52 protein-coding genes and 10 tRNA genes (2 of these 62 only partly in view) are annotated in these 57,671 nt (G+C 45.7%); 52 read left to right on the plus strand and 10 right to left on the minus strand.

All coding sequences use genetic code 11. The annotated features are described in order from the left end of the window. The 7 genes from lepA to acpS form a co-directional block, all read left to right on the plus strand. Positions 1-1,602, plus strand: the 3' portion of a protein-coding gene (gene lepA / locus ITG12_RS13750; RefSeq protein ID WP_038870300.1) for a translation elongation factor 4. Its footprint begins 192 nt before the window's first position; 1,602 of the gene's 1,794 nt are visible here — the last part of the coding sequence; its start codon lies beyond the left edge, outside the window; its stop codon occupies positions 1,600-1,602. 104 nt (positions 1,603-1,706) lie between these two features. Then, the gene (gene lepB, locus ITG12_RS13755) at positions 1,707-2,606 is read left to right on the plus strand and encodes a signal peptidase I (protein ID WP_038881188.1); all 900 of its coding nucleotides are present in this window, start codon (positions 1,707-1,709) and stop codon (positions 2,604-2,606) included. 20 nt (positions 2,607-2,626) lie between these two features. After that, positions 2,627-3,304, plus strand: coding sequence for a ribonuclease III (gene rnc, locus ITG12_RS13760; protein WP_005436448.1), 678 nt, complete (start codon positions 2,627-2,629; stop codon positions 3,302-3,304). Further along, the gene (gene era / locus ITG12_RS13765) at positions 3,297-4,259 is read left to right on the plus strand and encodes a GTPase Era (protein ID WP_038881191.1); all 963 of its coding nucleotides are present in this window, start codon (positions 3,297-3,299) and stop codon (positions 4,257-4,259) included. The genes rnc and era overlap by 8 nt, the downstream gene beginning before the upstream one ends. Before the next feature lie 129 nt (positions 4,260-4,388). Continuing rightward, positions 4,389-5,120, plus strand: coding sequence for a DNA repair protein RecO (recO, locus tag ITG12_RS13770; protein WP_039976437.1), 732 nt, complete (start codon positions 4,389-4,391; stop codon positions 5,118-5,120). After that, positions 5,117-5,848, plus strand: coding sequence for a pyridoxine 5'-phosphate synthase (pdxJ, locus tag ITG12_RS13775; protein ID WP_038881194.1), 732 nt, complete (start codon positions 5,117-5,119; stop codon positions 5,846-5,848). Before recO ends, pdxJ begins: the two co-directional genes overlap by 4 nt. A 12-nt stretch (positions 5,849-5,860) precedes the next feature. Further along, on the plus strand, positions 5,861-6,241 hold the full coding sequence (gene acpS, locus ITG12_RS13780; protein WP_248873148.1) for a holo-ACP synthase: 381 nt from the start codon (positions 5,861-5,863) through the stop codon (positions 6,239-6,241). 89 nt (positions 6,242-6,330) lie between these two features. Here the strand turns inward: acpS and barA are convergent, their stop codons facing one another. Then, the gene (gene barA / locus ITG12_RS13785) at positions 6,331-9,129 is read right to left on the minus strand and encodes a two-component sensor histidine kinase BarA (protein ID WP_061036126.1); all 2,799 of its coding nucleotides are present in this window, start codon (positions 9,127-9,129) and stop codon (positions 6,331-6,333) included. A 192-nt stretch (positions 9,130-9,321) separates the two neighbouring features. On the opposite strand from barA, the gene rlmD reads away from it, so the two are divergent. The 13 genes from rlmD to rpoS all read left to right on the plus strand — a co-directional run bounded on the left by rlmD (position 9,322) and on the right by rpoS (position 23,464). After that, complete coding sequence (gene rlmD, locus ITG12_RS13790; protein WP_045405493.1) at positions 9,322-10,641, plus strand: 23S rRNA (uracil(1939)-C(5))-methyltransferase RlmD; 1,320 nt, start codon at positions 9,322-9,324, stop codon at positions 10,639-10,641. Between the two features lie 127 nt (positions 10,642-10,768). Beyond that, positions 10,769-12,988: a GTP diphosphokinase gene (gene relA, locus ITG12_RS13795; protein WP_038870285.1), complete on the plus strand. Its 2,220-nt coding sequence runs from the start codon at positions 10,769-10,771 to the stop codon at positions 12,986-12,988. Positions 12,989-13,203: 215 nt separating this feature from the next. Next, positions 13,204-14,001, plus strand: coding sequence for a nucleoside triphosphate pyrophosphohydrolase (gene mazG / locus ITG12_RS13800; protein WP_248873149.1), 798 nt, complete (start codon positions 13,204-13,206; stop codon positions 13,999-14,001). A 151-nt stretch (positions 14,002-14,152) separates the two neighbouring features. After that, positions 14,153-15,793, plus strand: coding sequence for a CTP synthase (locus ITG12_RS13805; protein WP_038870283.1), 1,641 nt, complete (start codon positions 14,153-14,155; stop codon positions 15,791-15,793). Positions 15,794-15,874: 81 nt separating this feature from the next. Then, positions 15,875-17,173: a phosphopyruvate hydratase gene (gene eno / locus ITG12_RS13810; RefSeq protein ID WP_038870282.1), complete on the plus strand. Its 1,299-nt coding sequence runs from the start codon at positions 15,875-15,877 to the stop codon at positions 17,171-17,173. Between the two features lie 316 nt (positions 17,174-17,489). Continuing rightward, entirely contained in the window at positions 17,490-17,771 is a 282-nt protein-coding gene (gene ftsB / locus ITG12_RS13815) for a cell division protein FtsB (RefSeq protein ID WP_038870281.1), read from the plus strand. A gap of 1 nt (position 17,772) precedes the next feature. Further along, complete coding sequence (gene ispD / locus ITG12_RS13820; protein WP_038881208.1) at positions 17,773-18,480, plus strand: 2-C-methyl-D-erythritol 4-phosphate cytidylyltransferase; 708 nt, start codon at positions 17,773-17,775, stop codon at positions 18,478-18,480. A gap of 14 nt (positions 18,481-18,494) precedes the next feature. Further along, complete coding sequence (gene ispF / locus ITG12_RS13825) at positions 18,495-18,971, plus strand: 2-C-methyl-D-erythritol 2,4-cyclodiphosphate synthase (RefSeq protein ID WP_038870279.1); 477 nt, start codon at positions 18,495-18,497, stop codon at positions 18,969-18,971. Between the two features lie 46 nt (positions 18,972-19,017). Beyond that, entirely contained in the window at positions 19,018-20,061 is a 1,044-nt protein-coding gene (gene truD, locus ITG12_RS13830; RefSeq protein ID WP_039976444.1) for a tRNA pseudouridine(13) synthase TruD, read from the plus strand. Continuing rightward, complete coding sequence (surE, locus tag ITG12_RS13835; protein WP_248873150.1) at positions 20,061-20,837, plus strand: 5'/3'-nucleotidase SurE; 777 nt, start codon at positions 20,061-20,063, stop codon at positions 20,835-20,837. The genes truD and surE overlap by 1 nt, the downstream gene beginning before the upstream one ends. Then, positions 20,837-21,463: a protein-L-isoaspartate(D-aspartate) O-methyltransferase gene (locus tag ITG12_RS13840; RefSeq protein WP_038870274.1), complete on the plus strand. Its 627-nt coding sequence runs from the start codon at positions 20,837-20,839 to the stop codon at positions 21,461-21,463. Before surE ends, ITG12_RS13840 begins: the two co-directional genes overlap by 1 nt. A gap of 14 nt (positions 21,464-21,477) precedes the next feature. Beyond that, on the plus strand, positions 21,478-22,401 hold the full coding sequence (locus tag ITG12_RS13845; RefSeq protein WP_038870272.1) for a peptidoglycan DD-metalloendopeptidase family protein: 924 nt from the start codon (positions 21,478-21,480) through the stop codon (positions 22,399-22,401). 79 nt (positions 22,402-22,480) lie between these two features. Next, positions 22,481-23,464 (plus strand): RNA polymerase sigma factor RpoS, encoded by a 984-nt coding sequence (gene rpoS / locus ITG12_RS13850; RefSeq protein WP_038870341.1) that lies wholly within the window; start codon positions 22,481-22,483, stop codon positions 23,462-23,464. A 76-nt stretch (positions 23,465-23,540) separates the two neighbouring features. On the opposite strand, the gene mutS is transcribed toward rpoS, so the two are convergent. Next, complete coding sequence (gene mutS, locus ITG12_RS13855; protein WP_248873151.1) at positions 23,541-26,102, minus strand: DNA mismatch repair protein MutS; 2,562 nt, start codon at positions 26,100-26,102, stop codon at positions 23,541-23,543. An 85-nt stretch (positions 26,103-26,187) separates the two neighbouring features. Between mutS and pncC the strand changes: the two genes are divergently transcribed. From pncC to ITG12_RS13940, 17 genes are all read left to right on the plus strand, one after another. Further along, the gene (gene pncC, locus ITG12_RS13860; RefSeq protein WP_038870269.1) at positions 26,188-26,670 is read left to right on the plus strand and encodes a nicotinamide-nucleotide amidase; all 483 of its coding nucleotides are present in this window, start codon (positions 26,188-26,190) and stop codon (positions 26,668-26,670) included. Between the two features lie 200 nt (positions 26,671-26,870). Beyond that, the gene (gene recA / locus ITG12_RS13865) at positions 26,871-27,914 is read left to right on the plus strand and encodes a recombinase RecA (protein ID WP_038870267.1); all 1,044 of its coding nucleotides are present in this window, start codon (positions 26,871-26,873) and stop codon (positions 27,912-27,914) included. A gap of 180 nt (positions 27,915-28,094) precedes the next feature. Further along, positions 28,095-28,562 carry a recombination regulator RecX gene (gene recX / locus ITG12_RS13870; protein ID WP_248873152.1) on the plus strand — a complete coding sequence of 156 codons (468 nt, stop codon included), beginning with the start codon at positions 28,095-28,097 and terminating at the stop codon, positions 28,560-28,562. A gap of 142 nt (positions 28,563-28,704) precedes the next feature. Next, positions 28,705-31,302, plus strand: coding sequence for an alanine--tRNA ligase (alaS, locus tag ITG12_RS13875; protein WP_038881218.1), 2,598 nt, complete (start codon positions 28,705-28,707; stop codon positions 31,300-31,302). A gap of 203 nt (positions 31,303-31,505) precedes the next feature. Further along, the gene (locus ITG12_RS13880; protein WP_038870262.1) at positions 31,506-32,693 is read left to right on the plus strand and encodes an aspartate kinase; all 1,188 of its coding nucleotides are present in this window, start codon (positions 31,506-31,508) and stop codon (positions 32,691-32,693) included. Positions 32,694-32,785: 92 nt separating this feature from the next. Continuing rightward, the gene (csrA, locus tag ITG12_RS13885) at positions 32,786-32,983 is read left to right on the plus strand and encodes a carbon storage regulator CsrA (protein WP_004415691.1); all 198 of its coding nucleotides are present in this window, start codon (positions 32,786-32,788) and stop codon (positions 32,981-32,983) included. A 243-nt stretch (positions 32,984-33,226) separates the two neighbouring features. Further along, a tRNA-Ser gene (locus tag ITG12_RS13890) sits at positions 33,227-33,318 on the plus strand. Between the two features lie 30 nt (positions 33,319-33,348). Next, positions 33,349-33,425, plus strand: a tRNA-Arg gene (locus tag ITG12_RS13895). A 29-nt stretch (positions 33,426-33,454) separates the two neighbouring features. After that, positions 33,455-33,546 (plus strand) — tRNA-Ser (locus tag ITG12_RS13900). Positions 33,547-33,632: 86 nt separating this feature from the next. After that, positions 33,633-33,709 (plus strand) — tRNA-Arg (locus ITG12_RS13905). A 56-nt stretch (positions 33,710-33,765) separates the two neighbouring features. Further along, positions 33,766-33,842, plus strand: a tRNA-Arg gene (locus ITG12_RS13910). Positions 33,843-33,899: 57 nt separating this feature from the next. After that, positions 33,900-33,976, plus strand: a tRNA-Arg gene (locus ITG12_RS13915). 57 nt (positions 33,977-34,033) lie between these two features. After that, positions 34,034-34,110, plus strand: a tRNA-Arg gene (locus ITG12_RS13920). 57 nt (positions 34,111-34,167) lie between these two features. Beyond that, positions 34,168-34,244 (plus strand) — tRNA-Arg (locus ITG12_RS13925). 58 nt (positions 34,245-34,302) lie between these two features. Next, positions 34,303-34,379, plus strand: a tRNA-Arg gene (locus ITG12_RS13930). A 57-nt stretch (positions 34,380-34,436) separates the two neighbouring features. Further along, positions 34,437-34,513: transfer RNA gene (locus tag ITG12_RS13935), tRNA-Arg, on the plus strand. Between the two features lie 189 nt (positions 34,514-34,702). Next, positions 34,703-35,698 (plus strand): transporter, encoded by a 996-nt coding sequence (locus ITG12_RS13940; RefSeq protein WP_038882253.1) that lies wholly within the window; start codon positions 34,703-34,705, stop codon positions 35,696-35,698. 73 nt (positions 35,699-35,771) lie between these two features. Here the strand turns inward: ITG12_RS13940 and ITG12_RS13945 are convergent, their stop codons facing one another. The 4 genes from ITG12_RS13945 to ITG12_RS13960 are packed head-to-tail and all read right to left on the minus strand — an operon-like array spanning position 35,772 to position 38,508. Continuing rightward, the gene (locus ITG12_RS13945; RefSeq protein WP_042603124.1) at positions 35,772-36,338 is read right to left on the minus strand and encodes a hypothetical protein; all 567 of its coding nucleotides are present in this window, start codon (positions 36,336-36,338) and stop codon (positions 35,772-35,774) included. Positions 36,339-36,351: 13 nt separating this feature from the next. Next, the gene (locus ITG12_RS13950; protein ID WP_005534088.1) at positions 36,352-37,029 is read right to left on the minus strand and encodes a C39 family peptidase; all 678 of its coding nucleotides are present in this window, start codon (positions 37,027-37,029) and stop codon (positions 36,352-36,354) included. Between the two features lie 8 nt (positions 37,030-37,037). Next, complete coding sequence (locus tag ITG12_RS13955) at positions 37,038-37,361, minus strand: hypothetical protein (protein WP_042603125.1); 324 nt, start codon at positions 37,359-37,361, stop codon at positions 37,038-37,040. Positions 37,362-37,380: 19 nt separating this feature from the next. After that, positions 37,381-38,508, minus strand: coding sequence for a hypothetical protein (locus tag ITG12_RS13960; protein ID WP_038870445.1), 1,128 nt, complete (start codon positions 38,506-38,508; stop codon positions 37,381-37,383). Between the two features lie 574 nt (positions 38,509-39,082). On the opposite strand from ITG12_RS13960, the gene ITG12_RS13965 reads away from it, so the two are divergent. From ITG12_RS13965 to luxS, 10 genes are all read left to right on the plus strand, one after another. Beyond that, the gene (locus ITG12_RS13965; protein WP_038870444.1) at positions 39,083-39,724 is read left to right on the plus strand and encodes a response regulator transcription factor; all 642 of its coding nucleotides are present in this window, start codon (positions 39,083-39,085) and stop codon (positions 39,722-39,724) included. A 467-nt stretch (positions 39,725-40,191) separates the two neighbouring features. Next, complete coding sequence (locus tag ITG12_RS13970; RefSeq protein WP_038870443.1) at positions 40,192-40,449, plus strand: oxaloacetate decarboxylase subunit gamma; 258 nt, start codon at positions 40,192-40,194, stop codon at positions 40,447-40,449. Between the two features lie 33 nt (positions 40,450-40,482). Beyond that, positions 40,483-42,273 (plus strand): sodium-extruding oxaloacetate decarboxylase subunit alpha, encoded by a 1,791-nt coding sequence (gene oadA / locus ITG12_RS13975; protein ID WP_248873153.1) that lies wholly within the window; start codon positions 40,483-40,485, stop codon positions 42,271-42,273. A gap of 9 nt (positions 42,274-42,282) precedes the next feature. Then, positions 42,283-43,413 carry a sodium ion-translocating decarboxylase subunit beta gene (locus ITG12_RS13980; RefSeq protein WP_038870452.1) on the plus strand — a complete coding sequence of 377 codons (1,131 nt, stop codon included), beginning with the start codon at positions 42,283-42,285 and terminating at the stop codon, positions 43,411-43,413. Between the two features lie 146 nt (positions 43,414-43,559). Then, entirely contained in the window at positions 43,560-44,510 is a 951-nt protein-coding gene (locus tag ITG12_RS13985) for an NADP-dependent oxidoreductase (protein WP_038878895.1), read from the plus strand. After that, a complete protein-coding gene (locus tag ITG12_RS13990) occupies positions 44,504-44,965 on the plus strand; it encodes a YqaA family protein (RefSeq protein WP_038870456.1) in 462 nt (153 codons plus the stop codon). Before ITG12_RS13985 ends, ITG12_RS13990 begins: the two co-directional genes overlap by 7 nt. 9 nt (positions 44,966-44,974) lie before the next feature. Next, complete coding sequence (locus tag ITG12_RS13995) at positions 44,975-47,818, plus strand: pitrilysin family protein (protein WP_038870458.1); 2,844 nt, start codon at positions 44,975-44,977, stop codon at positions 47,816-47,818. A 163-nt stretch (positions 47,819-47,981) separates the two neighbouring features. Further along, positions 47,982-49,550, plus strand: coding sequence for a glutamate--cysteine ligase (gene gshA, locus ITG12_RS14000; protein ID WP_038878898.1), 1,569 nt, complete (start codon positions 47,982-47,984; stop codon positions 49,548-49,550). Between the two features lie 19 nt (positions 49,551-49,569). Then, entirely contained in the window at positions 49,570-50,175 is a 606-nt protein-coding gene (locus ITG12_RS14005; RefSeq protein WP_164492027.1) for a hypothetical protein, read from the plus strand. A 90-nt stretch (positions 50,176-50,265) separates the two neighbouring features. Further along, positions 50,266-50,784: an S-ribosylhomocysteine lyase gene (luxS, locus tag ITG12_RS14010; protein WP_038870464.1), complete on the plus strand. Its 519-nt coding sequence runs from the start codon at positions 50,266-50,268 to the stop codon at positions 50,782-50,784. A 93-nt stretch (positions 50,785-50,877) separates the two neighbouring features. Here the strand turns inward: luxS and ITG12_RS14015 are convergent, their stop codons facing one another. Both ITG12_RS14015 and ITG12_RS14020 read right to left on the minus strand, forming a co-directional pair. Beyond that, the gene (locus ITG12_RS14015; RefSeq protein WP_038870466.1) at positions 50,878-52,152 is read right to left on the minus strand and encodes a CNNM domain-containing protein; all 1,275 of its coding nucleotides are present in this window, start codon (positions 52,150-52,152) and stop codon (positions 50,878-50,880) included. 154 nt (positions 52,153-52,306) lie between these two features. Continuing rightward, complete coding sequence (locus ITG12_RS14020; RefSeq protein ID WP_248873154.1) at positions 52,307-53,101, minus strand: inner membrane protein YpjD; 795 nt, start codon at positions 53,099-53,101, stop codon at positions 52,307-52,309. A gap of 213 nt (positions 53,102-53,314) precedes the next feature. On the opposite strand from ITG12_RS14020, the gene ffh reads away from it, so the two are divergent. From ffh to rplS, 5 genes are all read left to right on the plus strand, one after another. Next, a complete protein-coding gene (gene ffh / locus ITG12_RS14025; protein WP_038870469.1) occupies positions 53,315-54,700 on the plus strand; it encodes a signal recognition particle protein in 1,386 nt (461 codons plus the stop codon). Positions 54,701-54,910: 210 nt separating this feature from the next. Beyond that, positions 54,911-55,159, plus strand: a complete 249-nt coding sequence (gene rpsP, locus ITG12_RS14030; protein WP_005438039.1) for a 30S ribosomal protein S16 — start codon at positions 54,911-54,913, stop codon at positions 55,157-55,159. A gap of 26 nt (positions 55,160-55,185) precedes the next feature. After that, a complete protein-coding gene (gene rimM / locus ITG12_RS14035) occupies positions 55,186-55,734 on the plus strand; it encodes a ribosome maturation factor RimM (RefSeq protein WP_038870471.1) in 549 nt (182 codons plus the stop codon). A 27-nt stretch (positions 55,735-55,761) separates the two neighbouring features. Then, on the plus strand, positions 55,762-56,505 hold the full coding sequence (trmD, locus tag ITG12_RS14040; protein WP_038870473.1) for a tRNA (guanosine(37)-N1)-methyltransferase TrmD: 744 nt from the start codon (positions 55,762-55,764) through the stop codon (positions 56,503-56,505). Positions 56,506-56,546: 41 nt separating this feature from the next. Next, complete coding sequence (gene rplS, locus ITG12_RS14045) at positions 56,547-56,900, plus strand: 50S ribosomal protein L19 (protein WP_038870475.1); 354 nt, start codon at positions 56,547-56,549, stop codon at positions 56,898-56,900. A 325-nt stretch (positions 56,901-57,225) separates the two neighbouring features. Here the strand turns inward: rplS and yacG are convergent, their stop codons facing one another. Together yacG and zapD are read right to left on the minus strand one after the other, a co-directional pair. Continuing rightward, positions 57,226-57,420, minus strand: a complete 195-nt coding sequence (gene yacG / locus ITG12_RS14050; protein ID WP_038870477.1) for a DNA gyrase inhibitor YacG — start codon at positions 57,418-57,420, stop codon at positions 57,226-57,228. A 64-nt stretch (positions 57,421-57,484) separates the two neighbouring features. Further along, positions 57,485-57,671: the end of a cell division protein ZapD gene (gene zapD / locus ITG12_RS14055; protein ID WP_038870479.1), read on the minus strand. The gene runs 554 nt beyond the window's last position; 187 of the gene's 741 nt are visible here — the last part of the coding sequence; the start codon falls outside the window, past its right edge; its stop codon occupies positions 57,485-57,487.

Genomic DNA, 57,671 nt, shown 5'->3' on the forward strand with positions numbered 1-57,671 from the left:
GCAAAAGATGGCGAGACATACCAACTTAACTTTATCGACACTCCTGGACACGTAGACTTTTCGTACGAAGTTTCACGTTCTCTGGCCGCTTGTGAAGGGGCGTTGTTGGTGGTTGACGCAGGTCAAGGTGTAGAGGCTCAAACGCTTGCCAACTGTTACACCGCGATCGAAATGGATTTGGAAGTTGTGCCAATCCTAAACAAAATCGACCTCCCAGCGGCAGAACCAGAGCGTGTAGCTGAAGAGATTGAGGAGATTGTTGGTATCGACGCGATGGAAGCGACGCGTTGTAGTGCAAAGACAGGTCTAGGCGTGGATGACGTTCTAGAAAATATTGTCTCTGCGATACCTTCTCCAGAAGGTGATCCTGAAGCGCCACTTCAAGCATTGATCATCGATTCATGGTTCGATAATTATCTTGGCGTTGTTTCTCTGGTTCGTATTAAAAACGGCTCGCTGAAGAAAAACGACAAAATCAAAGTAATGAGCACAGGCCAAGTTTGGGGTGTTGACCGTCTAGGTATCTTCACACCAAAACAAGTTGATACGACAGAGTTAAATACTGGCGAAGTAGGCTGGGTTGTTTGTGGTATCAAAGACATCCTTGGTGCTCCAGTGGGTGATACACTGACAACCGCAAAAAATGGTTGTGAGAAAGCACTTCCTGGCTTCAAAAAAGTGAAGCCTCAGGTATACGCGGGTCTATTCCCAGTATCATCTGATGACTACGAAAACTTCCGTGACGCACTTGGTAAACTGAGTCTGAATGATGCGTCGTTGTTCTACGAGCCAGAAAGCTCGGCAGCACTTGGTTTTGGTTTCCGTTGTGGCTTCCTTGGTATGCTGCACATGGAAATTATCCAAGAACGTCTTGAGCGTGAATACGACCTTGACCTTATTACAACCGCACCAACGGTAGTTTATGAAGTTGAGCAAACAAGTGGCGAAATCCTGTATGTGGATAGCCCTGCAAAGCTACCAGCTGTAAACGACATCGAATTTATCCGTGAGCCTATTGCGCGTTGTAATATTCTTGTGCCATCGGATTACCTAGGTAACGTAATCACACTTTGTGTTGAGAAGCGTGGTATGCAGGTTGATATGGTTTACCACGGTAACCAAGTTGCTGTGACGTACGATATCCCTATGGCAGAAGTTGTACTCGATTTCTTTGACCGCTTGAAGTCAACATCTCGTGGTTATGCATCATTGGATTACAACTTCCAGCGTTTTGAAGAATCAAACATGGTTCGTGTAGACGTTCTGTTGAACGGCGATAAAGTGGATGCTTTAGCTATCATCACGCACAAAGATCAAGCGCAAAGCCGCGGTCGTTTGTTAGTTGAGAAGATGAAAGAATTCATTCCTCGTCAGATGTTTGATATCGCGATCCAAGCGGCAATCGGTAACCACATCATTGCTCGTTCTACTGTGAAACAGCTACGTAAGAACGTAATCGCGAAATGTTACGGTGGTGACGTGAGCCGTAAGAAGAAACTTCTGAAGAAACAGAAAGAAGGTAAGAAACGTATGAAGCAGATCGGTAACGTAGAGCTACCTCAAGAAGCGTTCCTAGCGATTCTTCACGTTGGTAAAGACTAGAGTTGAACTATCTCTTACTCTTGTCTGTCATAAGACGTTAGATAGTAAAATAAGTGAAAGGGTTTCGGCTCTTTCACTTTCGTATTTTTAGATAAGGGAATTTAATGGCGAATACATTCTCACTGATTCTAGTTATCGTGACTTTGGTAACTGGCGTAGTTTGGCTACTGGAAAAGCTGGTGTTTGCGAAAAAACGTCAAGCGAAAGTAGAAGAGATTCAAGCACAGACAGCTAATGGCCTAGACGCGGTAACACTACAGAAAGTAGAACGTCAGCCATGGTGGATTGAGAATAGCGTGTCTATTTTCCCTGTAATTGCATTCGTTCTTGTATTGCGTTCTTTTATCTATGAACCGTTCCAAATTCCTTCAGGCTCAATGATGCCCACCCTACTAGTGGGCGACTTTATTCTGGTGGAGAAATACGCTTACGGATTGAAAGATCCTGTTTGGCGTCATCAACTAGTGGAAACTGGCAAACCAGAGCGTGGTGATATTGTGGTATTCAAATACCCACCTCAACCAAATATTGACTACATTAAACGTGTTGTTGGCTTACCTGGCGATACGGTTCGTTACTCAAGTGACAAGCAAGTGTGTATTCAATCGCAAGGTGATTCGGTTTGTAAGCCAGTTAAATTGAGCAATGTTGAAGAAAGTCCGTTCATCCAAAACGGTATTCCTCTGATTCAGATGAATGAAAAACTGGGTGAAGTGGAACACCAAATCTTGGTTAACCCATTAGCTCGTGACCGTGTGCAGAACTACCAGCCACGTCCAGGAGTTAACGAATGGGTTGTACCACAAGGTCAGTACTTTGTTATGGGTGATAACCGTGATAACAGTGCTGATAGCCGTTACTGGGGCTTTGTTCCAGAAGCAAACTTAGTGGGTAAAGCTGTCGCGATTTGGATTAGCTTCGAGTTTGATCGTGGCGCAGACAGCGTTCTACCTTCATGGATTCCAACTGGTGTGCGTTTTAACCGCGTCGGTGGTATTCACTAACCATTACATATCGAGAGAGTATGAATTCTCCAATTGATAAACTAGAGAGAAAGCTCGGCTACCAATTTAAGGATGCTGGGCTTATCAACTTGGCGCTGACTCACCGCAGCGCCAACAGTAAGCATAATGAACGTCTTGAGTTTCTGGGCGATTCAATTTTAAGTTTTGTCATCGCTGATGATCTGTACCATCGTTTCCCGAAAGTGAACGAAGGTGACATGAGCCGTATGCGCGCTACTTTGGTACGTGGGCACACATTGGCGGAACTGGGTCGTGAATTCGATCTAGGAGATTATTTAAAATTAGGTCCAGGTGAATTGAAGAGTGGCGGATTCCGCCGAGACTCTATTCTAGCCGATGCGGTAGAAGCCATTATTGGTGCGATTTACCTTGATAGTGATATTGAAGCCGTGCGCGGTATTGTACTGAGCTGGTACAACTCGCGTCTTGAAGCCATCAAGCCTGGCGTATCACAAAAAGATCCAAAAACTCGCCTACAAGAGTTCCTGCAAGGCAGAAGAAAACCACTGCCTGTCTACACAGTGACTAATATTAAAGGTGAAGCGCACAACCAAGAGTTCACGGTTGAGTGTGACGTAGCAGGTGTGGATAAGCCTGTCATTGGTAAAGGCACCAGCCGCCGCAAGGCAGAACAAGCGGCTGCTGAAACAGCACTTGAGCAATTAACAAATGGCTGATAACGAATTCGATATCGATGCATTTTTTGCATCAAACGGTGAAGTAAGTTCACCAGAAAACCAGCACTGTGGCTTTATTGCGATTGTTGGTCGCCCAAACGTTGGTAAATCGACGCTTCTAAACAAAATTCTTGGTCAGAAGATTTCGATTACATCTCGTAAACCGCAAACGACTCGTCACCGCATCATGGGTGTGGACACTGACGGCGATTACCAAGCGATCTACGTAGATACACCAGGACTTCACATTGAAGAGAAGCGTGCGATCAACCGTTTGATGAACCGTGCGGCGAACTCATCGCTCAGTGATGTAAACCTAGTATTCTTCTTGGTTGATGGTACGCACTGGACCAAAGACGACGAGATGGTGCTGACTAAGCTTCAAAAGTCGAACTTCCCTGTAGTACTTTGTGTGAACAAGGTAGACAATGTCCAAGATCGTAACGAAGTGATGATGCACATGGCCGACATGTCTAAGAAAATGGACTTTGTTGACGTTGTGCCAATCTCTGCGAAACAAGGCAAGAACATCGACGTACTACGTAAGCACGTTCGCGATCACTTGCCAGAAGCAACGCATCACTTCCCTGAAGAATACGTAACAGACCGTTCTCAGCGTTTCATGGCGTCTGAAATCGTGCGTGAAAAGCTGATGCGTTTTACTGGTGAAGAATTGCCTTACTCGGTAACGGTTGAAATTGAACGTTTTGACTACAACCCAGAAAATGATGGCTTCCACATCAATGCCTTAATTCTTGTTGAACGTAACGGTCAAAAGAAAATGGTCATTGGTAAAGGCGGTGAGAAGATCAAGACCATTGGTCGTGAAGCGCGCTTAGATATGGAAGAGTTGTTCGGCCGTAAGGTTTACCTAGAGACTTGGGTAAAAGTGAAATCTGGTTGGGCAGACGACGAACGTGCATTGCGTTCACTTGGTTACATCGACGACCTATAAGTTTGGTTGCTTGTAAGTTTGGTAACGAAGACACTTCGTTCCAACATCGATAAAAACTAAATATCGATTAGAATAAGGAGCCAATTGGCTCCTTATTTTTTATTCACACTTCTTAGGCACACTGACGAGATGAGCAACCAGTCTTCAGAAGGCTTTCAACGCTGCTTTGTATTGCATCGACGCCCTTACAGTGAATCGAGCTTAATCCTTGATGTATTCAGCGAGGAGTATGGTCGAATTACATTGATGGCAAAAGGTGCCCGCGGTAAACGCTCCAATCTTAAAGGCGCATTGCAGCCCTTTACCCCTTTATTGCTGAAATGGTCAGGGAAAGGCTCGATGAAGACGTTACGTCAAGCAGAGCCCATCAGTTTAGGTTTGCCTTTGACAGGAATAAACCTTTACTCCGCCATGTACGTAAATGAATTGATTGGAAGGGTGTTGATGGCAGAAGTGCCAATGCCTGCGCTGTTTCATGATTATCTGCATGCACTAACGGAACTAGCTCAGAGTGATAACCCTGAACCGGGCTTGCGTCGTTTTGAATTGGCCCTGCTGTCTTCTATGGGGTATGGCGTCGATTTTTTGCATTGTGCTGGTACTGGTGAACCCGTTGATCCTGAGATGACTTACCGCTATCGCGAACAAAAAGGATTCATTGCGTCAGTAAGGCGAGATAACCTCACTTTTTTGGGGAATGAATTGATTGCGATTAGTGAACGGCGATTCATCACTAAAGAGCAATTAAAAGCGGCGAAACGCTTTACACGTATGGCCTTAAAGCCGTATCTTGGCGGCAAACCTTTAAAAAGTCGTGAATTATTCATTCAGACATACAGAGCACGGAGTAATGGAAAATGAGCTCAATCTATTTAGGCGTTAATATCGACCATATTGCCACTCTACGTAATGCGCGTGGTACTAAATACCCAGATCCTGTTCATGCTGCTGAGATTGCAGAGCGTGCTGGCGCAGACGGTATTACTATTCACCTGCGTGAAGACCGTCGCCACATTCTAGATCGTGACGTGCGCATCCTACGTGAAACCATTCAAACTCGTATGAACCTTGAAATGGCAGTAACAGACGAGATGGTTGAGATTGCACTACAGACTAAGCCTGAATTCGTGTGTCTGGTTCCTGAAAAACGTGAAGAGTTGACAACAGAAGGTGGTCTTGACGTTGTAGGTCAGCTTGAGAAAGTGAAAGCTGCAACGCAAAAACTGACGGAAGCGGGCATCAAAGTCTCTCTATTTATTGATGCTGACCGTCAACAGATCGATGCGGCAAAAGCATGTGGTGCACCGTATATCGAACTTCACACAGGTCACTATGCGGATGCGGAGACTGAGGAAGACCAACAAGACGAGCTTAAGAAGATTGCTGCAGGTGCAAGCTACGCTGATGACCTAGGTATCATCGTTAATGCTGGTCACGGTCTGACTTACCACAACGTTGCGCCAATCGCTGCATTGCCTGAAATTTACGAACTGAATATTGGTCACTCGATCATCGGTCGTGCGGTATTTGATGGCCTAGAAAAATCAGTGGCAGAAATGAAAGCCCTGATGGTCGCTGCACGTAAGTAATCCGTTTCAATCATGGCAATTTTAGGATTAGGAACCGATATCGCCGAGATTGGGCGAATAGAGAAAGCACTAGAACGCAGTGGTGAGCCATTTGCAAAGCGCATTCTCTCGCTTCAAGAAATGGCAAAATTTGACGAACTGAAACAAAAAGGTCGCTATCTAGCAAAGCGCTTCGCGGTAAAAGAAGCAGCGTCAAAAGCGTTAGGCACGGGCATTGCGAAAGGCGTGACCTTCCATGACTTTACCGTTTCGAATGATGAGTTCGGTAAACCGATGTTGACGCTTTCTGGCGTGGCAAAGCAAATCGCCGAGTCGATGGGTGTGAATCATGTTCATTTATCGATTTCTGACGAGCGTCATTACGCGGTCGCGACGGTGATTTTTGAATCCTAATTTGTCTGATTACGGATTAATAACCGAATACGAAAAAGCCAGAGTCGATGCTCTGGCTTTTTTATTGTGTTGATTTTCCGAACTATTCTCTACTGTTCAAGATAAAACTTCGCCGTCGTGGTGACTTTAATCATCTCATCTTGCAGTTCGAACATTTCCGGTTCGATGTCTTCAATACTCGCACCTGAACGCAGCGCCTGTTCCAAGGTTGCACACAGTGACTTCAACCTCGGTACGCCACAGTAAGAGCTACTGCCGTGAAGTTTATGCACCACATGGATAAGGTCATCACGCGAAAAGTCTTCTTGCTCTATGGCTTGATCGACCACTTCTTCCACTTCTGGAATAAAGTCGATCAACATGCGCAGCATGTCCTTAGCTAGGTCTTCTTTGTTTGCACTTTGTTTTAAGGCCGCTTGCCAGTCGATGATCATATCTTGCTGCGGTTTTTCCGGCGCTGGTGGTGCAGCTTCCACTGCAGGCTCCACGTAAGATGGTGCGATCTTATCGACACTGTCAGTACAGGTATTTGGATTCCAATGAACCAAAACCTGTTGCAACACATGTTCCTCAATTGGCTTGGTTAGGTAATCATCCATACCCGCTGCCAGCAGCCGGTCACGCTCACCAGCCATTGCGTGTGCGGTCACCGCAATTACAGGAGTGTCTTTGTTCAGCTCTAGCTCTTTAATGTACTGACAAGCGGTTACGCCGTCCATCAATGGCATTTGAATGTCCATGAAGATCAGATCGTATTTCTTCTCTGTTGCGAGGTTCACTGCTTGTTGACCGTTGCTGCATGCCGTTACTGTTTCGACACGCTCTCTCAATAGCGCGGAGATCAGCTTCAAGTTGGCAGGGTTATCATCAACCGCAAGCACAGTTAATGGCAGTCTTTCGCTCTCTACAGGTTCAACCGGAGGCAGGGCAACCTGAGGCATTTCGATATGGTCAGTGATCAGGCTCTGTAGCAGTTTACGACGCGATAATGGCTTGGTCAGACATTGGATCTGATGATCGTTCATCACTTGGTCTGCTAATGCTAGCTCCGTGCTTGGCGTACCCATGATGACACTTGGAGCCATACGCTTCGCCTGTTCAATCCACGCTGAGACGGATTGGTCGTCGTAAGTTTGGTTTGCGCCCAAGTTCAACAATACGTAGTCGTAGTGTTCATCGTTCTCTGGTAGCGATGAACGGTAGGTCACTAGAATGCCTTCTTGACTCAAGACTTGTTGAGTCACTGATGCTGCTTGCATGTTTGGTTCAACCAGCAGCAGCTGCTTACCAGATAGCAGTTCTACTTCAATTAGATCGCTCATTGGCATTTCTGTTGAATGTAGGCGCAGCGTAAACCAGAAGGTAGAACCTTGGTGGAGACGGCTGGTTAAGCTGATTTCGCCGCCCATTTGGCTAACCAGTTTTTGGGTGATAACCAGACCTAAACCAGTACCGCCGTATCGGCGTGAAATACTTGCATCTGCTTGGCTAAAGGCTTGGAACAATTGTGCTTGTTGGCGCTCCGAAATACCAATGCCCGTATCGCGAACCATAAATTGCAGTTCAATGGAATCACTGGATTGGGACCGCATTTCAACACTGATGTCGATGTTGCCGCGCTCGGTAAATTTGATCGAGTTACCGACCAAGTTAGTAAGGATTTGCTGGATACGCAGTGGGTCACCGACCAAGCCTGGCGGAATCTTCGGATCCACTTTTAGGGTGATCTCCAATCCTTTCTCATGTGCGCTGGTCGCTTGTAAGTTAATAACTTCTTCCAAGCTTTCTCTGAATTCAAATGGAATGTTTTCTAGGGCTAGCTTACCCGCTTCCAGTTTCGAGAAGTCGAGGATGTCGTTGATGATGTTGAGTAGGTTGTTTGCCGACTTCTCAATGGTTTGCAAGTAATCCGTTTGGCTGTTCGACAACTGAGTTTTAAGCATCTGACGCGTAAAGCCAATCACACCGTTCAGTGGCGTACGAAGCTCGTGTGACATATTGGCTAAGAATTCAGATTTCACTCGCGCCGCTTCTTGCGCACGTTTCTTCGCGATGTCTAACTCTACGTTCTGAATTTCTAGCTGTTCGAGGGTTTCACGCAAGTCCGATGTCGCTTGGTCTATACTGTGCTGCATCTCAACGTGGTATTCCGACAACGAGACCGCCATGGCGTTGATGCCGTTTTTCAGTTGGTCCAACTCACCGTGCATTTTGCCTTCGATACGCACGTCAAGGTGGCCACGACGAATTCGGTCCACAACGTTCTTCATGTGGGTGATCGGCTGGGTAACGTCATGCATGAGGCGAGAGGCGAACACGCTCGCGAGACCAAGGCCGAGAATCAACACCAAGAATGCTGAGAAGACCTCTTGGTACTGCTGCAAACGAAGTGACGAAAGATCCATTTCCACCGCAATGTAGCCAATGGCTTTTGTTCCCTGATTCTCATTTGAAAGCTCAGAAAGATAATGGCCTTCTGATAGAATCGGCACACGCAGAATAAGCGAGTTATCGAAGATTTCTGAGTTCCCTAATTGAGGAATCGGTTTGTCCTTCGGGAACATCAGCGCTTCAAAATTTGGGTGGAAGTTAGAGGTGACAAAAAGCTCATGGTTTTCATCAAACACCGCGATACTACGAACCAATTTCGAGTTTTTACGGTGGGCGTAGCTGATCAGGCGACGGACGGCTTCACGACTTTCAGAAAGAAGGTGCGTTTCGCTGGCAATAGCAAGTGGTTCGATAATGCTATTACCTGTCGTGATGACTTGTTTTTCGAGGTCTTGGTAGCGGTTAAATGAGAAAAAGCCGCTCAGTAATAAACCAATAATGAGTGTGGGAGCGAGAGTTAGTGTAATTACACGTGCTCGTAAGCCATATCTGGTCATGTTATCTAATTACATCGGAGTCTGGATATGGGAAAATAACGCATTATTTCTCAAGCGCGCGATAAAGCCTTGAGTAAAGAAGTGACGTCACCGGATAAACGGTAAGCATAATCAAGTCACTCGAATCACACAACGGCTGCAATCAAGAATAGTGAAGCCGTAGAGCAATTAGACACAAATCAGGCACAGAGCATGGCACGTATCTTTCAACCTAAAAAGAAAACGCAATTAAATACTCGTCACCAAGCGGTACAAGTGGAGCGTTTGGATCACCACGGCGCAGGCATTGCTTACCTCAAGAAGAAACCATTGTTTATTGATGGTGCGCTACCGGGTGAGGAAGTGGTAACCCAATTGGTGGAAGAAAAGAGCAAATTCGCTCGTGGTAAGTTGATTAAAATCCTTAAACCGAGTGAAACACGCGTTGACGCCTTTTGTCCGCATTACCATGAATGTGGAGGCTGCGACCTGCAACATTTGAACTATGACCAACAATTGACGCATAAGCAGCACACGCTTCGTCAGTTGATGAGAAAATTTGCCGGCAGTGATATCGAGTTGGATGCACCTGTGTTGGGTGACTCTCATGGCTACCGTCGCCGTGCTCGCGTGAGCTTATTTGTGGATAAAAAGACCCGTCAGCTGCACTTTGGTTTCCGTAAGAAACAAAGTAAGCAAATCGCACAAGTGACGGACTGTCCCGTGCTTGCGCCTGAGTTGAATGTGTTACTGCCAGAAATCTACTCGACGCTAAAAGCGTTTAAGAAGCCAGAGCAATTGGGTCACGTAGAGTTGGTCTTAGGCGACAATGGTCCTTGTATTACATTGCGCCACCTAAGCAAACTGACTGAAAAAGAAACTAACACTTTGGTGGAATTGGCGAAGCGTCATCATGCATCGCTCTACCTGATGCCAGAAACGGATCAACTTGATTTGATTGAAGGTGAAGTGCCTTTCTATCAAGAAGCCGGTGTCACCGTACCATTCACGCCAAACAACTTTATTCAAGTGAACCAAGCGGTGAACCAGAAAATGGTCGCTCAGGCAGTGGCGTGGTTAGACCCACAAAGTGACGAGCGAGTGTTAGATTTGTTCTGTGGTCTAGGTAACTTCAGTTTGCCAATTGCAAAACGTGCAAAACATGTGGTTGGCGTAGAAGGTGTGGCAGAAATGGTAGAAAAGGCAGCAAATAATGCATCCTTGAACCAAATCAATAACGCACAATTTTATCACGCTAACCTTGAGCAGGATTTTGAAGGGCAAGTTTGGGCGGCTGAACAATTCGACAAAGTGCTGCTTGATCCGGCACGTGCAGGCGCGAGTGGGATCATCGATCAAGTTTCTGCGCTTGGCGCACAGCGTGTAGTTTATGTTTCGTGTAATCCTGCTACCCTTGCAAGGGATAGTCAGAGCTTGCTGGAGCAAGGCTACCAATTGACCAAATTAGGTATGCTGGACATGTTCCCTCATACCAGCCATCTAGAATCGATGGCGCTGTTTGAAAAGTCCTGATAATTGGGACTTTGTTGATCACTTACACGTGGTGGGTGGTCAATAAGCCAACGTTTAAGGCTTGGCATAAGAACTAACCTGGATGGTGTTAGTCAAACCACACAAATATAATAATTAGGATGATGAGATGGTTGCGGTAAGAAGCGCGCATTTAAACCAAGATGAACAGTTTGAACTCGAAACCTGGGTGGCTAGCCTAGGGCAAGAGAAGAACACAGCGAAACGCTTAATTGAAGTGTATCGTGATTGCCAGTCGATTTTGGCGAACCACGAGCAGGCGGAGCTTTTGTTGTGGCGTGGACGAGAGATGATTGAAATTTTGATCACCTTGTCGATGGACAAAGCGACACTTGTCGCGGCGCAACTGTTTCCTTTGGTCTCAAGCGGTGCTTTTGATAGAGAACTCCTTGAGGAAAAATACAGCAAAGAAATCATTAAGCTGATCGATGGCGTCGACGAAATGGCGGCAATTGGTCAACTGAATGTAACAATGGATGGTGGTGCTGCCTCGTCTCAAGTTGATAACGTTCGTCGTATGTTGTTGGCCATGGTGGATGATTTCCGCTGCGTCGTCATTAAGCTGGCGGAACGTATCTGCAACCTGATTGAAGTAAAAAAAGCGCCGGACGAAGTTCGTCGCGCTGCGGCAAAAGAGTGTGCAAACATTTATGCGCCTCTGGCAAACCGCCTTGGTATTGGTCAGCTGAAATGGGAAATCGAAGATTACGCTTTCCGCTACCAACAACCAGAAACCTACAAGCAAATCGCGAAGCAATTGGCTGAGCGTCGTATTGTCCGTGAACAATACATCAAAGACTTTGTCGACGACCTTACCCAAGAAATGACCGTATGCGGCATCAACGCAGAAGTCAGTGGTCGTCCAAAGCACATCTACAGCATTTGGCGTAAAATGCAGAAGAAGAGTCTGGCGTTTGATGAATTGTTTGACGTACGAGCAGTACGTATCATCGCCGACAAACTGCAAGATTGTTATGCCGCTCTGGGTGTGGTCCACACCAAATACAAACACCTGCCAAGCGAGTTCGACGACTATGTAGCGAACCCGAAACCAAACGGTTACCAGTCTATCCATACCGTGATTCTTGGCCCTGAAGGCAAGACCATCGAGATCCAGATTCGTACTAAAGAGATGCACGAAGACTCGGAACTAGGTGTTGCAGCGCACTGGAAATACAAAGAAGGCGCAAGCAGCCGCAGCGGTTACGATGAGAAGATCACGTGGCTACGTAAGCTACTCGACTGGCAAGAAGAAATGTCCGACTCTGGCGAGATGTTGGACGAGCTGCGTAGTCAGGTATTTGACGACCGCGTGTATGCCTTTACCCCACGTGGTGATGTCGTCGACCTACCGATGGGCGCAACCCCATTAGACTTCGCTTACCACATTCACTCAGAAGTAGGGCATCGTTGTATCGGTGCTAAAGTGGCAGGTCGTATCGTACCGTTCACCCATAAACTGCAAATGGGCGATCAGGTGGAAATCATCACCCAGAAAGAACCAAACCCTTCACGAGACTGGTTAAACCCATCGCTTGGCTTTGTGACGTCAAGCCGAGCGCGTGCGAAGATCAACGCATGGTTCCGCAAGCAAAGTCGTGAGAAGAACCTAGAAGCGGGTCGTGAAATTCTAGAGCACGAACTGGCGAAAATCGGCGCGACACTGAAAGATGCTGATAACTACGCGCTGAAACGCTTTAACGTTAATAGTGCCGATGAATTGTATGTTGGTATTGGTAGTGGTGACTTGCGTATCAACCAAATCATCAACCACATCAACGCCTTGGTAAACAAACCAACCGCCGAAGAGGAAGACCAACAAGCGCTAGAAAAACTGCAAGAAGCAGAAAATCGCGCGCCAGCGCAAAGTCGTCCGAAGAAAGATGCAGTCGTAGTTGAAGGTGTCGATAACCTAATGACACACCTAGCGCGTTGTTGTCAGCCGATCCCAGGTGATGAGATTGCCGGTTACATCACCCAAGGTCGCGGTATTTCGGTCCACCGCAGTGACTGTGAGCAACTAGAGGAGCTTCGCCATCACGCACCAGAACGTATCATCGATACCGTCTGGGGCAGCGGCTTTGTCGGTTCTTACATCTTGACGGTTCGTGTTGAAGCAATGGAGCGTGGCGGTCTACTTAAAGACATCACAACTCTGTTTGCGAACGAGAAAATCAAAGTCACCAGTATGAAGAGCCGCGTCGATTACCGCACGCAAATGTCGATAATGGACTTTGACCTTGAAGTGACAAACTTGGAAGTGTTCTCGCGAGTGTCAAAACGAGTCGAGCAGATTAAGGATGTTATGTCGGTGAAACGCTTAGGCTAACTTTCACGTCGTACTTGTCACTTTTACTGCGTTAACTGCGTTTTCTTGCTCCATCACATAGGCGAGCTATGCTCAGGAGTCGCGAAAACTTGTTGCCTTGTCAAAGTAACAATTACTTAGTGAAAGCCGCTGAGAAAATAAAATAATCTAGAAGGTGAGTGGTTTTGGCTGCTCACCTTTTTCTTTAGATAGAAAGGTTTAAAGGAACAGAGAAAATGAGTCATCCAATTGAACAGTTAGAACAAATCATGGCGAAGTTACGTGACCCAGAAAGCGGTTGCCCTTGGGACTTAAAGCAAACTTTCGACACCATTGTTCCGCACACCATTGAAGAAACCTATGAAGTGGTGGATGCGATTCAAAACCGTGATTGGCCGAACTTACAAGAAGAGTTGGGTGACTTATTGTTCCAAGTGATTTTCTACAGCCAAATGGCGAAAGAACAGGGGCTGTTTGATTTTTCTGACGTCGTCGAAACTGTGAATGAAAAACTGACTCGTCGTCATCCTCATGTTTTTTCTGATGTTGAGTTTGAATCTGATGAAGAAATTAACGCTAATTGGGAAGCAGAAAAAGCCAAAGAAAAAGCACAAGTAGGCAAAGCTGAGGAAAGTATTCTAGACTCAATACCGAACTCTCTACCTGCGCTTTCTCGTGCTACAAAAATTCAAAAGAAATGCGCTAAATATGGTTTTGATTGGGACTCTCTGGGTCCTGTAGTCGGGAAGGTACAAGAGGAAATTGAAGAAGTGATGGAAGAGGCGCTTCAAGTCAACCCCGATGAAACCAAGGTAGAGCTTGAGTTGGGGGACTTATTATTAGCGACCGTCAACCTATCTCGTCACTTAGGCAAAGACCCTGAAGTCGCTTTGGCCAAAGCAAATCTAAAGTTCTCAAGACGCTTTAAAGGCGTGGAAACTAAAGTTGCAGCGCACGGTAAGCAACTCACAGACTTTACTCTAGATGAACTCGATTCGATGTGGGATGAAGTGAAACGAGAAGAGCAAAGCTGAAATTGCATGAATACTCGACTTTGATTTGAAGCAAAAAATAAAAAATTCCGGTGTGATAGATTTCACGTTGTGGCGTTAAGGAGCTTCTGGTATATTTACGTCCCGTCCAGAAGCACTCCATTTCCCTCATTCAACCAATTTCAGGTTAAACATGACGACAAATTACATTTTTGTTACTGGCGGGGTTGTATCCTCTCTAGGTAAAGGTATTGCAGCAGCATCTCTTGCCGCTATTCTAGAAGCTCGTGGTCTTAAAGTGACTATGATGAAGCTTGACCCTTACATCAACGTTGATCCAGGCACAATGAGCCCAACTCAACACGGTGAAGTGTTCGTTACGGAAGATGGCGCAGAGACTGACCTTGACCTTGGTCACTACGAGCGTTTCATCCGCACCAAGATGACTAAGCGTAACAACTTCACTGCAGGTCGTGTTTATGCAGACGTACTACGTAAAGAACGTCGCGGCGATTACCTAGGTGCAACCATTCAGGTTATCCCTCACATCACTAACGCTATCAAAGACCGCGTAATCGCAGGTTCTGAAGGCCATGATGTTGCTATCGTTGAAGTCGGTGGTACGGTAGGTGATATCGAATCACTACCATTTATGGAAGCTATTCGTCAGCTTGCTGTAGAACTAGGCCGTGAACGCGCAATGTTCATGCACCTAACTCTAGTTCCTTACCTAGCAGCTGCGGGCGAAGTGAAAACTAAGCCAACTCAGCACTCTGTTAAAGAGCTGCTATCTATCGGCATCCAACCAGATATTCTAGTTTGTCGTAGCGATCGTATGATCCCTGCTAACGAACGTAAGAAAATTGCTCTTTTCTGTAACGTACAAGAAAAAGCAGTTATCTCAATGAAAGATGTAGATTCTATCTACAAGATCCCTCAGCTAATCAAAGCTCAAGGTCTAGACGATCTTGTTTGTGCTCGCTTTGGCATCAATGCGCCAGAAGCTAACCTGTCTGAGTGGGAACAAGTAATTTACGAAGAAGCTAACCCAACGGCAGAAGTGACGATTGGTATGGTTGGTAAGTACATTGAACTACCAGATGCATACAAATCAGTAAACGAAGCGTTGAAACATGCTGGTCTTAAGAACCGTCTGAGCGTTAAGATTCAGTACGTTGATTCTCAAGATGTAGAGAACAAAGGTGTTGAGATCCTAGAAGGTCTAGACGCAATCCTTGTTCCTGGCGGTTTCGGTGACCGTGGTATCGAAGGTAAGATTCGCGCAGCTCAATACGCTCGTGAAAACAACGTTCCTTACCTAGGTATCTGTCTAGGCATGCAAGTGGCACTGATCGAATACGCGCGTAACGTAGCGGGTATGGAAGGTGCACATTCAACAGAATTTAACAAAGAGACGAAGTACCCTGTGGTAGGTTTAATCACAGAGTGGGTTGATGGCGAAGGTAAAGTTGAAGAACGTACCGAGAAGTCTGATCTTGGTGGTACTATGCGTCTTGGTTCACAGCTATGTCACCTAGAAAAAGGTACGAAAGCTCGTGAACTATACGGCAACGCGACAATTCATGAGCGTCACCGTCACCGTTATGAAGTGAACAACAATCTTCGTCCGCAAATCGAAAAAGCAGGCCTTAAAGTATCTGGCTTGTCAGCTGACAAGAAACTGGTAGAAGTAATTGAGAACCCAGCTCACCCATGGTTCGTAGCGGCTCAATTCCACCCAGAGTTCACATCAACACCGCGTGATGGTCACCCATTGTTCGCAGGTTTCGTGAAAGCAGCTGGCGAATACCAGCGTGGCGATTTCGAGAAGTAAGTAAGGAATACAGGCAGTAACGTAAGCTGTGTTGCTGCCTTTAATTTTGACATTATATATTCAACGAGAAGGAAACATTCAATGTCTAAGATCGTTAAAGTTCTAGGTCGTGAAATCATCGATTCACGTGGTAACCCAACTGTAGAAGCTGAAGTACACCTAGAAGGCGGTTTCGTAGGTATGGCTGCTGCTCCATCTGGCGCATCTACTGGTTCTCGCGAAGCTCTTGAGCTACGTGACGGCGACAAAGCACGTTTCCTAGGTAAAGGTGTTCTTAAAGCTATCGAAGCTGTAAACGGCCCAATCGCTGAAGCTCTAGTTGGTAAAGACGCGAAAGATCAAGCTGCAATCGACGCAGTAATGATCGACCTAGACGGTACTGAAAACAAATCTAAATTCGGTGCGAACGCTATCCTAGCTGTTTCTCTAGCAAACGCTAAAGCAGCAGCTGCTGCTAAAGGCATGCCTCTATACGAGCACATCGCTGAGCTAAACGGTACCGCTGGTCAGTTCTCTATGCCTCTACCAATGATGAACATCATCAACGGTGGTGAGCACGCAGATAACAACGTTGACATCCAAGAGTTCATGATCCAACCAGTTGGTGCTAAGACTCTTAAAGAAGGTCTACGTATCGGTGCTGAAGTATTCCACAACCTAGCTAAAGTTCTTAAGTCTAAAGGCTACAGCACTGCAGTTGGTGACGAAGGTGGTTTCGCTCCTAACCTTAAGTCTAACGCTGAAGCTCTAGAAGTTATCGCAGAAGCTGTTGCAGCTGCTGGTTACGAACTAGGTAAAGACGTTACTCTAGCTATGGACTGTGCTGCATCTGAGTTCTTCGACAAAGAAGCTGGCATCTACAACATGAAAGGCGAAGGTAAAACTTTCACTTCTGAAGAGTTCAACCACTACCTAGCTGAGCTAGCTAACCAATTCCCAATCGTTTCTATCGAAGACGGTCTAGACGAGTCTGATTGGGCTGGCTTCAAGCACCAAACTGAACTACTAGGTGACAAGCTTCAACTAGTAGGTGACGATCTATTCGTTACTAACACTAAGATCCTTGCTGAAGGTATCGAGAAAGGCGTAGCTAACTCTATCCTTATCAAGTTCAACCAAATCGGTTCTCTAACTGAGACTCTAGCTGCAATCAAGATGGCTAAAGACGCAGGTTACACAGCAGTAATCTCTCACCGTTCTGGCGAAACTGAAGATGCAACTATCGCTGATCTAGCGGTAGGTACAGCTGCAGGTCAAATCAAAACTGGTTCTATGAGCCGTTCTGACCGTGTTGCTAAGTACAACCAACTTATCCGTATCGAGGAAGCTCTAGGTGAGCGCGCTCCTTTCAACGGTCTTAAAGAAGTTAAAGGTCAATAATTTAGGTTTCTAAATTATTAGCTTAACGCTTTAAAAATACGCCTCGCATTTGCGGGGCGTTTTTGTATCTGAGATACGTAAACGCATCGCTTAGATAGGCGGGAGCTAACTTTGCTTTTTGATGTCTGTCGTTCACGTTCATTTGTCATTCCCTAGAACGACGAAGGAGGGAGTCGGAAATCTCTTTGTTTCATTTTGCTGCTTTTTTCCTGTAAGGAGCGTGTGAGTCTCTTTTTCTGCCCTAGAGCCAACCACGCATTTATGCTATATATGTCACCTTATCTAATCCCTTCCGGTACAGAATGTTAGCAGCGATATGCGAATCTTTGTTTTAGCCCTTACGTTACTGTTTGGCTGGCTCCAATATACCCTATGGTTTGGCAAAAACGGGGTGACTGACTACTACACAGTAGAAGATGAAATTGAAGTGCAGCAACAAGTGAACAGCAAGCTGCAAGCTCGTAATAATGAGATGTTCGCAGAAATTGATGACCTGAGACAAGGTCTTGATGCGATTGAAGAACGTGCGCGTCATGAGTTAGGTTTGGTCAAAGATGGCGAGACTTTCTATCGTATTATTGACGAGGACGAGCAATAACATGCCAAAGTTGTTTTCATCTCATGTTGCGATTGTACCTGCGGCCGGTGTTGGTAGCCGTATGAAGGCTGATCGCCCTAAGCAATATCTCTTAATTGACGGAAAAGCGGTATTAGAGCACACAGTAGAGAAGCTGCTTTCTCATCCGAGGATCTCTAAAGTCGTGATCGCAATTACCGATGGCGACCCTTATTACCCTGAATTGAACATTGCTCAGCACCCAGACGTGATTTGCGTGTCTGGTGGCAAAGAAAGGGCGGATTCTGTGCTTTCAGGGCTAAACTATGTAAGAACACATCTTGAGAGCGAGTGGGTTTTAGTTCACGACGCAGCAAGACCATGTGTTCTCATATCCGATATTGACCATTTGATCGACGTTTGTAGCGCACACCCAACAGGTGGCATCCTTGCCTCTCCAGTGAGAGACACAATGAAGCGAGCAAACGTGGCACAAGATATCGATCATACGGTAGATAGAGAAGCATTGTGGCATGCACTTACCCCACAAATGTTTAAAACTCAACAATTAACACGAGCACTGACTGACGCATTAGAACAAGGTGCAACCATTACTGATGAAGCTTCGGCTTTGGAATGGTTAGGTGAAACGCCGGCTTTGGTTCAAGGTAATGCGAATAACATAAAAATTACTCAGCCAGAAGACCTCGCGTTAGCCGAGTTTTACCTAAGCCGTGAGCACGGCGAGTAAACAAAGGATAGAAAATGATTCGAATTGGTCATGGTTTCGATGTACACAAATTTGGTGGTGAAGGCCCTGTGATTATCGGTGGTGTCGCTGTTCCTTACGAACAAGGGTTGATTGCCCACTCAGATGGTGATGTGGCACTTCATGCGTTGAGCGATGCACTGCTTGGTGCTATTGCTGCCGGAGATATTGGCCGTCACTTCCCAGATACCGATGATAAGTGGAAAGGGGCTGATAGCCGCGAACTGCTTAAAGATGTTTACCGCAGGGTGAAAGAACAAGGCTATCGATTAGGAAACGCTGACATCACCATCATGGCACAAGCGCCTAAAATGGCGCCACATATCGACGCAATGTGTGCCACGATTGCTGAAGACTTGGAAACCGATATCAGTAATATAAACGTAAAGGCGACGACGACAGAGCGTCTCGGTTTTACTGGACGCAAAGAAGGCATTGCAACGGAAGCAGTTGTACTTCTCTTTAAGCAATAACCTAGCAATTTGCTCCTCAATGCTGCGTTAGCAGTGGAAAAACATCATGTCAGACATTTTATCTTCATTGGCTTACCTTACGGGTAAGCCTGTAGCATCAGCAAAAATCAAAGCGCAACCAGAACACTTTCAGGTTCGCGAAGACTTAGGTTTTGCCTTTACGGGTGAAGGCGAGCATTTAATGGTTCGTATCCGTAAAACGGGCGAGAACACCAGCTTTGTTGCTAATGAGCTAGCAAAAGCCTGTGGCGTTAAGTCGAAAGACGTTAGCTGGGCGGGTCTTAAAGACCGTCACGCAGTGACTGAACAATGGCTAAGTGTTCATTTACCGAAAGGTGAAACACCAGATTTTTCAGCATTTTTGGCGCAATACCCAAGTATCGAAATTCTGGCAACAGATCGTCACAATAAAAAACTACGTCCTGGTGACCTAGTAGGGAACGAGTTCGTGGTTACTTTGTCTGAAGTGACAGATGTAGCGGATGTTGAGCAACGCCTTGAAAAAGTGAAACAAGTTGGCGTGCCGAACTACTTTGGTAGTCAGCGTTTTGGTAACGATGGCAACAACCTTGAAGAAGCACGTCGATGGGGGCGCGAGAACGTACGTACTCGTAACCAAAACAAGCGCAGCATGTATTTGTCGGCGGCTCGTTCGTGGATCTTCAACCGTATCGTTTCAGCTCGATTAGAGCAAGGCGTGTTTGACAAGTTCATCGACGGTGATGTGGCGAAGACAACTTCTGGTACTCAGTTGATTGATGCAAGCAACATTGCTGATCTACAGGCACAATTTGCTCAGGGCGAAGTGGTTATTACTGCAGCGCTAGCTGGAGACAATGCACTTCCAACTCAAACAGATGCATTAGCCTTGGAGCAGCCTTTCTTGGATGAAGAACCCGATTTAATGGCATTAATTCGTGGGAATCGTATGCGTCACGACCGTCGTGATATTGCACTTAAACCTCAAGACTTAGCTTGGACGGTGGATGGCAACAATATTACGTTGACCTTCTCGTTAGATGCCGGTTCGTTTGCGACCTCTATCGTACGCGAGTTGATTATCGAGGAAAAAGTAGAAAGAGAATATTAATGGAAATGGATTCACCAAACGCGAAGCCATTAAGAGTACTGCTCAGTAATGACGACGGCGTTCATGCTCAAGGAATTCATGCGCTTGCTGATGAGCTAAAAAGTATTGCTGAGGTGACGATTGTGGCACCAGATCGAAACCGGTCTGGTGCTTCGAACTCACTGACGTTAGAGCAGCCTCTGAGAGTAAATGAAATCGCACCCAACACCTTCTCTGTGCAAGGCACCCCGACAGATTGTGTTCACTTTGCATTGAATGAATTGATGCAAGGCGATTTACCAGACTTAGTTCTCTCTGGGATCAATCATGGCGCGAACCTTGGCGATGATGTCTTATATTCAGGTACGGTTGCCGCTGCGATGGAAGGACACTTTCTTGGCGTTCAATCTGTTGCTTTTTCGTTGGTGGGTAAACAGAACTTTGCAGCTGCGGCAAAAATTGCCCGTCAGCTAGTTGAGCACCATTTGGTTAGGCCGATCCCGACTAACCGCTTACTGAACGTCAATGTTCCTGATTTACCACTAGAACAATTAGGTGGGATTGAAGTGACACGTTTAGGCGCCCGTCATCATGCCGAGAATATGATCAAGCAACAGGACCCACGTGGGCATGATATATATTGGTTAGGTCCTCCGGGTAAAGAGCAAGATGCTGGAGAGGGCACCGATTTTTATGCGATTGAGCATGGTCGAGTTTCAATCACCCCACTGCAAGTTGACCTCACTGCTCATGAGTCTTTGCGTGCGATGGACAGTTGGTTAAAGGAAGAGAAGTAATGAGTAACCCACATGCTGACAGGTTGATAGCGTTTCTTATCTCCAGTGGCATCAGTGATCAACGCGTATTGGATGCCGTGTACTGTTTGCCGCGTGAGAGTTTTGTCTCACAGGCAATGATGCACCAAGCGTACGATAACAATGCGTTACCGATTGGTCAGGGGCAAACTATTTCTCAGCCTTACATTGTTGCGAAAATGACAGAATTGCTCGATCTCAAACAAAGCAGCAATGTGCTTGAGATAGGAACAGGATCAGGTTATCAAACGGCTGTACTTGCTCAAATCGTTGATCATGTTTATTCCGTTGAACGCATCAAATCTTTGCAATGGGACGCTAAGCGTCGCTTGAAACAACTGGATATTTATAATGTCTCTACCAAACATGGTGACGGCTGGCTCGGATGGGAAGCGAAAGGTCCGTTCGATGCGATTATTGTCACTGCGGCTGCGGAAAGTGTTCCCCAAGCACTTTTATCTCAGCTGAAAGAGGGCGGTAAGATGATCATACCTGTTGGTGAGGATGAGCAACAATTGTTGAAAATTGAACGCAAGGGTGAACAATTCCTTTCTACCGTGGTAGAAATGGTAAGATTTGTGCCATTAGTTGCAGGCGATTTAGCTTAAGGGTTAAAGATCAGGTGAATAGGTTCTTACGTCGTTTTGGTATTAGCTGCTTGATAGCTGCGGGACTTGTCGGTTGCGCGGCTCATTCGCCTGCGCCTGTTTCTAGCTTAAATAAAGACTATTCTAGTGTTGAACGAGGCAGTTATAGAGGCAGTTATTATGAAGTAAAGAAAGGAGATACACTTTATTTCATAGCTTATGTCACAGATAAGAATGTAAATGACCTTGTTCGTTACAATGAACTTAACGCACCCTATACGATTTTCCCTGGTCAACGATTAAAACTTTGGGCACCGAAATATGTTGCTCCAAAATATGGTCATAAAGTGGAACCCGTTGTTCCTCCAGTGGTTGCGACAAAACCAGCGCCAGTGACTAAAACATCAACAGCGTCAAAGCCGTCAAATTCAAGTAAAAGCTCTACTCAAAAGCCTGCGACCACTACGCCTAAAGTTGCACAAAAACAGCCGCCAAAGAAGGTTGAACAATCCAAACCAAAGGAGTATGTTGGGTCAAAAGGTAATCAGAATGTTAAACCGAAACCACCAGTAACTGCGGCGAAAAACGATAAAGTATCAAAGTGGTTGTGGCCAACAAAAGGGAGAGTAATCAAGAACTTCTCAGCGGGAGAACAAGGAAATAAAGGCATAGACATCGCAGGACAGCGTGGTCAGCCTATCGTTTCAACCGCGGCCGGCACTGTTGTGTACTCAGGTAATGCGCTACGAGGTTATGGCAACCTAATTATAGTGAAGCATAACGACAATTATTTAAGCGCATACGCACACAATGACAGATTGCTGGTATCAGAAGGACAAAGTGTCAAGAGCGGACAAAAAATCGCTACCATGGGTAGTTCTGGTTCTAAGTCAGTTAAGCTCCACTTTGAAATTCGCTATCAAGGTAAATCCGTAAATCCAAAACGATATTTACCTTAAAACTTTGATTAACAACTTGCGACATCATTTAGCGACATATTGAGTTGTTATGTTTGCTAACTCGCCAGGGGGAGGCGTTATGAGTATCAGCAACACAGTCACCAAAGTTGAAGAGTTCGAATATGACAACGCAACGACAGGAAGCGGAAGTCCTGAACTTGAAAAAACATCTAAAAAAACCAAAGCAACAGCTCGCGAAGAGTTTGATGCGAGCAATAAAAGTCTAGATGCGACACAACTGTACTTAGGCGAAATTGGCTTTTCACCACTACTCACAGCAGAAGAAGAAGTACTTTACGCTCGTAGAGCATTACGTGGTGATGAAGCTGCCCGTAAGCGAATGATCGAAAGTAATTTACGTCTTGTCGTGAAGATCTCTCGTCGTTACAGCAATCGCGGTTTAGCACTTCTTGATCTTATCGAAGAAGGCAATCTGGGCTTGATCCGTGCGGTTGAGAAGTTTGATCCTGAACGAGGTTTCCGTTTTTCAACCTACGCAACGTGGTGGATTCGCCAAACGATTGAGCGTGCGTTGATGAACCAAACTCGCACCATTCGTTTGCCAATTCATGTGGTTAAAGAGCTAAACATTTATCTGCGTACCGCACGTGAACTTTCTCAGAAGCTCGACCATGAACCAACGGCAGAAGAAATTGCAGCTCAGCTAGATATTCCAGTTGAAGACGTAAGTAAAATGCTTCGCCTTAACGAGCGTATCAGCTCTGTCGATACACCTATCGGTGGTGATGGCGAGAAAGCGCTACTGGATATTATTCCTGATGCAAACAATTCGGATCCTGAAGTATCCACTCAAGACGATGACATCAAATCCTCGTTGATTGACTGGCTAGAAGAGCTAAATCCAAAACAGAAAGAAGTGCTTGCTCGTCGTTTTGGTTTACTTGGCTACGAGCCATCAACGCTTGAGGAAGTGGGACGCGAGATTGGTCTAACACGCGAACGTGTACGTCAGATTCAAGTTGAAGGTTTACGTCGATTGCGCGAAATCTTGATTAAGCAAGGTTTGAACATGGAAAACCTGTTCAACGTGGAAGTCGACTAGGACAGTCCTGCTTTAGAATAAACAAAAGGCTATGGGAAACCATAGCCTTTTTGCGTTTTATTGAAGATGCGTCAGATTAGAGCATCTTCTTCAAGCGGTAAAGCTCTTCCAATGCCTGACGTGGCGTTAGATCGTCAGGATCAATATTCGACAGTGCTTGCTCTACATCGCTTGGCTCTGGGATCAAGCTTAGTTGGTTTGCTACATCGACAGCACTTGGTCGTGAAGAGTCATTACCTTGACCTAATTGCTCAAGCTGAGACAGTTTGTTGCGCGCATTCTTGATCACGGGTTTTGGAACTCCAGCCAACCCAGCAACGGCAAGGCCGTAAGACTTGCTTGCCGCGCCTTCTTGTACCGCGTGCATAAAGGCAATGCTGTCACCGTGCTCTACCGCATCAAGGTGAACGTTGGCTAGATTTGGCAGTAAGTTTGGCAGCTCAGTCAGTTCGAAGTAGTGCGTTGCAAATAGCGTCATTGCCCCAATCTGAGTTGCAAGCCATTCTGCACTTGCCCATGCTAAAGACAGACCATCATAAGTACTGGTACCGCGACCAATTTCATCCATCAGCACCAAACTGTTCTTGGTAGCGTTGTGAAGAATGTTGGCGGTTTCAGTCATTTCTACCATGAAGGTTGAACGGCCAGATGCCAAATCATCAGATGCACCGATACGGGTAAAGATGCGATCCAAAGAACCGATATGAGCTGATTCTGCAGGTACGTATGAACCAATGTGAGCCATCAAAGCGATCAACGCAGTCTGGCGCATGTAGGTCGATTTACCGCCCATGTTTGGACCGGTGATGATCAGCATCTTACGGTTTGAGCTTAGTTCAATAGGGTTAGCGATAAATGGTTCGCTTGTTACTTGCTCCACGACAGGGTGACGACCTGCTTGAATGCTAATGCCTGCTTCTTTGTCCAACGTTGGGCGACAGTAATCAAGTGAATCTGCACGCTCGGCTAGGTTTTGTAGTACGTCCAACTGAGAAATCGCCGAAGCAAGGTTTTGCATCTTCTCAAGATTTGGCATCAACAAATCAAACAGCTCTTCCCACAGTTTTTTCTCAACTGCTAGCGCTTTTGACTTAGAGTTTAGTACCTTGTCTTCGTGCTCTTTCAACTCAGGAATGATGTAGCGTTCTGCGTTTTTCAGCGTTTGGCGACGTACATAGTGCGGTGGCACTAAGTGGCTCTGACCACGGCTAACCTGAATGAAGAAGCCGTGAACGGCGTTGTAGCCAACTTTTAAGGTGTCGATACCATGACGTTCACGTTCGTCTGCTTCGAGTTTTTCAAGATACTCGGTTGCGCCGTCTGCAAGCTTTCGCCATTCGTCCAGCTCAGCGTTGTAGCCCTCTGCAATCACACCACCTTCGCGAATAACCACTGGTGGGTTTTCTTTGATTGCGCGCTCAAGTAAGTCACATACCTCGTCCATTGGCGCAGCAAATTGAGCCAATTTAATTAGGTAAGGATGCGCCAGAGAAGACGTTACACTTTCCAATTCTGGGAGTTGTTGCATTGCGTAACGCAGTCGAGCCATATCGCGAGGACGAGCAGAACGAAGTGCTAAGCGAGCCAAAATACGCTCAATATCACCAATCTGTTTGAAAATTGGTTGAATGTCGGTGAACAAGCTTTGATCTTTGATTTCGCTGATCGCATCTAAGCGATTGTTTAAGGTATCAATACAGCGCATTGGTTGGTGTAACCAGCGCTTGAGCATACGACTGCCCATTGCGGTTGCACAATGATCTAAGACTTCCGCAAGCGTGTTATCAGTGCCACCTGATAGGTTTTGTGTTAGCTCAAGGTTGCGACGAGTCGCTGCGTCAAGAATCACAGAGTGATCTTGTCTGTCGTAGGTGAGTGAACGAATGTGTGGCAGGGCAGTACGTTGAGTGTCCTTTACATATTGAATCAAACAGCCAGCGGCACACAAGCCAAGTGATGCGTGTTCAACACCAAAGCCCACTAAGTCACGAGTGCCAAATTGTTGGTTAAGCTGTTGCTTCGCAGTATCGAGCTCAAACTCCCAAACAGGGCGGCGGCGGTTACCATTACGGTTAGACATGAGGTGAACGGCCTCAAAATCTTCAGGGAAAAGTAGCTCTCGTGGGGCCGTTCGTTGAAGTTCTGCTGCCATCGCTTCTTCGGTTTCAGGCTCAACCAATTGGAAGCGTCCAGAAGTTACATCCAACGTCGCGTAACCAAATTTACCATTGTGCTGATAGATTGCGGCAATCAGGTTATCGATACGCTCAGATAGCAGAGCTTCGTCGGTCACAGTACCTGGCGTGACGATGCGTACTACTTTACGTTCAACCGGACCTTTGCTTGTTGCAGGATCGCCAATCTGTTCACAAATCGCCACAGACTCACCAAGCTGAACAAGTTTGGCTAGATAACCTTCAACGGCGTGGAATGGAACGCCAGCCATTGGGATAGGTTCACCTGCCGATGCACCGCGTTTAGTCAACGAAATATCAAGCAATTGAGATGCGCGTTTTGCATCGTCGTAGAAGAGTTCGTAGAAGTCGCCCATGCGGTAAAACAGCAAGATTTCAGGATTCTCAGCCTTTAGCTTGAGGTATTGCTGCATCATCGGAGTGTGTTTTTGTTCAGCTTTCACAGGTAAGTACTTTTGTTTATTTCCGTAGCGGCTTAGGATACGTGAATCCCTATCAAGTAAAAAGAGACAAAGGGCATTTTTGGCTATGGAAAGAGCAACAAAATTGAGTGCCGATTTAGGGGCATTATTGGCTAAGCATGGGCATATTTTAACGACGGCAGAATCTTGCACTGGAGGTGGGGTTGCAACAGCAATCACTGATATTGCAGGTAGCTCTGCTTGGCTAGACCGCGCATTTGTGACCTACAGCAATGAAGCTAAAATGGAAATGCTTGGTGTACAAGCTTCAACATTAGAAGCGCACGGTGCTGTGAGTGAGCCAGTCGTGATTGAAATGGTGCTGGGCGCCCTAAATCATTCAAATGCAACTATTGGAGTCTCGATAAGTGGTATAGCTGGCCCTAGCGGTGGAAGCGAAGAAAAGCCTGTTGGGACGGTTTGTTTTGCCTTTGCAGATAATCAGAATTGGCAGCAAGTGGAAACCATGCATTTTACTGGTGATCGTGCGCAAGTTCGCAAAAAAGCGATTGAGCATGCACTGACTCAACTGCATCAGTATTTGATCTAGAATTTCTTTAATTGTCGTAGCCCAGTTTTGATAAGGGCTGGAGCAAATAGTAGGTTTAAGTCTGCCAAATTTTTTTCATACAGGTATAGACACTGTATGAATCAACAGTATAATGACTTTCATTGATGAGCAGTTCTTCTGCTCAAGAAAAATGAATTATGATTCATCGCCCAAAGAAGATGAATAAATCGGAGAAAGTAATGGACGAGAACAAACAGAAAGCGCTCGCCGCTGCGCTAGGTCAAATTGAAAAGCAATTCGGTAAAGGCTCTATCATGCGCCTTGGTGATAACCGCGCAATGGACGTAGAAACCATCTCAACGGGTTCTCTTTCTCTTGATATCGCTTTGGGTGCTGGTGGTCTGCCAATGGGTCGTATCGTAGAAGTTTACGGTCCAGAATCTTCAGGTAAAACAACGCTAACTCTAGAGCTTATTGCAGCAGCGCAACGTGAAGGTAAAACTTGTGCATTTATCGATGCGGAGCACGCGCTAGATCCTGTATACGCGAAGAAACTAGGTGTTGATATCGATGCTCTACTTGTTTCTCAGCCTGATACGGGTGAGCAAGCTCTTGAGATTTGTGACGCACTTGCACGTTCTGGTGCTATCGACGTCATGGTTGTCGACTCTGTTGCGGCACTTACTCCAAAGGCTGAAATTGAAGGCGAAATGGGCGACAGCCACATGGGTCTTCAAGCTCGTATGCTTTCTCAAGCAATGCGTAAGCTTACAGGTAACCTAAAGCAGTCTAACTGTATGTGTATCTTCATCAACCAAATTCGTATGAAGATTGGTGTGATGTTCGGTAACCCTGAAACCACTACTGGTGGTAACGCTCTTAAATTCTACGCTTCTGTTCGTCTAGATATCCGCCGTACTGGCGCAATCAAAGAAGGCGATGAAGTTGTGGGTAACGAAACGCGCATTAAAGTGGTTAAAAACAAGATTGCTGCACCGTTTAAAGAAGCGAATACGCAAATCATGTATGGCCAAGGCTTCAATCGTGAAGGTGAATTAGTCGACCTAGGCGTTAAGCACAAGCTAGTAGAAAAAGCGGGTGCATGGTACAGCTACCAAGGCGATAAGATCGGTCAAGGTAAAGCGAACGCTTGTAACTACCTACGTGAGCACACCGAAGTGGCAAAGACTATCGATGCTAAGCTACGTGAAATGCTACTTTCTCCTGCTTTACCTGAAGCGCCAGAAGCCGGTGAAAAATCAGAGCAAGAAGAAGAGTTTTAATCTTTTCTTCAATTAATATCTAACAAAGCCCTGCGATGCGGGGCTTTGTTGTATCTGCTGAAATCAAAACCGTTAAAAATAAAGGGCAGATTAATATCAATCCCAGTAAGTAGGTGAGTGAGCAGTTATTTACTACGATTGTTTTAGAGTCTGTACAGCAAAAATAGTTTTAGGATCATCATGTACCAAAAGCGTCAAGCTCCGACGTTGTCGAGCAAAGAAGCGGCGATTCAGCTACTAAGCCGTCGTGATCATGGACAATACGAGCTCTATCAAAAGCTGGCTCTAAAAGGTTATGAAGAGGCCGATATCGAAGTGGCCATCAACTTTTGCCTCGACCACAATTACTTAGATGACTTACGTTATGCCAAAAGTCAGATTCGCCAACACGTCTATAAAGGGCATGGTAAAAGGAGAATTCGACAGGAGTTGAATCAAAAACGCGTGGCTGAATCCATCATTGAAACAGCGATGGAAGAGGAACCACAAGACTGGTTTGAACTGGCAAGAACGGCGGCTGAGAAGAAATTCAAAGGAATGAAAGCCAAAGACCAGAAAGAATACGCTAAACAGGTGCGATTTATGCAATATCGTGGCTATAGTTTTGACCAAATCAGCTATGCGTTGAGCTTTGATGACGAAGATTAGCGGTCAGTAGCTCACACTGTTTTTTGTTTTGCTTCAAATTTTTTCCTCTAATGCCTCTTTTCCGCAAGAAAACTAGTCGTAGCTGATTGCATGATCTACAATACGGCAAAATTCTAACTCGACTATTTTCAGGAAGAGCTGCATGTACATGAGCACTGATGAGGTTCGTAACGCGTTCCTCAAGTTCTTTGAGAGCAAAGGACACCAAATCGTAGAAAGTTCATCGTTAGTTCCACATAACGACCCAACCCTGCTGTTCACAAACGCGGGTATGAACCAATTTAAAGATTGTTTCTTAGGCTTAGAAAAACGAGCCTACACTCGAGCGACTACGGCTCAACGTTGTGTACGTGCTGGTGGTAAACACAACGACCTGGAAAACGTTGGCTTCACTGCTCGTCACCACACATTCTTTGAAATGCTAGGTAACTTCAGCTTTGGCGATTACTTCAAAGAAGACGCTATCGCGTTCGCTTGGGAATTCCTAACAGTAACCCTTAAGCTGCCAGCAGACCGTCTACTCGTAACAGTTTACGAAACAGACGACGAAGCATTCGATATCTGGAACCAAAAAGTAGGCGTTCCAGCAGACCGCATTATTCGCATTGGCGACAAGAAAGGTGGTAAACCATACGAGTCAGATAACTTCTGGCAAATGGGTGACACAGGTCCTTGTGGTCCATGTACTGAAATCTTCTACGATCACGGAGAGCACATCTGGGGTGGCCGTCCTGGCACACCAGAAGAAGATGGTGACCGTTTCATCGAGATCTGGAACAACGTATTCATGCAGTTCAACCGTCACGCAGACGGCACTATGGAACCGCTACCAAAGCCATCGGTAGATACTGGTATGGGTATCGAGCGTATCTCTGCAATTATGCAAGGCGTTCACTCAAACTACGAAATCGATGTATTCCAAGCTCTTATCAAAGCTGCTGCTGAAGTGATTGGCTACGAAGATCTATCAAACCAATCGCTACGCGTTATCGCTGACCACATCCGTTCATGTTCATTCCTGATCGTTGATGGCGTTATGCCTTCAAACGAAGGTCGTGGTTACGTTCTACGTCGTATCATCCGTCGTGCAGTTCGTCACGGTAACAAGCTGGGCGCACAAGGTGCATTCTTCCACAAACTGGTTGGTGTACTAGCGGAAATCATGGGTACGGCTGGTGAAGAGCTGAAGCGTCAACAAGCTGTGGTTGAAAAAGTACTGCGTATCGAAGAAGAAAACTTCGGTCGTACACTTGAGCGCGGTATGGCGATTCTAAATGAAGCACTAGATAACATTTCTTCGCAAGGAACGGACGGTAAAGTACTAGACGGCGAAACCGTATTTAAACTTTACGATACTTACGGCTTCCCAGCTGACTTAACTAACGACGTTGCACGTGAACGTGAGTTTGCAATCGACGAAGAAGGTTTCGAGAAAGCGATGGAAGAGCAGCGTCAACGTGCGCGTGAAGCTGGTAACTTCGGTACTGACTACAACGCAGCAATCAAAGTTGATACGCAAACAGAATTCTGTGGTTACACAGGTACTAAAGGCTCTAGCTCTGTAGCGGCGATGTTCGTTGAAGGCAACGAAGTAGAATCTCTATCTGCTGGCGACAAAGCAATCATCGTGCTTGGTGAAACACCATTCTACGCAGAGTCAGGCGGTCAGTGTGGTGACGCTGGTGAGATCCGTACTGAAGCTGGTGTATTCCGTGTTGAAGACACTCAAAAACTAGGTAACGCAATCGCACACCACGGTGTAATGGCTGAAGGCGTTCTAGCAAAAGGTGATGAAGTTGCCACTATCGTTGACGCAGAGCGTCGCGCTGCAATCTCTCTAAACCACTCAGCAACGCACTTGCTGCATGCTGCACTTCGCCAATTACTTGGTGAGCACGTAACGCAGAAAGGCTCTCTAGTAAAAGCGGATAGCCTACGTTTCGACTTCTCACACTTAGAAGCGGTAACGGCAGCCGAGCTAAAAGAAGTTGAGCGTCTAGTAAATGCTCAAATTCGTCGCAACCACACGATTGAAACTAACGTGATGGATATCGAGTCTGCTAAGAAGAAAGGCGCAATGGCGTTGTTCGGCGAGAAGTACGATGACGAAGTACGTGTACTGTCTATGGGTGACTTTTCTACTGAACTTTGTGGTGGTATCCACGCTTCAAACACAGGTGACATCGGTCTATTCAAGATCACATCTGAAGGTGGTATCGCAGCAGGTATCCGTCGTATCGAAGCGGTAACGGGTGAAGGTGCGCTAGACGCAATCGAAGCTCAAGCGGCTAAGTACGAAGAGAAACTGGCTGAATCAGCGCAGAAAGCAAAATCTCTAGAGAAAGAAATCCAGAAACTGAAAGACAAGATGGCTGCGGCAGAAAGCGCAAACATCATGGGTAAAGTTCAGGATATCAACGGTACTAAAGTACTGATTGCTGCTCTAGAAGGCGCAGATAACAAGAACCTACGTACTATGGTTGATGACATCAAGAACCAAGTAGGTAGCGGTGTAATCCTTCTTGCTAACGTGAACGATGACAAGATCGGTCTGATTGCAGGCGTAACCAAAGACCTTATCGGTAAAGTGAAAGCAGGTGACCTAGTTAAGATGGTTGCTGAGCAAGTTGGCGGTAAAGGCGGTGGTCGTCCTGATATGGCGCAAGCTGGTGGTACAGATGTATCTGCACTACCAGAAGCGATTCAATCAGTACAGCCATGGCTAGAAGAGCGCTTATAAGCTTTTAACATCCTTTACGCTCAATCAAAGTTATTTGATTGAGCGTAATTTTTTTATAGTAACCAAGTGGTTTAATTGACCGTATTTTAACCAGGTCATTTACGTCACTTGGTTTTTGTTGTAACTACCGCTTATATAATTTTGCAATCAATAGAATATGAAGTGGTCCTAATGAGACTTTGGTCTTGGGAAGGTGAAGACTGGTGAAAAAGCCCCTTATCGTGCAAAAGTTTGGCGGAACTTCTGTGGGTTCAATTGAGAGAATCCACCAAGTCGCTGAACACATCATTAAGGCGAAAGATGATGGTAATCAAGTTGTCGTTGTTGTGTCTGCAATGTCAGGCGAAACAAATCGATTGATGGATCTAGCTAACCAAATAGATAGCGTTCCAACAGCTCGAGAACTTGATGTTTTGCTCTCTGCTGGTGAGCAAGTGTCGATGGCACTACTGGCAATGACCCTTAATAAATTGGGTTATGCTGCTCGCTCACTTACCGGAGCACAAGCGAACATTGTGACGGACAATCAACACAATGACGCGACGATTAAGCACATTGATACTTCTACGATCTTTGACTTACTTAAGCAAGATCAAATCGTTATCGTGGCAGGTTTCCAAGGTGTGAATGAAAATGGGGATATCACCACATTAGGTCGAGGTGGCTCTGATACGAGCGCAGTGACACTTGCAGGCGCGTTAAGTGCTGATGAGTGCCAAATCTTTACCGACGTTGATGGTATATATACTTGTGACCCTCGTGTAGTGAAAAACGCTCAGAAATTGGACGTTATCGATTTTCCTTCTATGGAGGCGATGGCGAGCCGAGGAGCGAAGGTACTGCATCTACCTTCTGTGCAATACGCATGGAAGAATAATGTGCCACTACGTGTGCTTTCGACCTTCGATATTAATGAAGGCAGTTTGGTGAAAGGGGAGGCGGGTAAGCAAGCCGTTTCCGGTATAGCGATTCAACGTGACCTTGCCATAATTGAAGTCGACAGTGACCACCTGTCTAGTGTCGCAAAGCAATGTCAGATGTTAGGCATCGACATTTGGAATGTGATCGAGGAAACAGAACGAACAGGTATCATGATAAAACAAGATGCATGTGCCAAGTTGGATCTGGTGTTCAGCGATAAAATCCGTAATAGTGAAGTAGTAAGCCTGTTGACCGCAGTGGGGCTTGAAGCCAATGGAATGGTTGAGCACGCATGCGATTTGTTGGCACAGCAAGATATTGCAATTAATTTCTGCTCAACGAATGCACTCACTATGATGCTAGTCTTACCACCAGAGTGTGTGGATACAGCAGCAAATATTCTCCATGATGCTTACATTAGATCGAGTGAAGCATTAAGCATTCAGCAAAAACATGCCTTTTTAGGCTAATTTTCCGTAACAAGGTAGTTTACGAAAATATAACTTTTGTTGGATAATAGCTTTGTAGCAAGAAAATTTAGAGATTACTCAAGGAGCAAAGAATGCTAATTTTGACTCGCCGCGTAGGCGAAACACTGATGATTGGTGATGAAGTGACTGTAACTGTACTAGGTGTTAAAGGTAACCAAGTACGTATCGGCGTTAACGCTCCGAAAGAGGTTTCAGTTCACCGTGAAGAAATCTACATGCGCATTCAAGCTGAAAAAGGCAATGGTAACGTTGCTTCTGGTAACTACTAAGCTGCTCCTGTTTATAGAGCTTAGTTTGAATGAAAAAGGCTAGCCATTGGGCTGGCCTTTTTAGTTTTAGATAAATGTCATTTTTTAAGAGAAGATTCTCTTTTTTTCATCATAATAGAGTGATAAAGTTTGTTTAATAATCACTTTGATTAAATCCGCATCGGTTAAGCGATTTTTGCGTTTTTTTTCAAAGAAAGTGTTTGACATATTTTCGGTAAAACGTAATATGTGCCTCCGCAAGACGGTGAGGTGGCCGAGAGGCTGAAGGCGCTCCCCTGCTAAGGGAGTATACGGTTTATCCCGTATCGAGGGTTCGAATCCCTCCTTCACCGCCATTCTTGCAACGTTGATTTATCAACAAAAGTGCGTCCTTAGCTCAGCTGGATAGAGTACCTGGCTACGAACCAGGCGGTCGGAGGTTCGAATCCTCCAGGACGCGCCATATCTCTTTTGAGATATAACAATGAAAACGGTGAGGTGGCCGAGAGGCTGAAGGCGCTCCCCTGCTAAGGGAGTATACGGTTTATCCCGTATCGAGGGTTCGAATCCCTCCTTCACCGCCATTCATTGACTGGCCCGTTGGCCTTTTTTTTGTTTCGTAAGAAATGAAATGTGATGTACTTCACACCTTCCTAGCAAGAAGAATTGCGCGTCCTTAGCTCAGCTGGATAGAGTTCCTGGCTACGAACCAGGCGGTCGGAGGTTCGAATCCTCCAGGACGCGCCACTATTTAATAATTCGTTTGATAAACGGGTTATACAAAGTAAAATAAAGATTATTGCGCGTCCTTAGCTCAGCTGGATAGAGTACCTGGCTACGAACCAGGCGGTCGGAGGTTCGAATCCTCCAGGACGCGCCACTCTTTAGGGTTTCCTAGTGAACTCCTGATATTGGGAATACCGATATCGAAAACTGCGCGTCCTTAGCTCAGCTGGATAGAGTACCTGGCTACGAACCAGGCGGTCGGAGGTTCGAATCCTCCAGGACGCGCCACTCTTTAGGGTTTCCTAGTGAACTCCTGATATTGGGAATACCGATATCGAAAACTGCGCGTCCTTAGCTCAGCTGGATAGAGTACCTGGCTACGAACCAGGCGGTCGGAGGTTCGAATCCTCCAGGACGCGCCACTCTTTAGGGTTTCCTAGTGAACTCCTGATATTGGGAATACTGATATCGAAAACTGCGCGTCCTTAGCTCAGCTGGATAGAGTACCTGGCTACGAACCAGGCGGTCGGAGGTTCGAATCCTCCAGGACGCGCCACTCTTTAGGGTTTCCTTAGTGAACTCCTGATATTGGGAATACTGATATCGAAAACTGCGCGTCCTTAGCTCAGCTGGATAGAGTACCTGGCTACGAACCAGGCGGTCGGAGGTTCGAATCCTCCAGGACGCGCCACTCTTTAGGGTTTCTTAATGAACTCCTGATATTGGGAATACTGATATCAAAAACCGTGCGTCCTTAGCTCAGCTGGATAGAGTACCTGGCTACGAACCAGGCGGTCGGAGGTTCGAATCCTCCAGGACGCGCCACTCTTTAGAAAAAGCCTCGCTTATGCGGGGCTTTTTTGTATCTGAGAACTGGCCCCTTTCTTATCGATACTGTCCTCAGTCATTCCAGCGTTTCTGTTTTAAGATTGTGCGACTTCTTGCCATCAACTCATTGCTAAACCTTCAGATCTAACCTAATCGTTTATAACCGCCACAAGAAAGGATTACTCGATGTTAGGGAAGACTCTGATTGGCTGCACTCTTGGGTTGGTATGTGTAGCTCAAACCGCAAATAGCTCGGAAGGCGATGATATTCCTCAACGGGCTCAGACCGTCAGTGATGTTATAGACCGCCCAGGAGTGCTCACGCCGCGAGGACAGTGGTCATTCGACACATCACTCAGCTACACGCAAAACTCTTCAAATAAGGTCTCTGTGGTTGGTTATACCGTGTTACCAACGTTGATCGTGGGACGAATTGAGGTCAGTGATGCTGATAGAACTACAGTTACGGTTGGCTTAACCGCTCGCTATGGTTTGACCAACGCTACGGAATTGGAGGTTCGGTTACCCTACGTTTATCGAAACGACCAGATTGCAACGCGCCCTATTCAGGACGGTTCGAATGCTGACGTGGTCAATACAACAATCGATGGTGGTGGGATGGGAGATGTTGAGCTTGCGATTCGCCACCAGTTTAATTTTGATAGTGCACCTTATTGGGTCGGTGGTTTAAGAGTCAAATCCGATACTGGGCGTTCGCCTTACGATGTTTCTATAGACGAAGGCAGTAATTCCTTTAGTGATGTGCCGACGGGATCTGGTTTTTGGAGTTTTGAACCCAACATTTCAATGATCTACCCAACAGACCCAGCGGTGCTGTATGCAAGCCTGAGCTACATCTATAACTTGGAAGAGAATGTTACTGTTGGAGATACCAAAGCAGACGTTGATCTTGGTGATACCATTGCGTTAGCGGGAGGGATGGGCTTTGCCGTCAATCCAGACTTGTCTTTTTCGTTAGGGTTAAGCCACAAAACGATTTTGAAAAGTAAAGTGAACGGCAGCTCGGCTGATGACGCGAAGTTACTTCAATTGGATGCACTGACGTTCGGTGTTAATTATGCCTTTAGCCCTAGAGCATCGCTCAACGTAAGTGCGCAAGCTGGATTAACCGAAGATACCCCAGATTTTCAATTAACGATTCGTGTGCCATTTAATCTGTAGTAGGTGAATACAGAGGAATTTAAGGGTTGTTGTGATGACAGCCCTTTTTTGTACAAGCGCTTCTTGTTGGAAATTATTGGAGGTGATTCAACAGTGCGTCTTCTAGTTGCTGGTTTGCACGAATTTGTTGCATTACGCCACTCACTTGCGCATCGATGTCGACCAGTGTACTTAAACCAATCACACTGTTATCTGTGGTGTTTTGAATGATGTTGATGATGCTGGAATTGATGAATTCTGAGCTAATGATATTTGGTTGATTCGGGTTCGTCACATCTGGTGAGTTTGCGCGGTTATCACTTATAAAGTTGCCTTCGCCAAATTGAATGATGTTGACGATGCCTTGATCGAGAGGGTTACCTAGACCATCTGAGCTATTGCTGCCGCTAATATTGGTAAGGTGGCCATTCTCAATAACTAAATTGGCAATGGTGGTATTTAGGATATCTTGTCCATTGATTGTGGTGGTAATACTTAATCCGATGTTGATGATGTAATCGTCAGTGACTTGAAAGCCACCACGAAGTTCGGACAACGAATTCGGTGGAAGTGGGGTTAACCCCGTTAGATCCACTTCATTCGCTAGAGAAAGTGTCGAAGTCAAAACACCGCATGTCAGAATCCACTTAGGTAGCCTCATAACCACACCTCATCTAGTTCTCTCCAGCGACGGGGAGCGTAATGCTAAACACACCGAGAGAATCTCTTTGCACACCGCTTTCTAGGGGAGAGGAATGATAAATAGCAAACTTATCGTCAGTAATAAAACCAGATCGACCAACTTCAGCTTCGTTACGGATTAGAAGCACAATCCCTTGATAGTATTTCTGGAACTCTTCGTATTTCATGATCATGGTGCCCCGAGAGGGATCGCCTAAGATCACGGAGTCTGCGTTCATTCCTCTGATCACCACGAAGTGCATGTAACCATCAAAATTGACGAGTGTGATCCCTGGGACCCCTACATTGCGAATCTTTTCTAATCCTACTTGAAAGCCGTCTGAGTTAAGTCCAATGGAATCGAGGTAAACTTTCATGTCTAGTAGTGAAAAGCCTTTCTCTTTGATCTTCTTTTTATCTCCCTTGTCGTACATGCTTTTAAAAATATCTTGTTCTGACGAAGGGGTTTGATAGTGATAGGTCAATAGAGAGGCCAGTGCTGCTGAACCACAACTGAAATCATACTGTTGACGAAATACATCACCAAATACGATTTCTTTGTAGCTTTTAACAGGCACAGAAAAATGTCCCCGATGAGGGAGAAACTCCAATGAATTGGCTGAAGCTGACAGAGCCAGCAACAGCCAAGGTAAGTTTTGCCAAACTTTCATATCAATATTTACTTGAGTGTCAGGTTAACGACGGTTGAGTTCTGGATTAGAACGTTGTTACCAGTATTCTGAATCACGCTCGATATCCCTGAACTGTCTGCGAACGCTCCTGGTGAGAGTATGTTGTTTCCGCTCACGGTATTGGTCGCTACGTTATCTGAAGAAATGCCATCTACATCTGATTCTGCATAAACAAGGTCTAGCTCAACATTCTGGCCACCTCGTGCTTCATTCATTGCTTCTAGACTGACACTTTCATCAGATAACGTTATGTCTTCTGCGTGTGCGGAAAAAGCAACTATCATACCCAAGGTACACAGTGCCAAACGCATCGCTTTCTCCTAGCTTCCTTTACTCACCACCGGTAAACACACTGGCATTGGTAGCAACAGACTGTTGAATCAGTGAGTTCGCTCCGGCATTTTGTGCCACAGTTGTAATACCCGCAGCACTATCTAAACCGCCAAGGTTATTCACGTTTTCAACTTTCACTTTTGCGTCTTTCTCTCCTGCATCGTAAGTGACCGATGCTGAGTGAACTTGCCCCATCACTTCCGAGTTTGCTACGACCATATCTGTATCCATGTTGATTTGGTTGAAGCTGTCCGTGTTGGTTGTGCTTGAGTCACTGTTGTCGTTGTAGCTATCGTTTGTGCTGCTATCGCTGTTGTCGTTCGCGTAGCTTCGGTTATCGCTTTGATCACGATTATCACTTTGATCACGATTGTCCGAGTTATTGTCAGCGTAACTACGGTTGTCACTATTGTCGTTGTTGCTGTCATTAACGCTTGAATCACTGTTATCGTTGTTACTACGACGAGTGGTTGTGCTTGAATCACTATTGTCGTTATTACTACGTGTAGTGTTCATGCTGGAATCAGAGTTGTCGTTTGCGTAACTACTGCTGTTGTCGCTGCTATCGCTTTGGTCACGGTTATCTGATTGATCTCGGTAGTCTGCTTGGTCACGGTTATCGCTGTTGTCGTTGTAACTGCCATTCGTACTTGAGTTGGAGTTATCGTTCGCATAGCTACTGCTGTTGTCATTATTGCTTTGGTTGGTGCTCGCGTTGTGGTCACTGTTGTCGTTGTTACTACGCGTGGTGTTCATGCTTGAATCTGAATTGTCATTCGCATTGTTGGTACTACTGTTATTGTAGCTACCGTTAGTACTTGCATTGCTACTGTCGCTGTTATCACTGTTGTCGTTGTTACTCCGAGTCGTGTTCATGCTTGAATCAGAACTGTCGTTCGCATTATTCGTACTGTTGTTGTTGTAACTACGATTTGTATTTGCATCAGCACTGCTGGCGTCATTTGTGCTGCTGTTCGTTTGTGTAGTGGTTTGTGTTGCCGTGTTTGCGCTGTTCGTCCATTGCTTATTGTCATCGCCATCATCAATACCGTTAGCAGCTAATACTGAACCACTAAAAAGAATCGCTGACATTGCGATAGCAAGCCCTGTTTTGTTAAGAGTCATGTTGATTACTCCATTTCCTGATATTTCCTAATTAAAAATGACTGCACGTAAACTTCTTGCTGCCTCCTTAACTGCGGAAGCGAGAGAATTATAGGTAAGGGTTTTTGGGGGCGTTTCTTATGAATGAGAAAACTATCAGTAGTGAGTTGAATGAAGAATAGAAGCTAGTTGGCTTACTGATAAAAGCTAATTTTTATCATCAACTTAGTGAGAATAGCTCTCATTAGGGTGCTTCAAGTATGAAAATATCTGACTAATAAGGCTGAAAAAGTAGGTTTTTGCTCATCAGATGACTCAGCCTAAAATCCCAGCGGTTAAGTCGATGTTTAGACCCCTGAATTGAAGGTGTCAGTAAGAACAAGCAGTTAAATTAGGTTGGGTGGAAAGGTGTCGACTCTACATTTAAAAATGCTCAATCCTTTTGGTTATTTTACGTCGTAGGTGTGCCCGTAAAGTCAGCCTGAACTGCTATATTTTCTCTATTGATAATTTTATTGATCATCAATGTGGTGATCAGAAAACACTGGCACATGGAGGTAGGTAGTAAAGGTGTCAGCAAACAGTGGTGGATACTATGGGAACCAAACATCTTCTCCTTCTAGCGGAGAATAATCTTCAAACCAGTTTAATAGAGGGGCAATTATCAATCGCACCTGATGTAAAAGTCAGAACGTGTTTACCAGAAGAGGCCGTCTTTCGCAGTCATACCATGAGCATCGATCTTGTGTTTATTGACTATGACTTTATGAGGCGACTTGAATCCAGAGGTTTGCTCCCGGATTTTGATTTATTCGGTTGGCCGCTAATGATTCATAACGTACCAAGCGAGAGCGTTGAAAATGAATTGTTGCGATGGAAGCTACTTAAAGGCATTTTGCTACAAAGTGCTTCTGTGTCCCACATAAGCGAGAGTGTGGAATATATATTTCAAGGAGGATTGTGGTTACCAAGGGTGTATTTAGAAACGTTAATCAACAACTACAGACACTCGAATGTTTCGATGGAATGCCAACATGATTCGCTAACCAGTCGTGAGAGGCAAATTTTAGAGTTGCTGGCTTATGGAATATCAAACCAGCAGATCGCTTCACAGTTGTTTTTGTCAGAGAGTACGGTGAAAAGCCATATCTATAAGTTGTACAAGAAATTGGATGTACATTGCCGTCATGATGCTATCAAGATAGTGCGGATGAACGGGGGGTTAACCGCACAATAAGTACTCAAAAAAGAATGCGTAAATAATCATAAGCTCATTCAAGAGCGGCTAGTTTCACAACCCGAGGGGCAAACCTTTGCTCGTATCACCTTATTCGCATTTTACTTTTGGTGTGATTACTTAAGAAATAAATTGTAAATCAGTTGTTTTAATTTGGTTAAATCGACATAGGTTTCTGTTTTTATTTTATTTTCTGCCTTCATTTAGATTGATTTTTTGAAATACCAATCGCAGTTTTTATAATCACTTTAATTTAGTGTGGTTATAAGTTAAACATTCTTATGTTCAACGATGATTTTCTCTCGAATTGTGATCTGGGTAGTGAATAAATAATCAATATTAAAGATTAATTAAAAGCTTCCTTAAACAAAATTGACAAAATTTAACCAATCGAGATAATCCATTGGTCGGGATTTGACGCTATTAGAGTCCTGCGCATTGTCAGGATGACAAAGAAAGGAAGCAACATGACGAATATAGGAAGCCTGCTAGTAGATGCGGCCACCCTGATGCTAACAGGGATGGCGGTCGTATTTATTTTCCTCACCATTCTAGTTTATCTCGTTCGGCTTTTGTCGAGATTGGTACCAGAAGAAGTACCTGAGCCGATCGCAGCACCAAAAACACGCACCAACGTTCAATCAACCTCTTCAGCTGTTAGTCCACAAGTAGTGGCGGCGATTTCGGCGGCGATTCATAAACATCGCGCCTCTGTCGCGAAGTAGCCGAAAGATAGGATTAAAAAGGAGTTTAAGAGCATGTCTAAACCACTAGCTATTACGGATGTGGTCCTTCGTGACGCCCATCAATCACTGTTTGCTACGCGTATGCGTATCGAAGATATGCTGCCTATCGCAGCGGAATTGGACAAAGTTGGTTACTGGTCATTAGAGACCTGGGGTGGCGCAACTTTTGATTCTTGTATTCGATTTCTGGGAGAAGACCCATGGGAGCGTCTACGTGAGTTAAAAAAAGCAATGCCAAACACGCCGATGCAAATGCTACTTCGTGGTCAAAACCTTTTAGGATACCGCCATTATGCTGATGACGTAGTAGAGAAGTTTGTTGAGCGTGCACACGTTAACGGAATGGATGTGTTCCGTATTTTCGACGCAATGAATGACGTACGAAACTTTCAAACGGCTGTTAAGGCTGCTGTGGATGTTGGTGCACATGCTCAGGGTACGCTGTCTTACACGACCAGCCCAGTGCATAACACAGAGACGTGGGTGGATTTAGCAAAACGCTTAGAAGACCTCGGTTGTCACTCTCTGTGTATCAAAGACATGTCTGGTTTGCTCAAGCCTTATGAAGCAGAAGAGCTGATCACTCGCATCAAAGCATCCTGTGATGTGCCACTAGCGCTTCACTGTCATGCAACGACGGGGTTATCAACCGCGACTGCTGTGAAGGCCGTAGAAGCCGGAATTGATATCCTTGATACCGCGATCTCTTCAATGAGTTGTACTTATGGCCATACGCCGACAGAAACTGTGGTAGCGATGTTGCAAGGTACAGAGCGTGATACCAACTTAAAACTGGACCAAATTGAGCCTATTGCGGCTTACTTCCGTGAAGTGCGCAAGAAGTACGCGAAATGGGAAGGGCAATTGAAAGGGGTGGATTCTCGTATCCTCATTGCTCAGGTTCCTGGTGGCATGTTAACCAACATGGAAGGCCAACTTAAAGAACAAGGGGCGGCAGACCGTCTTGATGAAGTTCTGGAAGAGATCCCACGCGTGCGTGAAGATCTTGGCTTTATTCCCCTAGTAACACCAACCTCACAGATTGTCGGCACCCAAGCCGTTATTAACGTGCTGACAGGTGAACGTTATAAGAGCATCACGAAAGAAACCGCAGGCTTATTAAAAGGTGAATACGGTGCAGCACCTGCCGCATTGAACGCCGATCTGCAAGCAAAAGTTCTTGATGGAAAAGAGGCGATCACGTGTCGTCCTGCTGATCTATTGAAACCTGAAATGGAGACGCTTACTGTCGATTTGATGGAGAAAGCACAGTCTGATGGTATCAAGTTGGCAAGTGAGCGTGTGGATGACGTATTGACGTATGCTTTGTTCCCTCAAGTTGGTCTCAAATTCCTTAAGAACCGTGACAACCCAGATGCGTTTGAACCTGCTCCAACGCTAGAGTCAGCGAAACCAGCAGCTCCGGTAACTCCAGTAGCAACCGGTGGTGTTGAGACTTATAGCGTTCGTGTGGATGGCCAAGTGTACGAAGTGGAAGTCGGCCCACAAGGACAGCTGGCGTCTGTTACTCCAAATGTTTCAGCAGCTCCAGTACAACCAAGTGCTCCCGTAGCTCCAGTAAATACTTCTGCGGAAGCAGTACCGGCACCGCTTGCCGGTAACATCTTTAAAGTGAATGTTCAGCCAGGCGCTGAAGTTTCTGAAGGGGATGTTCTGCTTATCTTAGAAGCGATGAAGATGGAAACCGAAGTTCGCGCGGCTCGTGGTGGCGTAGTGCAAGAGCTGAATGTGAAAGAAGGTGATGCCGTTACTGTTGGTTCACCGCTTCTGAGCTTAGCATAAGGGAGTATCATGGACGGATTGATGACCTTATGGTCAGAAACAGGGATCGCGAACTTTGAGTTCGGCCAAATCTGTATGATGTTGGTTGGTTGTGCACTGCTGTTTTTGGCGATCAAAAAAGGCTTTGAGCCATTGTTGCTATTGCCTATTGGTTTTGGTGCCATCTTGGCTAACATTCCAAATGCAGGCTTTACTGACCCAGGTGGCTTGCTTTACTACGTGTATTACATCGGGATCGAATCAGGTGTCTTCCCACTCTTGATCTTCATGGGTGTCGGTGCGATGACGGACTTTGGTGCCTTAATTGCGAACCCGAAAACGTTGTGGTTAGGGGCCGCTGCTCAGTTTGGTATTTTTGCGACACTATTTGGCGCGATTTTACTTAACTACGTTCCTGGTATGGAATTCTCCATGGCTGATGCATCGTCTATCGCCATCATTGGTGGTGCAGATGGACCTACGGCGATTTTCTTAGCAAGTAAACTGTCTCCGGACCTACTTGGTGCGATCGCCGTTGCGGCATACAGCTACATGGCGTTGGTGCCGATTATTCAGCCTCCGATCATGAAAGCACTTACGACCAAAGAAGAGCGTCAAATTAAAATGGCTCAACTGCGTCATGTCGGTAAGTGGGAAAAAGTACTGTTCCCACTTGCTGTGTTGCTGATGACAATTCTATTCCTGCCATCGGCTACACCTTTGGTTGGTATGTTCTGTTTAGGCAATTTGATGCGCGAAGCGGGTGTAGTGGATCGTTTATCCAAAACCGCTCAAAACGAGCTGATCAACATCGTGACCATCTTCTTAGGTCTTGGTGTCGGCTCTAAACTGCAAGCTGAACAGTTTTTGAATCTAGAAACACTTGGCATTCTGGGTTTAGGCGCAGTGGCATTCAGTATAGGTACTGGTGCAGGTGTTCTGATGGCGAAGCTTCTCAACAAGTTCTCGAAAGAAGACATCAACCCACTTATCGGTGCTGCGGGTGTTTCTGCGGTACCAATGGCAGCTCGTGTTGTGAACAAAGTTGGCTTAGAAGCGAACCCACAAAACTTCCTGTTGATGCATGCGATGGGGCCAAACGTAGCCGGTGTACTTGGTTCCGCAGTCGCGGCTGGTATCTTGTTAGCGCTAGTAGGCTAATCGTCTTGTTCGATTTTTGGTGGATACGCTACGACATAGAATTATCCACCAATTTACAAATTGACGATTAACTTCGGTAAACAAAATGGTTTATAGTCAAAGGGATGCTTTCGCATCCCTTTTTGTTTTCTCGCAGGGAATGGGCTATGGAACACAAACAGATAGTGATTACTAAGTTTGGCGATGCAGACGTTCTCGCCATTCAAACCGCACCAACACCCTCACCTCAAAAGGGTGAAATCCTCATAAAAGTCGCCTATTCAGGCATTAATCCTATCGACGTGAAAACGCGCGCGGGGTTAGGTTGGGCGGCCGCACAAAATAAAGATAACCTTCCTTGGGTTCCGGGGTATGACGTTTCTGGCAAAGTGGCGTCTTGTGGGAAAGGGACATCACGTTTTGAAGTCGGGGACGAGGTTGCTGGTTTCATTGGATTTCCAGCTCGTGGTGGTGGTTACAGCCAATACCTTTGTGTTCCTGAGTCAGCTCTCAGCCGTATTCCCAATTCAGTGACTTTAGAAGCTGCGGCTGCACTTCCTCTGGCAGGGCAAACGGCGGCTCAAGCATTAAGCAAGGCTAATGTTACTGAAGGCGACCGAGTGTTGATTCTCGCTGGTGCAGGTGGTGTTGGCCACATAGCGGTACAAATCGCCGTAGCAACCAAAGCCGAAGTCTTTACCACCTGCAGTGAGCGGAATTTAGACTACCTCGCGACGCTGGGAGCACATGCAGTGAACTATCAATTTGCGCCAGTGTCAGAACGTGTTGAAGATGTGGATGTGTTGATCGATCTTGTCGGTGGTGACGCCGCTTTAGATGCTCTGAAATGTTTGACTGATAACGCCCGAGTGATCACCGTTCCGACCATAACGGCTGAGTTGATTTGTGAGAAAGCAAAACTGCTTGGTTTTGATGCTAGTGGCATGCTGGTGGAGCCGGATCGTGAGCAGCTCGACACCTTACTTTATATGGTGGGGGTTGGTCTGCTAAAAACAGAAATTCAACATGTTTATCCGATGGACGAGGTTGTGGATGCCCACCGACAAGTTGAATCCGGACGGACACGAGGCAAGGTATTGCTTGATATGACATGCTAGAGGCATTTAATGCAGCCTTTGAAAATTTAGCACTATGGTTTTCTGACTCCGCATTATGGGTGTTGTTCATTACTGGATTTCTTAGCGCTACCCTCTTGCCGGGGGGCTCTGAAGCTGGATTGATCGCGACCCTCTCGTTAAACCAGTATTCCGCTACTTCCATCATTATTGTCGCCACGATTGGTAACACGCTTGGTGGATTGACCAACTATTGGCTTGGGCTTTGGATTCCAAATAAGACAAAAGATGAAAAACACGGCCATACGGCACTTAAATGGCTGTCCAAGTATGGATATTGGGGATTGTTCTTTAGCTGGTTACCAGTGATTGGTGACCCGCTATGTTTAGCGGCAGGATGGTTAAGGATGAAATTTCTGCCGTGTATGGTTTTGATATTTTTAGGCAAAGCAGCAAGGTACTCCTTGTTAGCCGCCATCTATCTCGGTTTATTTTAAGGAAAGCGCATGAGAATGTTTTGGGTAAGCGCGTGCTCACTGTTGGTGATCACGGGCTGTGCATCAAACGCCCCAGTATCATCATTGCCTGATGGGGTTACTTTCGTCGAAGCGTCGAAAGCAGAAGAAGGCAAAGTTAAAATTCCATACCAGAAGTATCAACTAGACAACGGTTTAACGGTGATTCTGGCACCAGAGGATTCCGATCCACTTGTGCACGTTGATGTGACATACCATGTTGGTTCTGCACGAGAAGAAATTGGTAAATCTGGTTTTGCTCACTTCTTCGAACACATGATGTTTCAAGGTTCAGAGAACGTTGGTGACCAGCAACACTTTAAGATCATTACTGAAGCGGGTGGTACTTTAAATGGTACAACTAACCGTGATCGCACTAACTACTTTGAAACTGTCCCAGCTAACCAACTTGAGAAAATGCTGTGGTTAGAATCGGACCGCATGGGCTTTTTGCTTGATGCCGTTTCGCAACACAAGTTCGAGATCCAGCGCTCAACAGTAAAAAATGAACGAGCCCAGCGCTACGACAACCGTCCGTATGGTTTGATTTGGGAGCGTATGGCTGAAGCGCTTTATCCTGAAGGTCATCCATATTCATGGCAAACCATTGGCTATGTGGAAGATCTCGATCGTGTTGACGTGAACGATCTGAAAGCCTTCTTCTTGCGTTGGTACGGTCCAAACAATGCTGTGGTGACGATTGGTGGCGATATTGATGTTGAACAGACGCTTGAGTGGGTGAACAAATACTTTGGCTCTATCCCTCGCGGCCCTGAGGTCGATAATGCGCCGAAACAACCAGCGAAGCTGGCAGAGAGTAAGTTCATCACGCTGGAGGACCGAATCCAACAGCCAATGGTAATGATTGCTTGGCCAACCACTTACAGCGGTGAAGCAAGCCAAACTTCGTTAGACACACTTTCTAGCGTATTAGGCAGCGGCACCAACAGTGTGCTCTACCAAGATTTAGTGAAGACACAAAAAGCAGTGGATGCGGGTGCATTCCATGATTGTGCTGAGCTGTCTTGTAACTTCTATGTTTACGCGATGGGCGATTCTGGTGACAAAGGGGACCTGTCAAAGCTTTATGATGAATTAATGGTATCGCTGAACAAGTTTGCGAAAGATGGCGTGACAAAAGACCGTCTTGACCAACTAAAAGGTCAAGAAGAAGCGAATGCGATCTTTGCACTGGAAAGCGTTAAAGGCAAGGTGACGCAACTTGCTTCCAACCAAACGTTCTTTGGCCAGCCTGATTTGATTGAGAAACAGCTTGAGCAGATCCGTGCAGTAACACCAGAATCAGTAGAAAAAGCTTACAGCGACTTTATCCAAGGGAAGAACAAAGTTACTTTGAGTGTGGTGCCAAGAGGGAAAACAGAATTGGCAGTGAAACCTGCTACATTTGTCACCCCAAAACGCACATTACCTGAATACCAAAAGATCACGGATGACCAGTTAGCCTACCGTCGTGCGACTGACAACTTCGATCGTTCTGTTCAGCCTCCGGTTGGTGCTCCAGTCGAAGCAACCATGCCCAAGCTTTACGACATCCATTTCAATAATGGTTCAGAGTTACTTGGTACGGTGAGCAATGAAACGCCAACTATGATGATGCAGTTCAGTCTCCCGGCAGGGACGCGTTTTGTTGAAGAAGGCAAGGAAGGTCTGGCACAGCTGACCGCTGCGATGCTGCAAGAAGGCACAACGCAACACAGTGTGGAAGAGATTCAAGCTGAGCTTGATAAATTAGGTAGTGTTATCTCTGTTGATGCGACGGGCTATACGACTGACATCAGTGTGTCCACACTAGAGAAAAACCTAGCACCAACGCTCAAGATTGTTGAAGAGATGTTGTTGTCGCCTGCATTTAAAGAAGAAGACTTTGAACGAGTGAAAATGCAAGCGTTAGAAGGCTTAGTTTACGAACATCAAAAACCAAGCTGGATGGCCGCGCAAGCCAGCCGCCAAGTTTTGTACGGTGATTCAACTTTTGCTCGTCCAAAAGAAGGCACCAAGGCCGGAGTAAAGGCGCTAACACTAGACGATGTTCGAGACTTCTACGCGAAGCACTATACACCGCAAGGAGCGCAGATCATTGCGGTGGGCGATATCGATAAAGCAGACGTAGAAAAACAACTGACGTTTTGGTCTAACTGGAAAGCAGAAGCAGCACCGTTGTATTCTCCGCAAAAAGTAAACCCTTTGGGTAAGCAACAAATTCACCTAGTGGATAAGCCTGGAGCGCCACAAAGTGTCGTGATGCTCGTACGCCAAGGTATGCCTTACGATGCGACTGGTGATTTTTACCTAGGTCAGCTAGCGAACTTTAATTTGGCGGGTAACTTCAATAGCCGTATCAACCAAAACCTTCGTGAAGACAAAGGCTACACTTATGGTGCTTATGGTTATTTCTCCGGTAATGCGGAAACTGGCTCGGTTGTTTTCACTGCACAAGTGCGTGCGGATTCAACGGTTGCGTCTATTATCGAGATGGAGAATGAGTTGAACGAGTTCTCACAATCGGGCATGACTGACGATGAATTGAAATTTATGCGCCAAGCGGTCGGTCAAAAAGATGCGCTGAAATATGAGACGCCAACACAGAAAGCGAAACTCATCAGTGATATTTTGAAATACGACTTGGATAAAGACTATTTACAGCAACGAAACGCTATTGTTGAGAAAGTTGATAAGCAGACTCTCAACGCTCTAGCCGAAAAATGGTTTGACCCGAACGACTATCAAATCGTGGTTGTCGGGGATGCAAAATCCCTTCGCCCTCAACTAGAAAAGTTAGGGAAAGACGTGGAAGAGCTTGAAATCATTCGATAGAGTACACATTTAATAGCGGAGAGGAGACTCTCCGCTATTCGTTTCTAACTAGATAAATGACTTTTTGATGGGTTATTTATCTAGATGGATTATATATCAATAACTTAGCTTTCACTTGCCACGCTTGGCGAGTGTCCTGCTCCCAATATAAGCGAACCTCATTTTGACTGATTTTGCTGCGCGACTAAAACAAGTTGCATCAAACCCAGAAGTATTTAAGCAGTTTGGACGCGGTGTTGAGCGAGAAACTTTGCGCTATCGTCAGGATGGACACCTAGCAACAACACCTCATCCAGAGGGTTTGGGCTCAGCGTTCACAAACAAATGGATCACGACAGACTTTTCAGAATCTCTACTGGAATTCATTACGCCTGTATCACATGATATCCCTGAATTGATCGGGCAGTTGAAAGACATCCATCACTTCACTCAAACCAAAATGGGTGAAGAGAAAATGTGGCCACTTTCGATGCCATGTTATGTAGGCACTGAAGATGATATTCAGCTAGCTCAATATGGCTCATCAAACTCAGCAAAAATGAAAACGCTTTACCGTGAAGGTTTAAAACGCCGCTACGGTAGCTTAATGCAAATTATCTCGGGGGTGCACTTCAACTTCTCTTTCCCTGAATCGTTCTGGGATGCACTACATGGAGAGCAAGATGAAGAAGCTCGCCAAGAAACGAAATCCGCAGCGTACTTTGCTCTAATCCGTAACTACTACCGTTTTGGTTGGATGATCCCGTACTTCTTTGGAGCGTCACCAGCATTGTGTGGCTCGTTCATTCAAGGACGTGAAACTGATCTGCCATTTGAGAAAATTGGCGGGACGCTTTTCTTACCAAAAGCAACCTCTCTGCGTCTGAGTGATCTCGGTTACACCAACAGCGCGCAAAGCGTGCTTAAGATTGGCTTTAACAGCATTGAACAGTATCTTGAAGGCTTAAGTGACGCTATTCGTCGTCCATCGGATGAGTTTGCAGAGATTGGTGTGAAAGTGGATGGCGAATACCGTCAATTGAACTCAAACATTCTGCAAATTGAGAACGAGCTATACGCTCCAATTCGTCCTAAGCGTGTCACGCAAAGTGGTGAAAAACCATCTGAAGCTCTGACACGAGCGGGTGTTGAATACATTGAAGTCCGTTCTTTAGACGTAAACCCATTCAGTGCGGTTGGCGTGAGTGAGGAACAAGTTCGATTCTTGGACCTATTCCTAACATGGGCAGCGCTTTCTGACTCTGACCCTATGGATAACTGCGAGCTTGAATGCTGGCGTGATAACTGGAACAAAGTTATTGTTTCTGGTCGTGAGAAAGGTTTGATGCTGCAAATCGGTTGCCAAGGCGAGCGTTTATCTCTGCAAGATTGGGCGCACAGTGTATTCGCTGATCTTCGTCAGATTGCGGTTGAAATGGACACCGCGACTGGTGGTAATGCGTACCAAGCGGTTTGCGACAAACTGGAGTCTTGGATTGACGAGCCTGAGCTTACTATCTCTGGTCAATTGCTTGAGCTGACCAAAGAGCACGGCGGTTTGGGTAAAGTGGGTTGTGCGCTTGGTATGAAGTTCCGCGAAGAAAATCTAGCACATAGCTATGAGCAATACTCGGCAGATGCGATGGAAACTGAAGTCGCGACATCGGTAGAGAAACAAAAACAAGCAGAGCAAAGTGACACGTTATCCTTTGATGACTTCTTAGAAGATTACTTTGCTTATCTAAAACAATAATCAGCAGTAAGGGCAGGGATTGGACATTAAGCCGTTAGTGGTGTCTGTGCTTGGAAGCGTAATGTTAGCCGGTTGTGCGACAGCGCCCCCAAAGCAACAAGACAACCTATGTGAAATATTCCGAGAAAAATCTGGTTGGTATGAAGATGCCAAAGACATGGAAGAAGAGTGGGGTACGCCGATAAACGTGGCGATGGCGATCATCAAGCAAGAAAGTAGCTTTCGTCATGACGCTCGACCACCAAAGGATTACGTTCTCGGCTTTATTCCATGGGGGCGCGTAAGTAGCGCTTACGGTTATGCTCAAGCTCAAGACCCTGCTTGGGAAGATTTTCAAGATGCGACGGGTCAAGGTGGTTCACGTACTAACTTCGACGACTCAATGATGTTTGTCGGTTGGTATACCCATGAGACTCGTCGTCAATTAGGCATCTCATTGTGGGATCCTTACAAGCAGTACCTTGCTTATCATGAAGGACGTGGTGGATATAAGCGCGGAACCTATAATAGCAAGCCAAGCTTGTTAAAGGTTGCAAGACGCGTTGAGCAAACCGCAAAGACTTATGGCTGGCAGCTGAAGCAATGTCGTCAGGAACTAGAAGACAACAGCAGCTGGTTCTTTTAACCCCCTAACGAATTCATTTGGACTGGGGGAATGAATAGAAATCAATGCCAATACTCTTGAGTATTGGTCGTTACAATCAGGAGAGATGTAATGCCTTTATTAGACAGTTTTACCGTAGACCACACTCGCATGAATGCACCTGCAGTACGAGTGGCTAAAACGATGCAAACCCCTAAAGGGGATACCATCACGGTATTCGACTTGCGCTTTACTGCCCCGAACAAAGACATCCTTTCTGAGCGAGGAATTCACACGCTAGAGCACTTGTATGCGGGCTTTATGCGCAATCATCTAAATGGTGAAAGTGTTGAGATTATTGATATTTCACCAATGGGCTGTCGTACAGGTTTTTACATGAGTCTAATCGGTACGCCTTCAGAGCAGCAAGTGGCTGACGCTTGGATTGCAGCAATGGAAGACGTATTGAAAGTAGAAAACCAAAACAAGATTCCTGAGCTGAACGAGTACCAATGTGGTACAGCGGCAATGCACTCTCTGGATGAAGCGAAGCAAATTGCAAAGAACATTCTAGAAGCGGGGGTTGCGGTGAATAAGAATGATGAGCTGGCACTACCAGAATCAATGCTGAAAGAGCTACGTATCGACTAACTTAGCTTTTCGTTCAGATAGCTGAAAACATAAGAGCCTGACAGTGTCAGGCTCTTTTTCTTTGCGATTTAAGGCGTGATATTTTGTTCACACTTAGCTGTTTTTCTTCAGCTTTGGATACACTTTTACAAGCTTGATACGGTTCTCTTCTACTTGAACAATTTCCATTGGGTGCCCAGAAACTTGCACACTCAAATGGCTTTGAGGAATATCTTCCAGATGTTCAAGGATCAAGCCATTGAGGGTTCTTGGTCCGTCAGTTGGCAGTTTCCACTTCAAACCTTTGTTGATGTCTCGAATATTTGCACTGCCCTCAATTAAGAAGCTACCATCACCTTGCGGTGTGATCTCTTCGGACAAGCTCGGTGCGATTGATGTGGTAAACTCACCGACGATCTCTTCCAGAATATCTTCTAACGTCACTAGTCCGTTAATGTCGCCATACTCATCGACAATTAAACCGATACGCTGTTTATTACGTTGAAACTTCAACATCTGTACGTTCAGTGGCGTGCCTTCAGGAATGTAGTACACCTCATCGGCTGCGCGTAGCAGTGTCTCTTTGTTGAACTCGTTCTTCTCTAGCATTAAGCGATAAGCTTCACGCAGACGCAGCATACCAACCACTTCATCAATTTGGTCACGGTACAGCACAATACGGCCATGAGGAGAGTGAGTCAGCTGACGAACGATAGATTTCCAATCGTCATTGATGTCGATGCCAGTGATCTCATTACGAGGCACCATGATGTCATTCACTGTGACGTGCTCTAGGTCCAAAATAGACACCAGCATGTCTTGGTGACGACGAGGAATGAGGCCGCCAGCTTCATTTACCACGGTACGCAACTCTTCTGAGCTAAGGTGGTCTTCTGTGGTGTGATCGGCTTTTACGCCGAGTAAACGGATAAAGCCGTTAGTAATAAAGTTCACCAACATGACGAGTGGTGACAGTACCTTCATTAAAATAGTAAGAAGGATACTGCTCGCATAAGAGACGCGCTCCGGATAGAGCGATGCGATCGTTTTCGGTGTCACCTCTGCAAAAACCAGCACCACCATAGTGAGAGCACCAGTTGCAATTGCGACCCCTAAATCGCCATACAAACGCATACCTAAAATGGTTGCGATAGCGGAAGCGAGGATATTAACGAGGTTGTTGCCAATAAGGATCAGGCCAATAAGGCGATCTGGGCGGTCGAGAAGCTTTTCGACTCGCTTCGCCCCTTTATGCCCATTATTGGCTAAGTGCTTTAAGCGGTAACGGTTCAAAGACATCATCCCTGTTTCTGAACCGGAGAAGTAACCTGATATGACGATAAGACACGCGAGTAGCGCAAATAAGATACCCGTAGATATGTCGTCCAAAACGCAGCAGTTCCTTTTATGTGTTTGGTTAATTTATGACCGAGCTAGGTCATGAAGTCAATGGAATAAGGGGTACTCTATTTTATTTGCTCGGCAATATAAAGGATAAGGAGCACAAGGCTCCTTATTAATTGCATTTAATCGATGGAAAGTATCAACTTAAGATGATCTCTTTCACGAAGCGACTACCAAAGTACGCCAAGGTCAACAAAGTCGCACCTGCAACCGCAAACCAAGTCACTTTTTTGCCTCGCCACCCTTTATGGTAGTGACCCCAAAGCAGAATTGAGTACACAATCCAAGCGATGAAAGAAAGGATTCCCTTGTGGGCTTTACCTTGAGCAAACATGTCTTGTACAAACACAAAACCAGTAATCAGCGTTGCCGTGAGCAACAAGTTACCAATCAAGATAATTTTGAATAGCTGACGCTCTACCATCATGAGTGGCGGTAAGTTTGGATTGATTGCGAGTGATTTTTTCGTTTTAAGTTTGTGATCAAGCCAAGCTAACTGGAGTGCGTAGAGTGCACCAATGGTCAACGTGGCGTAAGAGAAGAGTGCGAACGAAATGTGAATAAGTAACTTAGGGTCGTTTTCTAAATGTCTAATAAATGTGCTTGGTAAAAACGTTGCTGCAGATAAATTGATAGCAGCAAAACTGTATACCACAGGCAGCAAGAACCATAAGCGATTCTTAAGCATTGCCACACTCATGACCAAAGAAATAATAAAACTTATTAGCGAAGCAACATTAAGAATACTGAGGTTTTGCCCTGAGCCGTCAAATATCAGGTCACTCAGAATCCAAGCATGAAAAACAAGCGCACATGCCGCACTGGCAAATACGGTTTTGACTTTGATTCCTGACTGCTGAGAGAGTCCAGGTATGATGGTCGCTATCGCCAAAACGTAAAGTATGGCGGCCGCGATGGCAATTAAGCTATCCATGAATCCTAAGAGTTATTGTGCACGATGCTAAAAATTATACCTTGCATTACTCTTTGGGGCTACGGTAGATCCTTCATCAATCACGAGAGATGAGATATTGAAATTAACAAGTTAGCCCTCAAGTTAATGATAAGAGCAGTGTTCGGGTATGACTGTGACGTTGGCTAAGGTATACTCACACTAATTAATCGCCATTTTAGCGAAGAGACAAAGATGTTTGAGAATTTAACGGATAGATTATCCAAAACGCTGAAAAATATCAGTGGCAAAGGTCGTCTGACCGAAGACAACATTAAAGAAACCCTACGTGAAGTGCGCATGGCGCTTTTGGAAGCGGACGTTGCCCTTCCTGTTGTGCGTGAGTTTGTTAACCGCGTTAAAGAAAAAGCGGTGGGCGTAGAAGTTTCTAAATCGCTGACTCCGGGTCAGGAATTCATCAAGATCGTTCAAGCAGAGCTTGAAGGTGTAATGGGTGAATCTAACGAAGCCCTAAATCTAGCAGCGCAGCCGCCAGCCGTTCTTTTAATGGCGGGCCTACAAGGTGCGGGTAAAACCACATCGGTAGGTAAGCTTTCTAAGCTTCTAAAAGAGCGTGATAAGAAGAAAGTCTTGGTTGTGTCGGCCGACGTTTACCGTCCTGCGGCAATCAAACAGCTAGAAACTCTAGCATCAGACATCGGCGTCGACTTCTTCCCATCGTCACCAGATCAAAAACCACTTGATATTGCGAATGCCGCGATCGACCACGCGAAGAAGAAATTCTATGACGTGCTTATTGTCGATACCGCAGGTCGTTTGGCTATCGATGAAGAAATGATGGGTGAGATTAAAGATCTTCACTCTGCTATTAACCCGGTCGAGACACTGTTCGTTGTTGATGCAATGACAGGTCAAGATGCGGCGAACACAGCGAAAGCATTCGGTGATGCGCTACCGCTAACCGGTGTGATTCTGACTAAAGTGGATGGTGATGCACGTGGTGGTGCGGCGCTATCGGTTCGTCATATCACGGGTAAGCCAATTAAATTCCTCGGTGTGGGTGAAAAGACTGACGCACTAGAACCATTCCACCCAGATCGTATTGCATCGCGTATTCTAGGCATGGGTGATGTACTGTCTCTGATTGAAGACCTACAACGCAATGTCGACCAAGACAAAGCAGAAAAACTAGCGAAAAAGTTCAAAGAGAAGAAAGGTTTTGACCTTGAAGACTTCCGTGAGCAGCTAGGTCAAATGCAAAACATGGGTGGCATGATGGGCATGCTAGACAAATTGCCAGGTATGTCTCAATTGCCGTCAGACGTGAAAGACAAAGTTGATGACAAGATGTTCAAGCAAATGGAAGCGATCATCAGCTCAATGACAATGAAAGAACGTCAACGCCCGGAAATCATCAAAGGCTCACGTAAAAAACGTATCGCAGCAGGCTCGGGTGTTCAGGTACAAGACGTTAACCGTCTGCTTAAGCAGTTTACCCAAATGCAAAAGATGATGAAGAAAATGCAAAAGGGCGGCATGAAAGGCATGATGCGCAACATGCAAGGCATGATGGGCGGCGGTATGGGTGGAGGCGGTGGCTTCAATCCATTTGGTCGTTAAACGATTGCCTAGACTTTAGTTTCAGGGTGTTAGCTACATCACAAACTTGAATTTCAATTTATGTTGGTGAAAAAGTAACTAAATACCTTGCATTGCTTCGGGATAAGAGTAAAATTCCGGAGCTTTATTTTGGCACGAGACCCCAGATTGTTCAGTTTTATGGATGATTATTGGGGTTAATTTTATTTTTGAGAAAGCAAAGAGGACGACATGGTAACCATTCGTTTGGCACGTCACGGCGCTAAAAAGCGTCCATTTTATCAAATCGTAGTAGCGGACAGCCGCAACGCTGCAACTGGCCGTTTCATCGAGAAAGTTGGTTTCTTCAACCCAACTGCTAAAGGTCAAGAAGAAGGTCTACGTCTAGACCTAGACCGCGTTAACCATTGGGTTGGTCAAGGCGCGTCTCTATCTGACCGCGTTGCTAAGCTAGTTAAAGACGCTCAAAAAGCGGCTTAATTCTTTTAAGAAGTAGAAACTAGTTTATGTCGATGAAAGGTAAAGAAACGATGAGCAACGAGAAGATTGTTGTAGGCAAGTTTGGTGCTACTTACGGCATTCGTGGTTGGCTTAAAGTTTTTTCCTACACAGACAATGCTGAAAGCATTTTCGATTACAGCCCTTGGTTTGTTAACCAAAAGGGTACGTGGGTTGAGTACAAAGTAGAAAGCTGGAAGCGTCATGGTCAAGGCTATGTATGCAAGCTAGCAGGGTTGGACGTTCGCGAAGACGCGCAGCTGATGACCAACTTTGAAATTGCTATTGACCCTGCGGTACTACCTGAATTGTCAGAAGAAGAATTCTACTGGCGTGAATTGTTTGGGATGCAAGTGGTAACCACTAAAGGTTACGATCTGGGTGTCGTTAATGACATTCTAGAAACTGGCTCAAACGATGTTCTGGTTGTTAAAGCAAATCTAAAAGATGCTTTCGGGCAGAAGGAACGATTAATCCCGTTCCTTGAAGAGCAAGTGATCATTAAAGTTGATCGCACAGCTCAACGGATCGAAGTTGACTGGGATCCTGGATTCTAATCTCCAAAACTACAGAGCGAGATAAACATGTGGGTTGGCGTTATTAGCCTTTTTCCTGAAATGTTCCGTTCTGTTACTGAATTTGGAGTAACAGGTCAAGCGGTTAAAAAAGGTCTTTTGTCAATTGAGACTTGGAATCCTCGCGATTTCACTCACGACAAACATCGCACTGTCGATGACCGACCTTACGGTGGTGGTCCTGGTATGTTAATGATGGTTCAGCCTTTGCGCGATGCCATTCATACCGCGAAAGCAGCCTCACCGGGTAAGACGAAAGTCATTTACCTTTCTCCTCAAGGTCGCAAGCTCGACCAAAAGGGAGTGGAAGAACTGGCAACGAATGAGAATTTACTTCTGATTTGTGGCCGTTACGAAGGGGTAGATGAGCGTATCATTCAATCTGAAGTCGACGAAGAATGGTCGATTGGAGATTTTGTGATGACGGGTGGTGAAATACCAGCCATGACACTGATCGATTCAGTCTCTCGGTTTGTTCCGGGTGTACTAGGCGATTTTGCGTCAGCAGAAGAAGATTCTTTTGCAAATGGTTTGTTAGATTGCCCTCACTATACGCGTCCTGAAATGTTGGATGATAAAGAAGTGCCAGCGGTACTGATGTCAGGCAACCATAAGGATATTCGTCAATGGCGACTAAAACAGTCGCTGGGCCGAACTTGGCTAAGAAGACCAGAGCTCCTGGAAAACCTAGCTCTGACTGACGAACAGGAACAATTACTTGCTGAGTTCATTACTGAACATAACGCAAAGTAACCTAATTTATTTAGTATCAGTTTATTCTAGGAATTTAAAAAATGAGTAACATCATCAAAGCTCTTGAAGAAGAGCAAATGAAATCAGACCTGCCTAAATTTGCACCAGGTGACACTGTTGTAGTTCAGGTTAAAGTTAAAGAAGGTGAGCGTGAGCGTCTACAGGCTTTCGAAGGCGTTGTAATCGCAATCCGTAACCGTGGTCTACACTCTGCTTTCACTGTACGTAAGATCTCTAACGGTGAAGGTGTTGAGCGTACGTTCCAAACACACTCTCCAATCGTTGATAGCATCGAAGTTAAACGCCGTGGTGCAGTACGTCGTGCCAAGTTGTACTACCTACGTGAGCGTTCTGGTAAGTCTGCTCGTATCAAAGAGAAACTTGCTAAGAAGTAATGCTATAACTAGCGTTCTCATAGTAAACGGAGCCCAATTGGGCTCCGTTTTTTTATGCGAGGAAAAAGACGCTGGGTTTAGGGAGTGGACGTTGTCCTTCGAGAATCGGGAACGCTACGAGATTCGAGAGCTTCTCGCTTTAGGAACTGAGAGGTGTAGCTAGTGCAAGAAGTATGGCCTCGAAAGGTTGTTGGCAGAGCTTGTCCTTAGAAAGACAAAATGAACCGAATCCCGAAAAATAAAAAGGGCTGATGTTCCACATCAACCCCTCTCTCTATTCTCGAAGTGTAGAGTTTTCGTTTCTCGACTCTAGCCTCTCAATTCTTTAGTACTGGTCTTCAGACCATCCATCGCTGTCCGACATATCCGGTGCGCCAGCAATGGCGTTTTCTTCGTCAGCCCATTCGCCAAAATCAATCATTTGGCATTTCTTGCTACAAAAAGGGCGGTGAGGGCTTTGCTCTCCCCATTCTACGTCTGCACCGCATTGTGGGCATGGCACGATAGTAATTTTAGACATGATTAAAGAGTCCCATTATGTTGAGGTGTCAAAGGGGGTATAGAAATAATAGTGTGCGTTGGTTTTAGCTACAAACCGCGAGTTCAAACTCAACGTCTTGCGTGCAAGCTTGTCCGCTTTCAAACGACATAAACTTAATCGCGAAGCGGTTCTTATGGCCTGAAATCATCGGATAGACGCCATATTCCATAGGGATGTGTAAACGAAGGATATTCGCTTCATCAGCGTCGCTTTGGAAGAAGCCTGCACGA

This window comes from Vibrio sp. ED002 (genome assembly GCF_023277445.1).
Taxonomy (GTDB): Bacteria; Pseudomonadota; Gammaproteobacteria; order Enterobacterales; family Vibrionaceae; genus Vibrio; species Vibrio jasicida.

What these genes read in the sequence shown, in the direction of transcription:
- lepB (WP_038881188.1), top strand. Translation starts at nt 1,707, where the DNA reads ATGGCGAATACATTCTCACTGATTCTAGTTATCGTGACTTTGGTAACT.
- rnc (WP_005436448.1), top strand. Translation starts at nt 2,627, where the DNA reads ATGAATTCTCCAATTGATAAACTAGAGAGAAAGCTCGGCTACCAATTT.
- era (WP_038881191.1), top strand. Translation starts at nt 3,297, where the DNA reads ATGGCTGATAACGAATTCGATATCGATGCATTTTTTGCATCAAACGGT.
- recO (WP_039976437.1), top strand. Translation starts at nt 4,389, where the DNA reads ATGAGCAACCAGTCTTCAGAAGGCTTTCAACGCTGCTTTGTATTGCAT.
- pdxJ (WP_038881194.1), top strand. Translation starts at nt 5,117, where the DNA reads ATGAGCTCAATCTATTTAGGCGTTAATATCGACCATATTGCCACTCTA.
- acpS (WP_248873148.1), top strand. Translation starts at nt 5,861, where the DNA reads ATGGCAATTTTAGGATTAGGAACCGATATCGCCGAGATTGGGCGAATA.
- barA (WP_061036126.1), bottom strand. Translation starts at nt 9,129, where the DNA reads ATGACCAGATATGGCTTACGAGCACGTGTAATTACACTAACTCTCGCT.
- rlmD (WP_045405493.1), top strand. Translation starts at nt 9,322, where the DNA reads ATGGCACGTATCTTTCAACCTAAAAAGAAAACGCAATTAAATACTCGT.
- relA (WP_038870285.1), top strand. Translation starts at nt 10,769, where the DNA reads ATGGTTGCGGTAAGAAGCGCGCATTTAAACCAAGATGAACAGTTTGAA.
- mazG (WP_248873149.1), top strand. Translation starts at nt 13,204, where the DNA reads ATGAGTCATCCAATTGAACAGTTAGAACAAATCATGGCGAAGTTACGT.
- ITG12_RS13805 (WP_038870283.1), top strand. Translation starts at nt 14,153, where the DNA reads ATGACGACAAATTACATTTTTGTTACTGGCGGGGTTGTATCCTCTCTA.
- eno (WP_038870282.1), top strand. Translation starts at nt 15,875, where the DNA reads ATGTCTAAGATCGTTAAAGTTCTAGGTCGTGAAATCATCGATTCACGT.
- ftsB (WP_038870281.1), top strand. Translation starts at nt 17,490, where the DNA reads ATGCGAATCTTTGTTTTAGCCCTTACGTTACTGTTTGGCTGGCTCCAA.
- ispD (WP_038881208.1), top strand. Translation starts at nt 17,773, where the DNA reads ATGCCAAAGTTGTTTTCATCTCATGTTGCGATTGTACCTGCGGCCGGT.
- ispF (WP_038870279.1), top strand. Translation starts at nt 18,495, where the DNA reads ATGATTCGAATTGGTCATGGTTTCGATGTACACAAATTTGGTGGTGAA.
- truD (WP_039976444.1), top strand. Translation starts at nt 19,018, where the DNA reads ATGTCAGACATTTTATCTTCATTGGCTTACCTTACGGGTAAGCCTGTA.
- surE (WP_248873150.1), top strand. Translation starts at nt 20,061, where the DNA reads ATGGAAATGGATTCACCAAACGCGAAGCCATTAAGAGTACTGCTCAGT.
- ITG12_RS13840 (WP_038870274.1), top strand. Translation starts at nt 20,837, where the DNA reads ATGAGTAACCCACATGCTGACAGGTTGATAGCGTTTCTTATCTCCAGT.
- rpoS (WP_038870341.1), top strand. Translation starts at nt 22,481, where the DNA reads ATGAGTATCAGCAACACAGTCACCAAAGTTGAAGAGTTCGAATATGAC.
- pncC (WP_038870269.1), top strand. Translation starts at nt 26,188, where the DNA reads ATGGAAAGAGCAACAAAATTGAGTGCCGATTTAGGGGCATTATTGGCT.
- recA (WP_038870267.1), top strand. Translation starts at nt 26,871, where the DNA reads ATGGACGAGAACAAACAGAAAGCGCTCGCCGCTGCGCTAGGTCAAATT.
- recX (WP_248873152.1), top strand. Translation starts at nt 28,095, where the DNA reads ATGTACCAAAAGCGTCAAGCTCCGACGTTGTCGAGCAAAGAAGCGGCG.
- alaS (WP_038881218.1), top strand. Translation starts at nt 28,705, where the DNA reads ATGTACATGAGCACTGATGAGGTTCGTAACGCGTTCCTCAAGTTCTTT.
- csrA (WP_004415691.1), top strand. Translation starts at nt 32,786, where the DNA reads ATGCTAATTTTGACTCGCCGCGTAGGCGAAACACTGATGATTGGTGAT.
- ITG12_RS13940 (WP_038882253.1), top strand. Translation starts at nt 34,703, where the DNA reads ATGTTAGGGAAGACTCTGATTGGCTGCACTCTTGGGTTGGTATGTGTA.
- ITG12_RS13945 (WP_042603124.1), bottom strand. Translation starts at nt 36,338, where the DNA reads ATGAGGCTACCTAAGTGGATTCTGACATGCGGTGTTTTGACTTCGACA.
- ITG12_RS13950 (WP_005534088.1), bottom strand. Translation starts at nt 37,029, where the DNA reads ATGAAAGTTTGGCAAAACTTACCTTGGCTGTTGCTGGCTCTGTCAGCT.
- ITG12_RS13955 (WP_042603125.1), bottom strand. Translation starts at nt 37,361, where the DNA reads ATGCGTTTGGCACTGTGTACCTTGGGTATGATAGTTGCTTTTTCCGCA.
- ITG12_RS13960 (WP_038870445.1), bottom strand. Translation starts at nt 38,508, where the DNA reads ATGACTCTTAACAAAACAGGGCTTGCTATCGCAATGTCAGCGATTCTT.
- ITG12_RS13965 (WP_038870444.1), top strand. Translation starts at nt 39,083, where the DNA reads ATGGGAACCAAACATCTTCTCCTTCTAGCGGAGAATAATCTTCAAACC.
- ITG12_RS13970 (WP_038870443.1), top strand. Translation starts at nt 40,192, where the DNA reads ATGACGAATATAGGAAGCCTGCTAGTAGATGCGGCCACCCTGATGCTA.
- oadA (WP_248873153.1), top strand. Translation starts at nt 40,483, where the DNA reads ATGTCTAAACCACTAGCTATTACGGATGTGGTCCTTCGTGACGCCCAT.
- ITG12_RS13980 (WP_038870452.1), top strand. Translation starts at nt 42,283, where the DNA reads ATGGACGGATTGATGACCTTATGGTCAGAAACAGGGATCGCGAACTTT.
- ITG12_RS13985 (WP_038878895.1), top strand. Translation starts at nt 43,560, where the DNA reads ATGGAACACAAACAGATAGTGATTACTAAGTTTGGCGATGCAGACGTT.
- ITG12_RS13990 (WP_038870456.1), top strand. Translation starts at nt 44,504, where the DNA reads ATGCTAGAGGCATTTAATGCAGCCTTTGAAAATTTAGCACTATGGTTT.
- ITG12_RS13995 (WP_038870458.1), top strand. Translation starts at nt 44,975, where the DNA reads ATGAGAATGTTTTGGGTAAGCGCGTGCTCACTGTTGGTGATCACGGGC.
- luxS (WP_038870464.1), top strand. Translation starts at nt 50,266, where the DNA reads ATGCCTTTATTAGACAGTTTTACCGTAGACCACACTCGCATGAATGCA.
- ITG12_RS14020 (WP_248873154.1), bottom strand. Translation starts at nt 53,101, where the DNA reads ATGGATAGCTTAATTGCCATCGCGGCCGCCATACTTTACGTTTTGGCG.
- ffh (WP_038870469.1), top strand. Translation starts at nt 53,315, where the DNA reads ATGTTTGAGAATTTAACGGATAGATTATCCAAAACGCTGAAAAATATC.
- rpsP (WP_005438039.1), top strand. Translation starts at nt 54,911, where the DNA reads ATGGTAACCATTCGTTTGGCACGTCACGGCGCTAAAAAGCGTCCATTT.
- rimM (WP_038870471.1), top strand. Translation starts at nt 55,186, where the DNA reads ATGTCGATGAAAGGTAAAGAAACGATGAGCAACGAGAAGATTGTTGTA.
- trmD (WP_038870473.1), top strand. Translation starts at nt 55,762, where the DNA reads ATGTGGGTTGGCGTTATTAGCCTTTTTCCTGAAATGTTCCGTTCTGTT.
- rplS (WP_038870475.1), top strand. Translation starts at nt 56,547, where the DNA reads ATGAGTAACATCATCAAAGCTCTTGAAGAAGAGCAAATGAAATCAGAC.
- yacG (WP_038870477.1), bottom strand. Translation starts at nt 57,420, where the DNA reads ATGTCTAAAATTACTATCGTGCCATGCCCACAATGCGGTGCAGACGTA.